The organism is Nostoc sp. UHCC 0252, assembly GCF_034931145.1.
Taxonomy (GTDB): domain Bacteria; phylum Cyanobacteriota; class Cyanobacteriia; order Cyanobacteriales; family Nostocaceae; genus Nostoc.
Genome location: NZ_JAYGHE010000018.1, coordinates 1 through 57,671, shown reverse-complemented (window position 1 = coordinate 57,671; position 57,671 = coordinate 1). Strand labels below are relative to the sequence as shown.

The window sequence follows — 57,671 nt, the reverse complement described above, 5'->3', positions numbered from 1 at the left end:
TAGCTGTATTTACAGCTACTTCCCCGTTGAAAGTCCCCTTTAAGTCTGCCAAATCTGGTATTGGAGTAGAATTAAGTCGCTGTTCTTCCTGTTCTTCTACCAAAGTTGCAATTTCAGAAAAACGTTGGATTTGGGTTAATAAGGGTTGATTTGGCACTCCTTGGGGGGTGGTAGTTAAATCCTCTGCTGTACCGTAGATTTCTGCTGAACCGCCTGGCAAATTTTGTAAATCAAATATCTGTGCCACAGTCAGAACATCTTGGATCTCTCCTTGGCTGACGTTCAGTTTACCTTGTAGTTGAGGCCCTTTAGGGCTTTGGGCAAACGTACCGACAAGGGCGTAGCTACTTTTACCTTTGACAAATTCGCTACTGGTGAGTGTGGCTTTACCGTCACCATAGCGGAATTGAGCCGCTAGACGATCGCCTTTAAGTCGGCCAATTTCTGGATCAGCGATCGCTAAATTCCCCGTTGTTGCTAATGTCTGCTGATTAAATAGCAAATCTCCAGTTAATAACCCAGTTATCTTACCAGCACCCAATCGAGTAATTGGTGGCGGAGTCAAATTCAATATTTGTAAGGGGAAATTTGCAACTTTGAGCGCCCAATCATTCCCTTGAACATTACCTGTAGCTGATGCTTGCTGCCATTTGACTAAAAAAGATTTCGGGCGATTATTGGCATCCAAATTAAAGGCCAGGCGATCGCTATTTCCCGCCAAATTTAAACTCAAACCGCGTCCCTGTGCTGAATCGATGTTACCAGTTAACAACGGTTCAAAAGCAATATCTTGAACAACCAAGTCTCGTAAATTAATTTGCCCTACCACATTTGGCAAGGGCAACTTACCAGTGATTTGACCATTAAAATCTACACTTCCCGCCACAGCAACCTGATTAGGAAGATTAATCGGTAACTGTTTTAAGTTGTAATTCTGCGCTTGGACGTTGAGATTTAATGCCGTAATTTCCGGTATACCTGCTTTTTTAGCATTAGCTAATATGTTACCAGTCACACTTAAACCGGGAGCAGTTGCTTGTTCAATGGTAAGCCTTTCACCACTCCAAGCGATCGCAGCCGTCAAGGGTTGCTCAAGACCAGGAAGACCTTGGGATAATTGCACCTGTCCAGCAGCACGCACATCAGCTAATTTGGACGATCCGACAGTGCCAGCTAATTGTAACTGACCGCCAAATTGACCCCGCAATTGCTGATTGAACCGATTTAATTCCACACCAGAAGCATTAACTACAGCTTGATAACGACCGTTAGCCAATTGAATATTAGAAGCTGCGATCGTTCCACCTGCAACATCTAGCCGTCCTTGACCGCTAGCTTGGATAATTTGTGGTTGGATGGATTCAACAGAACCCGCCACATTTGCTTGACCAGTTAACGTCCCTCGCAACTGCGGTGGTACTGCTGCCAACTGCTGCAACGGGACATTATTTGCTTGAACTTGCGCCTGGTATACACCATTAGCCACTTGAATATTAGAGGCTGTAATCGTTCCACCTGCAACATTTACCTGCGCCTGGCCACTGGCTTGGATAGTTTGTGGTTGGAAGGATTCAACAGAACCCGCCACGTTTACTTGACCAGTTAACGTCCCTCGAAACTGCGGTGGTACTGCTGCCAACTGCCGCACAGGAACATTCTTAGCCTGAACTTGCGCCTGATAAACACCATTTGCAAGTTGAATATTAGAGGCTGTAATAGTCCCACCTGCAACATTTATCCGCGCCTGACCACTGGCTTGAATAGTTTCTGGTTTAAAAGAATCAACAGTACCCGCTACGTTTACTTGACCACTCAATGCCCCTCGAAACTGCTTTGGTACTGTTGCCAACTGCTGCACAGGTACATTTTTAGCCTGGACTCGCGCCTGATAAACTCCATTAGCAAGTTGGATATTTTTAGCTGTAACCGTACCACCACCAATAGCAAGGCTACCCTCACCATTTCCACGGAGGGTTTTCAGGCTAAAATTATCTCTGCTACCTGCAATTTGGAACGTACCCGCCAAAGGATTATTTAAAGCTGGGGGAGACTGTTTCAAGATTTGCCCTAACCGCACACCATTCGCTACAAGTTGAGCAGAAAAGCCTTGGTCTTGTAGTTGGATATTAGAAACTGCAACTGTACCGCCACCAATTTGAACTCCTGCCCCATCACTGCGAATCGTGGCAATTTCAAATGGTGCTGTGCTGCCTGAAAGGATGAGACGACCATTAAACTGTGCCCCCGCCAAAGAGACATTTTGCAGTTGACTTTTATCTACAAAGGGTTCTAATTTTACCCTTGAGGCAACGGCTACAGCTTGCCAACGTTGATCGATATAACTTCCACTTGCTCTGACTGTACCACCACTGACATTAAGAGCCACATTACGGAAAGAGACATTGCGATCGCTCCCAATCGCAACTTCACCAGTTCCAGGGTAAGTTCCATTAGGAGCTTGAAATTGTACCAAAGTTTGGACATTGGTAGAAGCGCCGCGTAATTGGGCTGTAGCTGAGACATTACCGATTTGGAACGCAGGTGTTGTTTCATAAACTTTTGCGATCGCATTCCCTGGAACATTCTTGGCAGCGAAATTTAAATCCAGTCGCGGGGTTTTACCAAGTTGAATTGTGCCAGCGCCGGTAATATCACCACCAACTTTGGCTTTACCTTGAATATCTTTTAGGGTAAGTAAAGAGTAACTAGAACTAGTAACAAGCTCAAATTTACTACTGATGCTATTAAAATCAACTTTATCAATCCGGGCAGTTTGAATTGTGCTAACTGAACCTGAGAGAATTGGCTCTTTAGTTGATCCGGTAATTAGCAAATTTGCTTGTACTTGTCCAGCGATCGGTACGGGTAGTTTTACCTTCAGAGTCTCCTGGGCATTAGCCAAACTTACCGCATTTACCCGCCCTGACAACTTAAAGCCTGCTTGAGTGTCAATAATTCCCGTAGCCACTACCGGGATTTTGCCGTAGTTGGTAGTAATGTTGTTTAACTGCAACTCCGTTCCTTGAAAACGGAGATTTCCTTGACTATTACTCAACAGTTGCGGAACTTTGGGTATTTGAAGTGTTACCCCTTGCACAGCAGCGTTGCCATACAATAAAGTCTGCTGTCCTGGTGTCAACCGAACTAATAAGTCGCCATTAGCTCGACCCGCCTGTAAGTTCACTGGTAACTTAATCAACCGAGTAATATCCGCAGCGAACAAATCTTGTGCTTGCAACTGAAAGTTGCCTGCTAGCACCTTGGAACGTGTCTCTCCCTGAATGGAAATATTGCCACCACTGTTTGCTTGCCCTCCCACATCAAACCGAATTAACTGGTTGTTTGCTAAAAGGTGGGCAGATCCATTCAATTGAGAAAATGTTACCGGGGAGGCGGGAGTCGTGGAAGATATTACTTCTCCTGCTCCCCCTGCTCCCCCTGCTTCCCCTGCTTCCTCTGCTTCCTCTGCTTCCTCTACCTCTTCTACTCTCTTCTGCGGCATCAAGGACAGCTTGGCATTGCGAAACCGCAGGTAGTCCAAATCAGTTTTAATTGCACTATCTTTACCTGATGAAGCGATGCTAGTAGAAACCCAGCGCCCTTCCTCATCCTGGTCAATATAAATATCTGGGTTGACTAAGGTAACATCTAGCTTTAGATGGCGGTTAAAGATTAGTTGTAACAGGTCAAAACCCACCTCCACAGATTCGACTACGGCCTGATCTGCATCTGTAGATGTGGCTGGGATAGCTGAAGCCCCAAACTGCACTCCCGTCAAGGAAAATTTTGTGACTTTTCCCAATTTTACCGGACGGTTAAGTGTAGTAGTAAGACTTTCTTGTGCCAACGGGGTTAACTCTGTTTGGACAAAAGTCCACAACCGCCAAACACCGATGATAACTCCTAATAGCAAAAGTCCGCCCAAAGCAATGCTACCCCGCTTCAACACCAGTAACCACAGACGCTTATGGATAGGGCACGGGGAGAAAATATCTTGATTGGGAGATTTAGTCATTTGCTTTCACTGTATTAATTGCCTGATGTTGCTGGCACGCACAAGCATTAACTGACACATTGATTCAGTATGCCCTTTCCAGGATACGCCAACTAAACCCAAGACCCCATTGGTTGAGTTACGGTATTTGGTTGATCCAATACTTATGCTTAATAATATTGGCGTTTTCAGGTAAATCTGATCTCAATAGTGTGAAAATTGTTCCTTTGACTTTTGCACAGGTACAACCTAGAACTTTAATATGAATAGACCTTAAAAAAGACAGATGATTACACCTATGCGTGTCTTTGTGTTGATTTTTAATGCTCGAACGGAAAATGAGGGGATTCACACGATTCGGGAGGGCGATGCCTACGGCGGCAAGCTACGCAATAAAATTCTGATGTTCGAGTCAGAAGACGATGCGACGCGCTTTGCCCTAATGCTAGAAGCTCAGGATTTCCCCGCACCAACACCAGAGCCAATGGATGCTGAAGAAATCAAGGAATTTTGCGAAAGTGCTGGATATGAATGGGAAATTGTCCCAGAAAACAGCAATTTAGTTGTCACTCCCCCAGAGTTGAACGTGGAACAAACGGACTGGCAAGTAGATGCCCAGAAGGAGGATACTATTGAAGACACTTTCCCTCTCAATCAACAGCCACTAGAAGAACCAGAGTTATCTGATTCTGAACTAGAGAAGATGCGTCGCAAATTGGAAGGATTGCTTTAATTAGTCATTAGTCATTAGTCATTGGTCACTGGTCATCAGTCACTAGTCACTAACTGACAAATGACAAATGACAAAGGACAAATGACAAAGGACAAATGACAAATGACAAACTTGCAAGAACGTGGGCATCTTTTAACCGAGCTGGTAAATCCTAACAGTCTGAACTTAGACCAGCTTAGTTCTCTGGAATTGGTAGAACTCTTTAATAGCGAAGACCAAAAAGCAGTTGCGGCGGTTGCGGCGGCGAAGTTTCATTTGGCACAAGCAATTGATATAACCGCAGAGCGTTTGCGCCACGGGGGACGCTTATTTTATATTGGTGCGGGCACAAGTGGTCGCTTAGGGGTATTAGATGCTGCTGAGTGTCCACCTACTTTTTGTACGCCCCCAGAGTTGGTACAGGGGATTATTGCTGGCGGTGCGGGTGCGCTGCTACGCAGTTCGGAGGGTTTAGAAGATAGTGTTGAAGATGGTGAGGCTGCGATCGCTGGGCGACACATTACCCAGCTAGATGTCGTAGTCGGCATTACCGCAGGTGGGACAACGCCTTATGTCCACGGTGCGCTTCATGCTGCTCGTCAACGGGGAGCCAGCACTATTTTTATCGCCTGTGTTCCGGCTGAACAAGTTAGCTTTGATGCCGATATTGACATTCGCCTATTGACAGGGCCAGAAATCATCGCTGGCTCAACTCGCCTGAAAGCTGGTACAGCCACGAAGTTAGCTTTAAATATCCTTTCTACTGGAGTAATGGTTAAACTAGGCAAAGTTTATGGTAATCGCATGGTGGATGTGGCGGTAACAAATCAAAAGCTACGCGATCGCGCTTTACGAATTTTGCAAGACCTCACAGGTTTAAGTCGGGAAGCTGCTGGTTTTTTATTAGAACGCAGTGGCAAATGGGTTAAGCTAGCATTATTAATGCACTGGACTGGTTTAGAAAAAGACGAGGGCGATCGGCTTCTTTCAGAACACCAAAGTAATCTTAGGGCAGCTGTTATCAGCTATCAAAACCACAACCAACCTTAAAACAATTTTCCTAAAGAAATACTCTATAGGTGGCTGCTACTTGTCTGAGTAGGACACCTTTTTTTAAAGATAAAATTCCCTAAAAAGCTCATTACAATTTATTTGTGAAGCTGCGTCAAATCTCCTTTGCGTCCTTCTCTCAAGGGGAGACGCTAACGCGAATGCGGTTCTTTCTTCATCCAGTAGTTTGGCGCACTTTCATACAAAATTACTATTACTACAATTTCCCAAAATAAACAAATGTAAACTTAAATCAATATTTATAACAGTAAGAGCCAATTTCAACAATTAAGGTAAATCTCTCTAGAGACTCTTAATCTTTATTAAAACAAAAAATTCAGAACTTCCACGGATATAATCCCATTAGAAAGTTATTAAAATAATATACAAATACTCAAATGCATCTTAATGATATGGACTATAACAATCTACTCCAGTCCTAAAGTCTGCCGATAATAAACTCTGTGCTAGAGAACTTACGAACTCTCAAAATTTTTGCTATTTTTCTATCACCTTTGATTTTAATAAATTTGCTTTAAATTGCTATATACCAAAATAGATTTAAGCTTTTTGAGGTGTCTGTTGACCACTATATAGCTAGCGTGGGTTTTTAATACCTGGCTTTTTAATATAAGGAACAAAATATGGCCCACTCGGAAATTATTCTTTCAAATAACCTGATAAATGAATTTAAAACTTGTACTCAACTACAATATAATGGCAAATTAAATATTAAAAGTTCAAAAGGCAGCCAATGGACTTTTTACTATCGGCTAGGACGGATAGTTTGGGCAACAGGTGGAACTCATCCCTTCCGCCGATGGCGTAGACAGATGGCTCAAAATTGTCCTCAGATTGATGTTGATAAGTTGCTGTTGCGTTCACAAGATGTATCACTAGATTACTGGGATTACCGTCTTCTAGAAATCTTTCATAAAAAACAGAAAATTCAGAGAGAACAGATTCAGTCTATTGCAGAAAACACCATCGCAGAACTCTTATTTGATCTAGCTCTGCAAGGAAATTTTGCTTCTATAAGTTGCAATCGCAGCCAAGAAGTTATCCTCGAAACACCAATGAGCTTCACCAGTGCAGAAATGTCTGTAAAGCACATGCAAGACTCGTGGAAAAGTTGGTCAGAAGCTGGTTTAGCAAATTTTTCTCCTGACTTGGCACCAATTTTGCGGCGGCCAGAACAACTCCAACAGATGGTAAGTCCGTCTGTCTACAAAAACTTTGTAAGTTTAATCAATGGCAAATTAACTCTGCGAGATTTAGCCGTGAAAATGAAGCAAAGTGTACTGCCTTTGACCCGTTCATTGCTTCCCTATATTCTTAAAGGAATCATCGAATTGGTGGAAGTCGCTGACACGCCGTTAGTGCCAACTGAAGTAAATAATAAACCTGTCACCGCACAACCAAAGAAACCCATTGCTCCACTAGTAGCCTGCGTAGATGATAGCCCTCAAGTCTGTAAAATGCTAGAGGATATTATCACTGCCAATGGACTAAGGTTTATCAAGATTCAAGATGCTGTACAAGCTCTACCAACTCTTATTCAAAATAAACCAGACCTAATTTTCTTAGATTTGATTATGCCGGTCGCCAGTGGTTACGAAATCTGCACTCAGTTACGGCGAATATCAGCCTTTGCCAATACACCAGTGATTATATTAACAGGTAGTGATGGTCTTTTAGATAGAGTTCGTGCTAAGGTAGTCGGTTCTACAGATTTTATTACTAAACCCGTAGTGGCTGACAAGGTAATGAGTATACTACGTAAGTATTTACCTGCATCAAGTGTCCCCATTGAAAAGAGTAAAGCTAACGCCAATATGTTTCAGGAGGTAGGAACTAGAAAGCAGGAGGCAGGAGGAGGCCACGCTTAAAAAAGCAAACTTCTCTTTTAATTAGAGAAAATTAGTAATTTCTCTTCAAATTAATCATTAGCCTATTGCTCACGGAGAGCCATAAAAAAATTTTTACCACCCTAATAAGCATAAATTTAATGGGGTGCTAAATAAAAAGTTAAAAGTCAGAATTTACAAAAAAATTAGGTAGGTTTTAAACCGCTACCTAATTTTTTTGTAATTATCAAAATTAGTAGAAATTTAAAAACAAAAATATATATATAAGCTCTGTTCATTACGTACTTCTTCTGAGGTTAATACATAAAGATTGAATCAAAATTAGACAAATACAATTTTTGTGTTTGTAGCAGTTCTATTTGAGTTGTGAAATATTAATTATGACAAGAGAGTTAGTGGGTAGCTTCTTCCATATCTTTGTTCATAAATCATTTAGGATTTGTATGTCTAATTTTTTTAAGAATGTAAAAAATTTAAAGGATAATTACCATGAATACTGTTTTAGTTGTTGAAGATGGCTTAACAGATATGGAAATAATCAGCCGTTACTTGCAACAGGCTGGTTATTCTGTGATTAGCGCTACAAGTAGTGAAGAAGCTCAAGACAAAATAGATAAAAATAAGCCAGACCTAATATTTCTTGACGTAATTCTACCAGGAAAAAGCGGCTTTGAAATTTGCCGAGAATTGAAAAATAACCCTATCACTAGCAAAATACCTGTAGTTTTCTGTTCTACAAAAAATAGCGATGTAGATAAAATTTGGGGTAATATGCTCGGCGCTGAGGGTTATCTATCAAAACCAATTGACCGAGAGGAATTAGTGGTAATTGTGAAGCAATTAATTAATAAATATTAATTTAGTAGCTTAACACTCAAAAAAAATTACTACTCTTCATTTCTAACCAATGCAAAATTAAATCATAACGGCGACAGTTCCAAGACATCGCAACTCACATGCGTCAAGCGCCAGACCTTGATAAACTACTCAAAATTACTGTAGCGCAAATTAGAGAAAAAGTTGGCTGCGATCGCGCCTTAATTTATCAGTTTACTTCTCTTGATTCAGGTAATGTTTTAGCAGAATCTAGAACACTCGGTTGGACACCGACTTTAGGCGAAAATATTCCTGGGATTATTTTTGGTTTATATACCAATCAAGACTATCTAGAACCTGTAGTTATTGACGATATCAGTCAGATTCAACTTACCCCTTATCAAAAGCAACTGCTAGATAAATTTCAAATCAAAGCTAGTTTGAGTTTACCGATTGTAGTAGAAGGTAAAGTCTGGGGGCTACTAGCAGTAAATAATTGCTATTCAACGAGGCAGTGGCAAGAAGTAGAAATTAGCCTTTTATCTCAAATTACAACAGAACTGACTTACAGGTTACAAAGTTTTGAATTCAAAAGAGAAGAACAACAGCGAATACTAGCAAAAAAATCGGTAGCTAAAGTTATCGATAAAATTTTGCGGGCATCAAGTGTTGATAAGATTTTTCAAACAACCACTCAAGAAGTACGTCAATTACTAAAATGCGATCGCGTCGGTGTCTATCGTTTCAACTCTGACTGGAGTGGCGAGTTTGTCGCTGAGTCAGTAGGTAGTGGCTGGATAAAAATGGTCAGCCCTGATTTTTATATGGTGTGGGAAGATACCCACTTACAAGACACCCAAGGAGGACGTTATGCCAAGGGTGAAAGCTATGTGGCCAAAGACATCTATAAAATGGGTCATGCTCAATGCCACATTGATATTTTAGAGCAGTATGAAATGAAGGCTTACATCATTGCGCCCATCTTCTCTGGAGAGAAACTATGGGGTTTGCTGGGAGCTTATCAAAATTCTGGGCCTCGTGATTGGCAACCTTGGGAAGAAAGCTTTGTAACTCAAATTGGGCTGCAATTTGGCGTGGCTATCTCACAAGGTGAATACCTGGAAGAAATGCATAAGAAATCTGAACAACTAGCTCAAATAGTTGAACAAGAAAAAGCTTTTACTAAGATAGTAGGCCGCATCCGGCAATCTTTAGATGTAGATAGCATCTTCAAAACAACCACTCAAGAAGTGCGTCAATCACTACGATGCGATCGCGTCGCAGTCTATCGCTTTAACCCTGACTGGGGTGGCGAATTTGTGGCTGAATCTGTGGGTACTGGTTGGACAAAGCTGGTAGGGCCTGATATTAAGACCGTTTTGGACGATACCTACTTGCAAGAAACTAAGGGAGGTAGGTATGTTAAAGGCGAAAACTTTATCGTTAATGATATCTATGAAGTAGGGCTTGCTCCCTGCCATATTGAGATTTTAGAGCAGTTTGAAGCCAAAGCTTACATAATTGTTCCGATATTCTTTGGGGATAAATTGTGGGGTTTGCTGGCAGCTTATCAAAATTCTCGCCCCCGTGAGTGGGAAACCTGGGAAGTGAACTTTTTGATTCAGACTAGCTTGCAATTTAGCCTAGCTAAATCACAGATAGATTATTTGGAATTAGTTCGGTTGAAATCTGAAAAACTAGCTCAAATAGCAGAACAAGAGAAAGCTGTCACCAAGATCAGTAACCGCATCCGGCAATCTTCAGATGTAGAAGAAATCTTCAAAACAACCACTCAAGAAGTAAGGCAATTACTGCGATGCGATCGCGTCGGTGTCTATCGCTTCAACCCTAATTGGACTGGTGAATTTGTAGCAGAATCAGTAGCTCATACTTGGGTGAAACTTGTAGGCCCCGATATCAAGACTGTCTGGGAAGATACCCACTTACAAGAAACTCAAGGAGGTCGATATGCCCAAGGGGAAAACTTTGTTGTAAATGACATCTATCAAATAGGTCATTCTCCTTGCCACATTGAAATTTTAGAGCAATTTGAAGTCAAAGCTTATGTAATCGTTCCTGTATTTGCTGGCGAGCAACTGTGGGGATTGTTGGCAGCTTATCAAAATTCTGGAACTCGTGATTGGGAAGAATCGGAAGTCACCTTGTTAGCACGTATTGGCAACCAGTTAGGGCTGGCATTACAACATACGGAATATTTGCAACAAGTACAAGCACAGTCAGCAAAATTAGCAGAAGCCGCAGCACGAGAAAAGGCAGCCAAGGAGTTACTACAACAACGATCTATTCAACTCCTAACAGCCCTTAGACCTGCCCTGAATGGTGACTTAACAGTACGCGCACCCATTACAGAAGACGAGCTAGGCACGATCGCTGATGCTTACAATAATACTCTGCAAGCACTCCGCCAAATAGTTCTTCAGGTACAGGGGGCTGCTCAACAAGTTGCCCAAACTTCTAGCAATAGTGAAGCTTCACTAGCGGGACTGACTAATTTAGCACAACAACAATCTGAGGAAATTACCGCAGCATTAGGCGAAATTCAACAGATGGTGGACTCTACTCAAGCTGTGGTGACGAATGCCCAGTTAGTGCAAGTAGCGGTGCAACAAGCCAATGAAACTGTTGAGTCTGGCGATACTGCGATGAACTTAACTGTAAAAGCAATCCAAGGAATTCGTGAAACCGTTGCTCAAACCAGCAAGAAGATTAAACGCCTCAGTGAATCTTCGCAAAAAATCTCCAAAGTGGTGAATTTGATTGGTAATTTCGCTACACAGACAAACGTACTGGCTCTGAATGCAGCTATTGAAGCCACCCGTGCTGGTGAATATGGTAAAGGCTTTGCAGTTGTAGCCGATGAAGTTCGTTCTTTATCTCGCCAGTCAGCAGCAGCAACCATCGAAATAGAAAAATTAGTTCAGGAAATTCAAGCAGAAACTGGAGAGGTTGCAGTAGCAATGGAAACTGGTATTCAACAGGTAGTAGAAGGCACAAATCTAGTCAGTGATACTCGCCAAAACTTGAATGCGATCGTTTCTGCAACTGCCGAAATTAGTCAGCTAATCGAGCGAATTACCGCAGCAACTCAAAAACAAATGACGCAATCTGTAACAGTCACAAAATCAATGCAAGATGTAGCAACAATTGCTAATAAGACTTTTGCTGAGTCTCAAGAAATTGCAACTGTGTTTCAAGATTTATCAGGGATGGCACAAGATTTGCTAACAACTTCTAGTAAGTTTAAAGTCAAATAAATTTTAGATTTTGATTATGAATGAGGACGATTATAAGCGGAGAATAAAGCAGTAGTATTGCAATTAATCCGCTTAGAAAAAGACCTTCTACACAGCTGAACGGTAGATGTCATTGGCAAGCAGCTAATCCGTTCAGCAACATCTGTGAGAGTTAAACATCGATCAGCTTGTTGTGGTAAATCAATCCCTTCCCTGCGGGATGCTATGCGAACGGGGAATTAAAAATGAAAAATTAGAAATTAAGAGTTAAAGATTGCACACTGAAATTCTGGCAATGATAGTTGCATCAATCAAAACTTTACACAACAAATCCAAAATTTAAAATCTAATCTAAATATATGATTACTGATGCTGCAATTCGTGAACAAGGATATATCTACTTTCTGGCTGAAGCCCCAGAATTAATACAAATTATTGAACAAGAACTATTTAGCTTATCAGAAGGTTATAGTACCGCTAAAGTTCATAATTTAATGCGTGCTACTCATACACTGAAAGGTGGCGCTGCTAATGTTGGGCTAGAAGTAATTAAAATGATAGCCCATTTCTTAGAAGATGTATTTAAGGCTTTATATAATCCTAAAGTAAAAGTCGATGCTGAATTACAAACACTTTTACTACAAGCTTACGAGTGCCTGAGTATAGCATTAAATACTGAGTTAATAGGCAGCACTGTGAATGATGAAGAACTACTCCATCGAGCTACTTCAGTGTTTGCACAATTACAAGAAAAGCTGGGTGACGCATTTGGCGATGAGGCTCATATTCCCACTTCTGAGGAATTGGGGTTTGATATTGTTCAGTCGGTTTTTGAAGTGGGAGTAGAGCAACGTCTAAACAGTATTGCTGAAGCTGTCAACAAGCCACCAAGTAGTGAAGAGTTTATTGATTTTTTACACTCTCAAGCTGAAGTTTTTCTCGGTTTAGCAGAATCTCTAAATTTACCTGGATTGGGAGAAATTTCCCAAACAATTCTGTCAGCACTCCAAGCAAATCCCGCCCAGGTGCAGCAAATCGCAGAAATTGCCCTTGCAGATTTACAACAAGCACAAAAGTTGGTATTAGAAGGCGATCGCACATCTGGCGGAGAAACTTCTCCAGCTTTGCGAAAACTCACGATAGTGGCGAATAATGAATTATCTAGGGAATGGCAAAATAACTCATATTTTGGTAAATTCGACGAAGAAAAATTTTACCAGTTTCTGACTACATCTGATAATAAAAACGAATCTGTAAAGCCAATAACTGCTAAGTTTTATTTAAAAGTAATTCGCTATATTTTTGGCTGGTTTAATCACGAGGTAGAAATACCAGAGACAGAGCTTAATCTGAATTTATTGCTTCCCAACTTAGAAAGAAAAAATCTACTTTATTACATCGAAAGTTGGCTGAAAAATTTTCTTGATTTCATCCAAGACGAGGAAGATAGCAAAAGTCTTTCTATTTATCGGAATGGGATTATTTTAATCGTTTTATTTGCAGTAACAAAGTTTCAGTATTCTGTTATTAAAACTGACAGTTATCTGTCGATAATCAAAATATTGCAAAACCGAATTCATGCATTAGCAGAAGAGTATAAAAACTATCCTCCTGTTACTAGCAAAGAGATAAATTGGCTTGATAGTCCCAAGTTACAATCACTGTTAGTTATTAGAGAAATACCCCAATCTGTATCTTCTCCAATTACCGATCACCTACTAGAGACAATATGGGGAGAAGAAACTAGCCAAAACTTTCTAGAACAAGTGGTGACTACCACGGTTGATGATTATTCAGAAAAGGTCGATTCATTAATTGTTAATGAGCAAATAACTATAGATGTTCCTGAAACAGCTATTGAGACCATGCCTGATTTAGCTACACAAATCAACAAAGAAATAGAAGATAAATCACAGTATATTCAAACTAAAAACTTTCGCCAACCTTCATTTATTCGAGTAGATACAGAAAGGCTACAACACCTCAATTATCTAGCTGGAGAGTTGCTGATTTACCAAAAACGGCGTAGTTTGCAAGATGAACAAGTCCAAGAAATAATTGAGCAATTAATCCGGCAAATTACTAGACATCAAACAACTTTAAATGAATTACGTGATCTACCATTACAAATACCAAATATTGCTTCACAACAAACGCAAAATTTTGCAGTGAAGTTTGACTCTTTAGAAATGGATGTATATACAGAATTTCACATGACATTGCATGAAGCAATAGAAGAGACACTGCAACTACAAGAAACCACAGAATCTCTTGAGTTGCTTGTGACGCAAGCTGCTCAAATTAGTGACAAACAAGAGAATTTAACTCTTAATATTATAGAAAGTTTAGTAGAAGCACGAATGTTGCCTTTGGGTAATATCCTAAATCGTTTCCCTCACATGGTAAATAAGTTTGGGAATATTTATGCCAAACTTGTAGAATTAAAGCTAACTGGTACTGAAGTACTAGTAGATAAAGCGATCGCAGAAAAACTCTACGATCCCCTGTTACATTTAGTCCGTAACGCTTTTGACCACGGTATTGAAACTCCGCAACTTCGCCGTGAACTTGGTAAACCAGAACAAGGGTTAATAGAAATCCGCGCCTATCATCAGGGTAGTCAAACTGTCATTGAAGTTCGGGATGATGGTCAGGGATTGAATTTAGACAGAATTCGCAATAAAGCTGCTGAATTCTATCCCATACAAAATGAAGACAAAATTAAAAGTTATGCTTCTAATCTGGCTGAACCTGAACTTTTAGACATAATATTTTCACCTGGGTTTTCTACTGCTAATAAAGTAACTGAAATCTCCGGGCGCGGTATGGGGTTGGATATTGTGCGGACTCAGATGAATGCACTTAACGGCTCAATTTCAGTACAATCTTTACCCAACCAAGGAACAATATTCATACTCAAAATTCCTTTTTCTATGACTACTGAAAAACTAATGTTGGTTCAAGCCAAAGGTGTTGTTTATGCCCTTCTTTTGGACAGCATCGAAAAAATACTGATTCCCTCTGAACAGCAGATCAAAGAAATTGAAGGTCAAAAAGTCTTGCATTGGAACACAGACAATGATGAGACTATGGTTAGCCTCCGCCAACTTTCAAAGTTGATTGATTATAATGATTCATTCTTGAATACTGGCACTAAATACAATACATCCAACACTGCTGACTCTAACATAGCGATAAATCCGGTGCTTTTGCTAAAACGAAATCAGGGAATGTTTGCTTTAGAAGTTGACCAAATAATTGGTGAACAAGAACTAGTAATCAGACCTTTAGGAAATGCGATCGCACAGCCAAAATATATTTATGGTTGTAGTAGTTTAGCTAATGGTAATCTTATCTTAGTGATCGATGCTTCCGTACTGGTAGAGTCTAATAGCCTCCAGCTAACAACACTTGATATCATGGCGTTACCAATAGCTTCTTCCTCAAATAAAAAAGCCTTGGCGATATCGGGAGACACTTTTGTATCTACACCATTACTTCCTGCATCTACTTCTACCAAAACTATAGAAAACCAACCAAGTGATTTTCAAGAGTCAGATAATAAATCACCAAAAGTTGTTTTAGTAGTAGATGATGCAATTAGCCTGCGCCAAACTATCTCTCTAACTTTGCAAAAAGCTGGCTATCAAGTAATACAAGCTCAAAATGGTATAGAAGCTCTAGAAAAGTTGCAGTTACATCCAGAAATTCAAGTCGTCGTTTCCGATTTAGAAATGCCGCGAATGAATGGTTTTGAGTTGTTGGGTAATTTTCGGCAATACCCCAATTTAGCAAAAATACCTGTAGTTATTCTCACCTCTCGCAGCGCTGAAAAACATCGCCAGCTTGCTCAAGAGTTGGGTGCAAAGGCTTACTTGACCAAGCCTTATTTAGAGCATGAGTTTCTTTCTACAATTAAGGGTTTAATTCACAGTAGTAATACAGATAATTTTAACCATTTACTTATGGTGGCACATCATTAAAATTAATCTTGTTTTAATTGGGTGCTATCAAGCAATACGCTTGGGTTAAACATTTTTTCTTTTCTCTCTGTTTTCTCTGCGCCTCTGCGGTTCGTTAAAAATTTAACCTTGATAAAGAGTTGCAGCCTTAACTGAACCGTATTGCAATATAACCTTGCAAGAATTGGAGAGCTACCATAATAAAGTTGCCCACCAGAGAAACCGAGAAAATCAAGCTAACGTTAACCCGGTCGCTCAAAGGATAAGACACTTAGGATTTGAAGCAACAGCTAATCCTAATTTTCCTTTTATTTACGCTAATTTACCTCAAAGAGTTATTAAGCAATTAGAATCCTGGGAGGAAGTCATTAAAATATCTTTGGATGAAGTTAATAAGGCTCAATAAGAGATAGCTCCGTTAACCATAGGCTTGAATATTGTCTATAATCGGCACATTTTAATGAGTAGCAATTTGGGTTAATTAGGCATTGAGCCGAAATGCATGGACTGAAAGTTTTACTGGACGAGATCGCCTTAACTACTAGGTAGATTATTTGGATCTACACCTAGAGAACGTAAATACTGCGCTAATTGTTCAGCCCTTTGTTGTTCTTGTTCAGCCCGCGATCGCTCTTGTTGCGCTTGTTCTCCATCTGTCAAATAGCGATTTCCTTGCTCATCATACCAACATAAAAATTCCTGTTGTATGCCGGCAATTACACCTTGATGTCGCCCAATACCTAACCCCACCTCTGGCATCAAATAAGGTTCACCTATTTGTAGTTGGTAATTTCCATCTATCAACTTATACGCTTCAAAGGGTTGATGTTGATCGCGTCGCCAAAATTCGGGGTTATAAATTACGTAGTACAATACACCGAGTTTTCTGTATATATCTAACTTCTCGTCATATTCACCTCCTGGGGTGTGGGATACCATTTCTAATGTAAATATTGGAACTATGCCATTTTCTTCCCAAACCGCGTAACTTTTGCGTGATTTACCTCCCTTTTTCCGTTCTACTCCCACACTTAAAAAAGCATCTGGTACTACAGGTACTCTGGGATTTATGCCTGTGGTGTGATACACTCCCATATCTACTCCAAAGTACCAATCTAGGCGGTTTGCCCAAATGGAGTTAAGTAAGAAGAGTAAAATGTTGGGCAAAAAGTTTTGATCTTCGTTATCCACTGGCGTATCGTCTGAACAGGGAAGTTCATCAGTAGTTGGTAACGCATTTTTGAGATCAGGTGAGAGCATAACCGTTGTCTCGCTGGCGTTTGATGCCCTTATTATAAATGAGTGACGGAAAGTTAGCGTTTGGGTGCAGGTTCGCCGAACTTAATTAAAAGTGCGATCGCAATACTAACAAGCAAAATTAACGTCATACTTAAAGCTGAACCAAATCCCCAATTTTGGGTTGCTCCCAAAAACTGGTTATAAACTAACCGCGCTGCCGTCATACTAGAAGCACCGCCAAGTAATTCTGGATCGACAAAATCCCCCAAGCCTGTGATGAATACAAGCATAGAAGCAGCCGTAATTCCAGGCAAAATTTGTGGTACGGTTACTTGGAAAAAAGTTTCCACAGGATTCGCACCTAAATCAGCCGCCGCTTCTAGCAACCGCTTGTCTAGCTTTTCGAGAGAAGCATATAAAATCAAAACCATATAGGGTAACAAGCTGTAACTCATGCCAATAAATACAGCTTGACTCTGATTAAGTAATTGCAAAGTAGGCAAGCCGAGAATGCTGAGTAAACTGTTCAATAAACCAGTAGGGCGAAGAATTGTAATCCAAGCATAAGAACGAAGTAGCGAGGAAGTCCACAAAGGTAAAACAAAGGCTAATAGCAGCAAATTCCGCCAACGTTGCGGTGCTATCTGAGCAATCCAATAGGCGACGGGGAAGCCCAAAATTAAACAAATTATTGTAGTACCAAATGCAAAAAATAGCGATCGCACAATTACTTGCACATAAAGCGGATCGAATATTCGGATGTAGTTTTGAAATCCGTTAGGATTAACTAAATCTCCCGGTCGGATGTCTGCAACTAAACTTAACTCGAAAATTATCAAAGTTGGCAGCACCAATAAAAGTAATAACCAAATCCCCGATGGTGCAAGTAATACCAAAGGTTGCAGCCAATTTCCTGGTAGGCGATTCAATTCTTCTATTTTGGAAATCTCATTTTTTTCAATATTCATAACTTATAATTTCTAACTCCTAAATTTTGTACAGACGCGATTAGTCGCGTCTCTTTTAACTCTTAATTTCCACTATCTTAACTGCTAGTTAATTGAGTCCAATAGCGATCGTAAACCTCTTCAAAGTCTCCTACAGGAGTAACACGTTCACAATTGGTTAAAAGCGACTCTGAAGGAAATAAATTAGTATTGTTTTGAATTGCTGTTGGTAATTGCTCAAATCCAGCCCTATTAGGTGTAGAAATACTCAGACGCTGACTAAGTTTTGCTGCTAACTCTGGTTGCAGAATCATGTTGATCCAAGCATAAGCTCCAGCTAAGTTAGGGGCTGTTTTAGGAATTACAATAGTATCTGTCCATAACGAAGAACCACTGCGAGGAATTACATATTTGAGTTTAGGGTTTTCTTGAGATATTCTCACCGCATCTGCTGAATAGCACATTGCTAATAGCAAATCTCCTGCCAGAATTTGATTTTGCCAGGCATCGGTATCAAAACGTGCGATCGCAGGTTTTAGCTCTTTCAACTTTTCATAAGCTTGTTTGATTTCTTGTTCGTTTTTCGAGTTGTAAGAATAACCTAGCATCCGTAATGTCGCACCCATGACTTCTCGAACATCATTAAGCAAGGTCATTCGTTGATTTAGTTGTTTTTGGTTCTGCCAAAGGTAATCCCAGTCTTGTGGCGCATCTTTGATTTTTTCGGAATTATAAAGTAAACCTGTTGTTCCCCAATTAAAAGGGATGCTATATCGGTTATTGAGGTCATAACCAGGATTCTGAAACCGGGGGAATAAATTCTCTAAACCAATTAAGCGATCGTGATTTATTTCTGTTAACAAACCTTTGTCTACCATCTTTTGCACCATGTAATCAGATGGATAGATGATGCTGTACGTGCCACCGCCTCCAGCTTGCAACTTAGCCAGCATGACATCATTGGAATCATACACATCTGCTAGCACTTTCATCCCAGTTTGAGTACTAAAAGTTCTCAGTAATTCTTGATCGGTATATTGTGTCCAGGTAAAGATATAAAGTTGGTCACGCTGACTAGAAGTATTAGAATTAGCACGGACTTCAGCCAACCTCCAGCCACAACCTGCTAAAGATAAGCTAGAAAGTGCTGCCACCCCTTTAAAAAATTGCCGTCTGTTAGTCATTAAGTTAGAAGTTATTCATCGACAACTTCTAGATTACGGTATACTTCGTAGTCCCTGATGTGATTTCCTGGGGTAAATGTATCATTCTTAACACTTACCAAACGTATCCTTTTATTTTCAGGCGATCGCCCGCTACGCGAATATAACGCTCCGCAAACGTTGAGATGTAGGGCTTTCGTCAGAGTTAGCTAAAGACTTTATTTTACTTTCAGACTTAGTTAATCTATGATAGTTATCCTCCCTCAAGAAGATCCTTGAATGAAAGGAGTTTTTCACCATACGGGTATCAGTAGGATAAGAAATCAAAAGTTTTTGCAGATGGAATTATGTAGACTTTGAGTATATGGCTTACACTAGTAGGTTTATCATCATACTTTTTTCTTATAGCTTCAATCAATCGGCTGTTATGCTCTTATCAAGAAAGCCAAACAAGTTTGTAGAGAATTGCGGCACAAAGTATTTAAATATGTTGTTAAACATTTGTAAACTGTTAGCAGCCGAGTAGCCGCGTGTCACATCTTGTTAAGGAATTATCATGAGACAACTTGTTATCGCTGAACGCGTATGCCTGATTGGTCATATCGTGTCGAAAGCCTTTGGACTGGTAGGGATGCTACTAGTCGTACCTAATGCTGAAATAATTTTCAACTTATCGCAGGTTGGAGAAACTGCCGTACAGTTAAGTATGGCTGGCGGCGGTGTAGTTGATATCATTTTGGGGACAATAGCTGTCTCTATTTATGCCTACCGGACGCTGGGATTGGGAACTTGGCTAGCATTTATGCTGCCGGCTATGTTTATCTCTTTGGGAAGTGAACTACTGGGAACCAGTACAGGTTTTCCATTTGGTGATTATAGCTACTTGAGTGGTTTGGGTTATAAGATTGCGGGGCTAGTTCCTTTCACAATTCCTTTATCTTGGTTCTATGTTGGGCTGTCGTCTTATTTAATTGCAAGAACTGGTTTGAAAGTGGCTCAAAAACCCAGTTGGGGTCGCCATATTGCGGCTATAGCCGTTGGTGCTTTACTCTTCACTTGTTGGGATTTTGCCCTTGAGCCAGCTATGAGTCAAACTTCTCTGCCTTTCTGGTATTGGGAACAACCAGGAGCTTTCTTTGGGACACCTTACCAGAATTATGCAGGTTGGTTTGGTACTAGCGCCTTGTTTATGAGTGTGGCAGGCTTGTTGTGGAGAAATACATCGATTAAATTAGAGCGATCGCAACTCAATCTACCCTTAGTCGTTTATTTAACTAACTTTGCCTTCGCCGCCGGACTAAGTTTAGCTGCTGGCTTCTCCATTCCTGTATTGCTCGGCTTATTCCTTGGTGTGGTTCCCGCCGTGGCACTGTGGTTAAGGAGTTCAACCACAGCTACTCAAGTTGCTATTGAACCAGTAAGCCAAGAAGTATCAGTAGCAAAGGTTGAAGTTGCCTTGAAATAGCCTAGAAATTGCGGAGTGGGAAATGGAGAATGGGAAATAGAGTAACAGGGATTAGCAATTCCCAATTCCCAATTCCCAATTCCCAATTCCCAATGCCCAATTCCCAATGCCCAATGCCCATTTATTTTGTATAGTCGCAATTTTAATTGATAAGTATTTTGACAACAGTAGACAACGCTTTAATATTAGAAAGTGCCATATCCCTTTTATTCCTACTTATCCAAGTACCAGCAACGGCAATTTTGTTTTCGCGTTTGCTAAAGGGGCCAAGAAGGCTACCACCAATAAAACCGCAGCAGCCAACGCCAGAGCTTTTAGGTAAGGTTAGTGTCGTAGTTCCCACACTGAACGAAGCGCTTCGTATTAGCCCTCTGTTAGCTGGTTTAAGTCAGCAAAGCTACGAAGTAAGGGAAATTATTGTCGTGGACAGCAACTCCAGTGATGGTACACCAGACTTAGTAAAAGCGAAACAGCAAAAAGATCCGCGTTTTCGCGTGATGACAGATGATCCTTTACCCTCTGGTTGGGTGGGGCGGCCTTGGGCGTTGCATAACGGTTTTTTATATAGTTCTGAGGGTAGTCAGTGGTTTCTAGGGCTAGATGCTGATATTCAACCACATCCTGGCTTGGTTGCCAGTTTGGTAAAAACGGCCGAAGCACAAGGCTATGACTTGGTTTCACTTTCACCTCAGTTTATCCTCAAATATCCAGGCGAGTGCTGGCTACAACCAGCTTTGTTGATGACTCTGCTTTACCGATTTGATCCTGCTGGAATCAATGCAGAGCAGCCTGAACGGGTGATGGCAAATGGGCAGTGTTTTTTGTGTCGTCGCTCAGTTTTAGCTGCTGTGGGTGGTTACAGCAGTGCAAGTAGTTCTTTTTGTGATGATGTCACCTTGGCACGAAATATTGCTGCTCAAGGGTATAAAGTGGGCTTTTTAGATGGCGCAAAGGTGCTGAAAGTCAGGATGTATGAAGGGGCGATGGAGACGTGGAAGGAATGGGGGCGGAGTCTCGACCTTAAAGATGCAACTTCTCGTTCTCAGTTATGGGGAGATTTATGGCTACTCACATCTGTTCAAGGTTTACCCCTTTTAATTGTCCTCGCTTTTTTATTGATTTCTTCCCCATTCTCGTACTCGCTACAGACGCGATTAATTGCGTCTCTACCCACTCCCTCACTTCTTCTGCTGGGACTGAATTTATTCTTGGTAGTGATTCGCTTTGCGATGCTAATTGCGATCGCACCTTCTTATGATCGCAAAAGTGCAAAAGGCGGGTGGTTATTCTGGCTTTCCCCTTTAGCTGATCCTTTAGCTGTGCTGCGAATCTTCTTGTCTGCGTTCCACAAGCCACGCGAGTGGCGGGGACGCAAGTATATATAGTTGGGAATGGGGAATGGGGAATTGGGAATTGGGAATTGGGAATTGGGGAGAATAACATTACCTCTTTCCCCCTGCCCCCTGCTCCCTGCCCCCTGCCCTCCGCCAATTCCCTACTCCTCTTCGCTTCCCACTTGATCCCCGCGTTCTAGTTCCCAGAGAATTTGGTTTCCTTCACGGCGTACCCGTGAAACTATCCAATTTCGCCAGCGCCATTGATCTCCCCGACTGGTAACAGCACTGGCGTGGACATCCATCAAGTCTGCTAACTCAGAACTGGTGATTAAGTAGCCTTTTTCGGAAATTTCGTCAGCGATACGCAGAGTTTCGACCAAGCTACGGAGTTGCGAAACCCTCATTTCTGGCGGTTTTTCATCGGTAGTGGCCGAATTTGGCCCAGTTGATGGTTCCATAACGGTTATTTCTAGTGCAGAAGTACTGATTTCTTGCGGACTTTGGTTAATTATTCGAGAGTTTTTTTCATAATCAGCTACTTTTGCTACATTTAGGTCATTTTTGCAAGGTAAAGATTTATAAAAATTTGTGGGAGTTAATTGTTGTAGCGGAGGGATTTGGCCAGTAGCATAGCTGCGAGCGATCGCATCACAACGTTCGTTACCTATGTTACCAGAATGTCCCCTGACGTGTTGCCATTTTACCTGTTGCGTATTGAGTTCATCAAGAGTTTCCAAAAGCTCTTGGTTTTGGACGGGTTTACCATCTGACTTTTTCCAGCCTTTCTTTTTCCAGCCTTTTACCCATTTGGTAACACAGTTAATTAAGTATTCACTATCGGTATGAAGGGTTATTGGTTCAGCTTGTTGAGATGTTTGTAGGAATTGGAGGGCTGCGATCGCAGCTTGCATTTCCATTTTATTATTAGTGGTATGAGGCGATGCATCACCCATTTCGTGGATTGAGCCGTCACTGAAGTAGACGACAACTCCCCAACCGCCAGGGCCAGGGTTCCCGGTGCAAGCACCATCGGTATATATGCTTTGGATTGTAGGTTGAGTAGACATGATTTAGGATATCGAACCGCAAAGGACGCAAAGCTAAGAGTGATTAGCGGCGAATTTTTTAAAGAATATCCAGGCTATTATACTGGTTAGCACTCCAGCAACAACGCTCCACAAAAAAGCTGTTGTAAATAAAAATGGTGTTTTGCTATTTAAGCAACCAACGCTGAAGATGCAATTTGGCTGCTTATTAACCCCATATCTGCGTTATCGATGAAGTTTTCTAAGTTGCGATCGCTTTTTGCTTATTAATTGTCAACAGTATCTTGAATACTACTAACTTAAATTTTGCAGCAGGGTCAATTATGGGTTGAAGTTGATGTAATCTGTTGATATTTGCGGCAGATATTTATCACCGATGAATTGCTTCATAATTTTTTGCATTCACCTTATGCTCCAGCCTTAAAACCATATTTTATTCATACTTTCATAAAAACTTTATGCAGCTAATTAAAAAAATATTCGTGCCACCAAAAATTATTTTCTTATTCATAATTATTGTTTTCATCACTTTTTTATTTAAAAGCTTGCCGTCAAATGGTGTTGAAATCAGTAGCATAGAGTTTATCGGAGAAGCCACTTTACCAAAAGGTTTAATCTTTAAAAAAACTGAAATTGGAGGCTTGTCTGGAATTACATATAATGTAAAAGATAACGTTTATTATGCTGTTTCTGATGACCGTGGACAAAAAGCTAATGCCCGTTTCTATACCCTGAAAATAGACTTAGCCAAGGGTTATTTACAAAAGGGTGGAGTGATTCCTATAAGTGTAACCACATTATTAAATCAAAATGGTCAAGCATTTCGCTCTAGTGAAACTGATACAGAAGGTATTGCATTAACCAATAAGGCAACTGTATTTATTTCTTCTGAAGGCGATGCTGCAAAATTAATTAATCCTTTTATTAAAGAGTTTTCAATATCTTCTGGTAAAGAAATTACAACACTTCCTATTCCAAACAAATTTTTGCCAGATAAAAGTGGTCAACAAGGTATCCGTAACAATTTGGCTTTTGAAAGCCTCACCATTACACCAGATAACAAGCATCTATTTACAGCCACCGAAAATGCTCTAATTCAAGATGGTGTAGCAGCTAAACCTAACATCGGTACTTCTTGCCGCATTTTGCAATACAACTTGCTCAACAACCAGCCAGAAAAGGAATTTCTTTACAAAACTGAACCAGTTTCACCCTTTTTGAATTTGACTGGCAAATTCGCTAGTGGATTACCTGATTTACTTGCTCTCGATAATCAAGGACACTTCCTAACTTTAGAACGGTCTTTTACTGGTTTAGGATTTGCTATTTCTCTGTTTCAAATTTCTTTAGAAGGATCTGATGATATTCACAAGATTGATCGCCTTTTAGCAGTTGACTCCACAAATATCAAACCAGTTCAGAAAAAACTGCTCTTAGATTTGAGAACCCTAGATGTACTGCTAGACAACATCGAAGGCTTAACTCTTGGCCCCAAACTACCCGATGGTCAACAATCATTAATTCTCATCAGTGATAACAATTTTAACTCGCTGCAACGTACCCAGATACTAGCTTTTAAAATGAAAATTGAAACACCACTGATCAGATTATTACGCCGCTTACTGCCGAATCTCAACCGTTAACTGTACATAGGTTTCACGCCTTTACTGCTCTTTACTTATTCCTGTGTATTCACTGAATCTACTAGGCAAATTTATCTAGCCTATTTGTAGTTTCCGTGTAATTTCTCAACCGTATTCCTTAATAAATATGTTACACAATATGTAGGAAATTTTGCAGACAGATTAATCATGATGGCAGTACATGATTAATTACCTACAAATTCTGATATTTTTAGATTTAATTTTAGGAATTAGCTAGACCTATTAAAGTAATTTGCCAACAATATTTTTCATAAATGATTTTTATGCCACAAAAAGAAATTGAGAATATGGTAGGGCAAAAACCAGAATTAGACGATTATATTGGACAATTTTTAAATAATCGCTATTTAATTAGAGATTTGATTGGCAAAGGGGGGATGGGTAGAGTTTATTTAGCAGAAGATACCGCTAAAGGTGGTATGCCGATTGCAATCAAAATTTTATCACTCAGTTTAGCAAATCAGCAAATGTCACAACGCTTTGCGAGAGAGATTTTTATTGGCGCTCAATTGGGGCGTAAAAGTAAACATATTGTTCGCATCTTAAGTTATGGCGTTACTGAGGATAAAACACCCTTTTATGTAATGGAATATCTCCAAGGAAAAAATCTCAAACAAATTCTCAAAATTCAGCCCTTAACAATACCGAAGTTTTTGAAGATTTGTAATCAAATTTGTTTAGGCTTACAATGCGCCCACCAAGGTATCAGCCTCAAAGGAGAGATTTATCCCATTGTTCACAGAGATATCAAGCCTGAAAATATATTTCTTTGTGAAGATAGTAAACAAGGAGAAATTGTTAAAATACTTGATTTTGGCATTGCCAAATTTTTAACAGAGCGAAGTGGAATGACTTTGACGGATTCTTTTATTGGCAGTTTACCTTACTGTTCTCCAGAACACATGGAAGGGCGCAAACTCCTAGATGTGCGCTCTGATATTTACAGTTTAGGAGTACTAATGTTTGAGATGCTAACAGGAAAACATCCATTTCAAACAAAAAGTAACTCCTTTGGTACTTGGTATCAAGCGCATCGTTTTCAAATGCCGCCTACAGTTGAAGAAGTGAATCCGCAAGTCAAAATACCGCAAATATTAGAAAAATTATTGATGAGTTGTTTAGCAAAAGAAGTAAGCGATCGCCCACAAGATATAAACCAAATATTAGAAGATTTAAAAAAGGTTAAAATTCAGTTTAATGATTCTATCCCTAGTAATAGCGATGAGCTTATTAAACTATCAGTGCCGGTTCAACTAGTACCTGCCACTTTATTGTCAGAAAAAGAGTGTTTGCAGAAAAATTGGCCTAAAAATAAACCAGTTGGCGCAATTGGTTTTCCCCATTTATTACAAACTATTCAAAGACCTATACCAACTTTTTGGGCAATGTTACCCAAACAAGATATTACAAAGTTTTTGGATAAAATACACGGCACTGAATTCATTAGTCAAATTAATATATATCCGATGCTTTTATGGGTAACAGTGCTATACGATGACCAGCCTTCTATGACTAAGTGGCTACCTTATTTCCTAGATTTGAAAGATACTAAAGGTCAGAATATAGCACGTAGTTTAGCGGAGGTAGGCTACTATCATCTACTATTTTTTCCCCTAGAAGATCCAAATCGTTGCTCTCATGTAACAACCTTAAGCCTAACGGCTAATCAGCGCCAGCAAATTGTAGATTGGTTAGATATGAGTCAACGCTCAAATGAACTAATTTTACCTAATCAAGCTAAAAGTCTTCTAAGAACAGAGTACGAAAAGCTAAAAGTAGATATTTTGCAAAAATTAGCCGCAGATCAAAAAGCTGAAAAAGAAGGTTTAAAAAATTGGATGGATAAATTATTTGAAATTTTTTTTAAACTTTTATCGCGTTCTTGAAATAATTTCATAAAAGCGCTTGTTAAATTTACCTAACTATATCCTTATGTATGTACTGCTAACTTTCAACAAACTCAGTAGCGGAGGTAAAAGAAGTGAATCAAAGCCAATTTATATCTCCAAATAGTACGGGATTACTTGCTAATCGTTATCAATTAAAACAATTAATTGGTAGCGGTGGTATGGGTGAAGTTTTTTTAGCAAATGATATTTTGTTAGGAGGAATACCAGTTGCTATCAAGTTTTTGACTCAGACTGTTGTCAATACCAAGATGCAACAAGACTTTGCTCGTGAAGCTTTAATGAGTGCAGCTTTGAGTCAAAAAAGCTTACATATAGTGCGGGCGTATGATTATGGTGTCAATGAGAAAGGAAAACCATACTACGTTATGGAATATTTATGCGGTAAGAGTTTGAAGGATTTAATTCCGCTATCATTGTCGATGTTTTTGACTCTCTCTCGCCAAATTTGTTTGGGCTTACAGTGCGCCCATCAAGGCATTAATATCGATGGCAAAATTTGTCCGTTGGTTCATAGAGATATTAAACCTGCCAATATATTAGTTATTCCCGATCCGATATTGGGTCAGTTAGTTAAAATTCTCGATTTTGGGATTGCTAGATTTCTAAATTATGCATCAACAGCTAGTACAAATAGGGGATTTAATGGCACTTTGCCTTATTGTTCTCCAGAACAGCTAGATGGAGAAAAGTTGGATAGTCGTTCTGATATTTATAGCCTGGGTGTGATGATGTTTGAAATGCTCACAGGCAAAAAACCTTGGGAACCAGAAACTGATTATTTTGGTGCTTGGTATAAAGCACATCATTTTGAACAGCCGAAGGCGATCGCAGATGTTAAACCTACTCTGAAAATCCCTCAGAAGCTAAATAATTTAATCATGTCTTGTCTGGCCAAAAAAGCAAGCGATCGCCCCCAAAATATTGCTCAAATATTACAAGTATTAAATAGCTTAGAACAATCAAATTGCGCCAGTAGTTCACCTACAAATTTAACCTCTAATTCCACCCTGAACCGTCCCTTAGATTCTGGATTATCAATCACAGTAGAACAAAGCTGTCGGAAACTTTTGTGGCCTCAAAATAAACCAACCCAAGAAATTGTTTTTCCCCAGCTTATAGATACTGCACAAGGATCTATAACAGCACTATGGCTGATGTTGCCTAAACAAGAAATCAAAAACTATGCTCTTTCCACCCGTTACAGCCAGTTTATCTTCATGACATCGCCGCACCCAATGCTGTTGTGGGTAACAGTACTCTACAATCGGCAATTGGCTCCTAAATGGCTACCGTGTTACTTAGATATGCAAAATCCCCAAAATTTAAGGCTGGTAAGTTTACTGGCTGAAAATGAACACTATCCTTTGATTTTCTTTACTCTGGAAGCACCACATTCCTGCGCCAACGTCCTCAGCAGTCGCATTGAGCCAACTCAGCGACAAATGTTGAAAACCTGGGTACAACAAACTCATAGCTTACCATCAACTTCTCAACCCCAAGTCAGCAAACAGCTATTAAAACAGCAGTATAAACAAATGCAATCCCGGATATTGCAGCATCTGGAATCTAAGCCCCAAGCTGTATTATCAAAGTCTATTTAACGGTAAATTCCCACCTTGGAGAGATGGGGCAAAAATAATTTCTGATTTTTCACTCCAAAATGCTTGACAAGCAGAAAAAAAATAGTGATAATAGCAAAGTTGACCAAACAAGGGACTGTAGTTCAATTGGTTAGAGCACCGCCCTGTCACGGCGGAAGTTGCGGGTTCGAGCCCCGTCAGTCCCGTTCTAAATTTATTAAGTAGTGAATCACCGAACTAAACTTTGGTGATTTTTGATTTTGAATTCCCCAAAAGGATTGACCCAGAACAGGGGGTTTGAATATAAGCTACATTTATCATGCTTTGCGAAAGAGAGAATTAACTGTGACTGTCAGAGTCCGTATTGCGCCGAGTCCAACCGGAAATTTACATATTGGTACAGCAAGAACGGCTGTATTTAACTGGTTATTTGCCCGTCACCACGGCGGGAAATTTATATTACGAATAGAAGACACAGATTTAGAGCGATCGCGTCCCGAATACACCGACAATATTCTTGAAGGACTGCGCTGGCTAGGTCTTAACTGGGATGAAGGGCCATTTTTCCAATCTCAGCGCCTGGATCTTTACAAAGAAGCAGTACAAAAACTGTTAGATCAAGGGTTAGCCTATCGCTGCTACACCACCAGCGAAGAACTAGAAGCGCTCAGAGAAGCTCAGAAAGCGAGAGGTGAAGCTCCCCGCTATGACAACCGTCACCGCAACCTCACACCAGAACAACGTGCTGCTTTTGAAGCAGAAGGTCGTTCTTTTGTGATTCGCTTCAAAATTGAAGATGGGCGGGAAATTGTCTGGAATGACCTAGTAAGGGGAAAAATGTCTTGGCGGGGTAGCGATTTAGGTGGTGATATGGTCATCGCCCGCGCCTCAGAAGAGGGTAGCGGTCAACCACTGTATAACTTTGTCGTCGTAGTGGATGACATCGATATGCAAATCACCCATGTCATTCGCGGAGAAGACCACATTGCCAACACCGCCAAGCAAATTCTGTTGTATGAAGCTTTGGGTGCAGAAATTCCAGAGTTTTCCCACACACCGCTAATTTTGAACATGGAAGGACGCAAGCTTTCTAAGCGGGATGGAGTTACTTCCATTTCTGACTTTCAGAAAATGGGCTTTGTTGCTGAAGGCTTGGTGAATTACATGACATTGCTGGGTTGGTCGCCACCAGACTCGACACAAGAAATATTTACCTTAGAAACAGCAGCTAAAGAGTTTGGTTTTGAGCGTGTAAATAAAGCAGGTGCAAAGTTTGACTGGGACAAACTGGATTGGTTAAACAGTCAGTATATCCACAAAACGCCAGTAGATAAACTCACAGATTTACTCATACCTTTTTGGGAAGCGGCTGGGTATAAATTTGACGGTGGACGCGTAGACGCGGAGCGGCTTCTCGTCAGAGATCGCGCCTGGTTAGAGCAGCTTGTAACTTTAATAAGCCAGAGTTTGACTCGTTTGGTAGATGCAGTACCTCAAGGCCAACTGTTTTTTAACGATACAGTTGAATTTAGCGAAGAAGGTAGTACACAACTTAAGCAAGAAGGTTCTACTGCTGTGCTTGAGGCGATTGTCACAGCTTTAGAAAATCAGCCACAACTGTCAGAAGCCGCCGCCCAGGATATTATCAAACAAGTGGTGAAAGAGCAAAAAGTCAAAAAAGGCTTGGTAATGCGATCGCTGCGAGCAGCCTTAACTGGAGATGTTCATGGCCCCGATCTCATCCAATCTTGGTTACTACTAAATCAGATTGGTTTAGACAAATCGCGCTTGAGTCGGGCAATAGCAGAAGCTAATTAGCAATTCCTTCCAGATTTTAGAAATATTTTAGATTATAGGGGCGCACAAAGGTGTGCCCCTATCCATAAGGTAAAGCAACAATAAGAACAAGAAACCATTGACTAATTACTAATGAATTATCCCCAATTTAAAATCTAAAATAGGTAGTCAATTCTCCCCATATTGGGAACTTGGTGTGTAAAATTAATGTCTTCAAAAACACTTAGAAGCAAACGTAATTACAATGCCGACAAAAGCGCTCAATAGAGGGATGAGATTATCGTTGATGATAGTTACACTCTTCATCACATCGACAGTTAACGCTGTTACTGATGCTCAGGAAGCACCAACGATATTTGGCGATGTCACCATTGGCCCTCAGTTTTCACCAGACCCTTTGACAGTTCGCGGGATGAGTGGTGGTTCAATATCTGGGAGTAAAGTAGGTGGGAGAAGCGAAACAGCCACTGGCCCTTGTACTGGATTTGTTGATGAAACACCAGACCACACATTAGCGCTAACAAGTAAATTTGACTACCTGAAGCTGCAAGTGCAAAGTCCTGAAGACACCACCATAATTATCAAGGGGCCAGGTGGTACTTGGTGCAATGACGATTTTGATGGCAAAAATGCCGGTATTAGTGGTGAATGGCTGGCTGGAAGTTACCAAATTTGGGTTGGTTCCTACGAAAAAGGGAAGTATCTACCTTACACTCTAAAAATTACAGAAGTTAAGTAGGTAAAGAGGTAAGGGAGGGCAAGGATAGACGAAACCCTCTCCTCTTATAGCGTATATTTACTTCTAATAAGCGCTAGGTCTTTTTTTGTGCCTTAAAGAAAGATTGCAAATTCAGTTATTCATTAGCTATTCCGTGGCTATCCAGCGCACGTAAGGACGGAAACCTCCTAGTCCTTGATATGTAATTGTGGTATTTAGTGTTGCTTGGTTCAAATCCAGACGGAAAGAAACTTTTCCATTCCGAAACTGGAAATTGTATACGGGAGGTCTTTCTGACTTAGCACTACCAATACAAGATGCATAAGATTGCCGCAATGGTGCTTCGTATTCTAAAAATTTCTTACCAGAGGCTACCAACTTAGCATTCCTAATGTCAGCAACAGCAGTATGTTCAGCACCACCTTCAAAGGGGAGCATAAAAGTCCAAATACCAACTGTTTGAGGACATGCCCCTGCCTCACGTTTTACATTAAGTATCAGATTGGGACGCTCAGGCGGTGCAATAAAGGTTTCTATTTGGGCTTGAGTAAGAGTTGTTCCAGTTTCACTATTAGCTTGAACACAGGCAGTTAATATCCCTAAACTTATAACAGGGAGAGCTAAAGCAAAAATCAAGTGTTTGAGATTTTTGGAAGTCATTTTTGTAGTTCCATTGATTAATTTTCTTTTTACTAGCAACGATGTCGTGTTTTACCCCTACACGCCAAGCAGCAGCCTAAATAGCCAGATTCTCTCTCATGGCTCCCTACAAATTCTCTGCTGGTTAATCCAAGGTGTATTAAAATTAAGTTAACTTTGATTAAGATTCTTGTTGGCATTGCCATAGTGCGCCAATGGCTCTATGGCAGTGTATATAAGAGATCAAAATAAACAAAATGGATTTATAGACATCCGTTTAACAGCTTAAAGTGACAGAGTGATTAACATTCGGTTGCTGGGGCTGATGAGTTGTATAGGCATCTAAAGGCAAATTAAGATGAAATTCTCTTGGAAAGTCGTAGTACTCTGGACATTGCCGGCTTTGGTAATTGGCTTTTTCTTTTGGCAAGGGGCCTTTGCAGGCGCTCCTACTGACATGAGTAAGAATGCAGCCAATACCCGTATGACCTATGGTCGCTTTCTAGAATATTTAGATGGCGATCGCGTCAGCAGTGTCGATCTGTACGAAGGCGGCAGAACGGCTATTATCGAAGCCCGCGATCCAGACATCGAAAATCGTGTCCAAAGGTGGCGGGTAGATTTGCCTATTAACGCTCCTGAGTTAATTAGCAAGCTTAAAGAAAAATCAATTAGTTTTGATGCTCACCCCATGCGGAATGATGGCGCAATTTGGGGATTATTGGGCAATCTTATATTTCCAGTTTTATTGATTACTGGGCTGTTCTTTTTGTTCCGCCGTTCTAGCAACCTCCCCGGCGGGCCAGGTCAAGCAATGAACTTCGGCAAATCCAAGGCGCGTTTCCAAATGGAGGCGAAAACCGGGGTCAAATTTGATGATGTAGCCGGGATTGAAGAAGCTAAAGAAGAATTGCAAGAAGTTGTCACCTTCCTCAAACAGCCAGAAAGATTTACCGCAGTAGGCGCACGGATTCCCAAGGGAGTGCTGTTAGTTGGGCCTCCTGGAACTGGTAAAACTTTACTAGCAAAAGCGATCGCTGGCGAAGCAGGCGTACCTTTCTTCAGCATTTCTGGTTCGGAATTCGTGGAAATGTTCGTTGGTGTAGGTGCATCCCGCGTCCGCGATTTGTTCAAGAAAGCCAAAGATAATGCTCCCTGCATCATCTTCATCGATGAAATCGACGCTGTGGGCAGACAACGGGGCGCTGGTATCGGTGGCGGTAACGACGAGAGAGAGCAAACCCTTAACCAGTTGCTCACCGAAATGGACGGGTTTGAAGGTAATACAGGCATCATTATTATTGCTGCTACCAACCGTCCCGATGTACTAGATTCAGCCTTGTTACGTCCCGGTCGTTTTGATCGACAAGTAACAGTCGATGCACCCGATATCAAAGGGCGTTTGGAAATCTTGGAAGTCCATGCACGCAACAAGAAACTAGACACTAGCGTATCTTTAGATGCGATCGCTCGTCGCACTCCTGGATTTACTGGTGCTGACTTAGCTAACTTGCTCAACGAAGCGGCAATTCTGACCGCCAGAAGACGCAAAGAAGCGATCACCCTCCGCGAAATTGATGATGCGGTGGATCGGGTAGTCGCTGGGATGGAAGGCACTCCTTTGGTGGATAGCAAGAGCAAGCGCTTAATTGCATACCACGAAATCGGACACGCTTTGGTTGGTACTTTGTTAAAAGACCATGACCCAGTGCAGAAAGTTACCTTAATCCCACGGGGACAAGCGCAAGGTTTAACTTGGTTTACTCCCAACGAAGAACAAGGATTAATTTCTCGTTCTCAATTGAAAGCCCGGATTACTGGTGCTTTAGGCGGTCGCGCTGCTGAAGAGGTGATTTTTGGGGCTGCCGAAGTTACCACTGGTGCTGGTGGAGACTTGCAACAGTTATCAGGAATGGCGCGGCAGATGGTGACTCGGTTCGGGATGTCTGACTTAGGGCCACTTTCGTTGGAAAGCCAGCAGGGTGAAGTATTCTTGGGTCGTGACTGGACAACCCGATCTGAGTATTCCGAATCCATCGCTTCCCGCATTGATGGACAAGTGCGAGCGATCGTGGAAGAATGCTACGACAACGCCAAGAAGATTGTCCGTGACCATCGCACTGTCACAGATCGCTTAGTCGATCTACTCATCGAAAAAGAAACCATTGACGGCGAAGAATTCCGCCAGATTGTGGCTGAGTACGCTGAAGTTCCTGATAAACAGCAGTACGTACCGCAACTGTAGGTAACTGGCCTATTTTCAGCCTTTTGCCTGGGAATGAGAAAAGAAGTAAAAAATTAAATGAGGATGGTATGTATCATCCTCATTTCTTATGTGAAATTTTTTAGTTTATAGGTAAGAATATTTAGATAAGTTCAATCGTAATATTAATTTGTTGGCTTGATTGAAGTAATAGACAAAATTATACCAGTCAACATCTTAAAAATCCGAAATTGATAACATAGGTATTGTATATAAATATCTCTCTTTTTTATTTGCAGCAAATGAATAGCAAAGCTAAATTATTGAGTCTCGGTATTGTAACGCTTTTTCTTTCTTCTCTGAGTGTTGGAATAGTCACAGCACAGACAAGACTGACAAACCAATCAAAATTGTTTATTAATGGAATCGGTGCAGTACAAGTTGGGATGACTGTTTCTCAAGCGGCAAAAGCTGCTGGTACTAAGCTAGCGGGAGATCCACCCAATAATAATTGCTACTACGTTAAGCCACAAAACCAACCCAAAAATCTTTCGTTCATGGTTACAAAAGGTCGCATTTCTAGAGTAGATGTGCGGCAGAATACCCAAATTACTACCCTTAAAGGTGGAAAAATTGGCGACACCGAAGCGCAAATCAAGTCTCTCTACCCAGAACAAATTCAAGTTACACCTCATAAATACGTCCAAGGCGGACACTATTTGACATTTATCCCCAAAGACCGTGCTGACCAGAACTATCGTGTGGTATTCGAGACTGATGGTAAGCGTGTCACTCAGTTTCGCTCAGGTAAACTACCGGAAGTTGAATTTGTTGAAGGCTGTTCTTGATCTGAGATATCATCAAAATAAAATAATACTATGCAGTTAAGCGTTATTGAGGGTTGATACAGTGCCGTATAGCGCCCTTAACCTTAGCAAAGTAAAAACAGACTTTAAATTAATCTTTGTTGAAAATCAAGATTTCTTTACAGCAAGGACTCTGATGGCTTGTCTGCAATTTTAGTTTAGGGATGGTACAACACCATCCCATTTTTTTATCGTTCCACTTCATCCACTTCCTTGGGAACTCCCGCAGTTAACACTTCATGTCCACCAGGTGTAACTAACACATCATCCTCAATGCGAATACCAATACCAACCCATCGAGGATCAGTCTCTGGCTGGTCTTCTGCTAGTTTGGTATCAGGCACAATATATAGTCCCGGTTCCACTGTCAAAATTTGGCCTGGTTGTAAAATCTGCGGTTTGTCTTCACCGTGCTGGTAAACTCCCACATCATGAACATCCAAACCTAACCAATGGCTAGTGCGATGCATATAATATGGCTTATATTTCTCTTCTTCAATTAACTTATCAATTTCACCTTTGAGAATGCCAAGTTCAACTAAACCTTCAGTGATAACGCGCACTGCTGTATCGTGAACTAATTTGAAGGGATTACCGGGTTTCACTTGAGCGATCGCTTGTTTTTGCGCTTCTAGTACAATCTCATACAGCGTCTTTTGTTCTGGCGTAAATTTACCCCCAACAGGGAATGTCCGCGTAATATCTGAGTTGTAATAGCCGTAAGCACAACCAGCATCAATTAGCAGTAATTCGCCATCCTGCATTTGACGATTATTTTCAATGTAGTGCAGTACGCAAGCATTCACACCGGAAGCCACAATCGAAGGATAAGCTGGCCCCATTCCACCCCGCACTCGAAAGATGCGTTCCATCTCCGCTTGAATTTCGTACTCATAACGTCCGGGTGCGGCGATTTCTTGGGCGTAATTGTGCGCTTCAGTGGCGATCGCAACTGCTTGACGCATCAACCCCAACTCAGCTTCACTTTTGATTAGTCTCATGCTATTGAGGACAGGGCCAGTATCTTCAATGGCGATCGGCCCAGTACCGCGCTTAGGGTAAGTCCGCAGTAAACTTTGGTAATGTTTCAATATTTGGTCATTAAAGGTGCGATCGCGTCCTAAGTGATAGTAAATGCGGCTGGCTTTTTCTAAATACTGCGGCAACTTTTCATTTAACTCGCTAATGGGGTACGCTTCATCAGCACCATAAATTTCCTTGGCTGCATCTACCCCAGAAAGATAACCAGTCCATACTTCCTTTTCGCGATCCTTTGGTTGGACAAACAGCACAAACCGATGTTCTGAATGATGTGGCGCTAACACTGCTACTGCCTGTGGTTCATTAAAACCAGTCAAGTAAAAAAAATCACTATCTTGACGATAAACATACTCGACATCGTTGTGCATTACTGCCATTGGCGCACTGCGAAAAATGGCTGTACCATCACCAATTTTTGCCATTAACTGCTTGCGACGCTGCCGATATTCTGCTTGCATAGTTGATGTACTTTAAAAGTATTGTATTATTTGACACTATTAGCAACTAGCAGATCACAGAATCATGCCTCTTAATAGCTGCTAATCTAAGTTATTCTAACCAATATTTGTTTCCACCCAAGTTATAAATCATTGGAGAAGAATCAATTATTTCGAAAAACTTAGATTTTCTATTTTTTAAACACACCATCTACTTGGCGGCATTGGGAAATACATCCAAGTACCAGCAAAAACCCTATAGCCTTTGATTTTTATTGGGTTAAATTGGATAGCTCAAATTTAGGACTAGCTGGTGGTCAAGGTTATTTTCTATCTAAGCTTGTTCACAAAATAAAAAATAGTGGATCTTCAGCCAATACTTAAAAATGTGCCAAAAAACAAAGGTAATACTAAGACAAATTCATTAGGACTAATGTAGCGATCGCTTCTATCTTCAGTAAGCCAGTACAATTAAATATAAAATTAAATTTTAGTTCTTAGTTAGAGGTTCATCACTCAAAACAAGGATTATCAGGACAAAACTATTTACTACAAACTTTAATTTATTTACACCAGCTACTTAGCATATTTCTAAGCTTACAAAAAATATATCGCTAGTGTGGATATCTTTGTCTGGCTGATTAACAGCTAAAGATACAAGTAGATTTTTGCTAAAAACCTTAAATGTCAAAATAAATAGATAGAATAATCAAATTTTATCTATAAAACATTATATTTTAAATACAAACAAGCATTTTTGTAATTGCTTATATAGAACTTGAGAATTTTATAGAAATAGTTTAAAAAAATAGGTACTTATCTTCAAAGACTGACATTAAGAAAGAAAAAATAGTTATAAAGAAATGTTGAAAACCAGGTAAATGTTATTTCGTTACAGAAAGAGATTGCCAAAAAAAGTTAAAAAAATATGACAGCCAATAATAAAAATTCACCATGCCTGAAAATACAAATTCCTCACCCTTAGCTTTGAATACATCTCGATTAGCATCAGAGTCTTTTGCAAAATCAGAAATATTGACAACTTCTCTTAAGAGTTTAAATTATGATTTGGGGTTTGGAAATAAGAGTTCTTCACTAGCACTAGAAAGTCAACCTGTGACTGCGCCTGTTAAAACATCAGCAAATCCTAATCCTAATCCTTACTTAACTAGCGCGGCGATTACTCCTGACTTCAACGGTGATGGCAAAACAGATAAGGTTTGGGTTGATTCTACAACCGGTGAGATTATTGTTCGGTTGATGGATGGCACAACAGTTGTTGAACAGGGTTCTCTGGGTAATTTCGACCTATCCGCCTATGATTACAAAATTGCGGATTTCAATGCTGATGGTAAAACCGACTTCTTATTACGCAATAAGACAACCGGTGAGAACAGCATTGTGCTGATGGATGGAACTAGAGTTGGTTCTGCGGCTTCTCTAACTAGCGTTGATGCAGCTTGGAGTCCTCAGATTGGGGATTTCAATGGCGATCGCAAAACCGATATCTTCTGGCACAATAGTACAACCGGTGAGAACGCCATTTGGGAAATGGATGGCACTACAGTTGTGAATGCAACTGTTCTAGACACTACAGACACAGCACTAACTGCTACCGTTGTTGATTTCGACGGCAATGGCAAGAGTGATATCTTCTGGCGCAATACCACAACTGGCGATAACACCGCTTGGTTTATGGATGGTACGCAAAAGACTGAATTTGCGCTGCAATCCCAAGACGCAGCCTGGACTGCTAACCTTGGTGATTTCAACGGCGACTATAAGACCGATATTCTCTGGAGAAACGCTGAAACCGGCGAGAATAAGGTTTGGACAATGAATGGTATCTTAGTCACAGAAGGCGCTTTAGCAACACTTGACTCATCCTGGACTTCCGAAATTGGTGATTTCAACGGCGATGGTAAGACCGATATCTTCTGGCGCAATACCACAACTGGCGAGAACACCGCTTGGTTGATGGATGGTACAAGAGTATCTACTGAAGCTTTCTTACCAAGTAATAACGCGGCCTTAACACCATCACTTGGCGATTATAACGGCGACGGTAAGACCGATATCTACTGGCGCGATCAGACAGCAGGTTCAGACAGCATTTGGACTATAGATGGAACAACAGCCGTTGAAAATCCAATCAGCGATGCAGATAAGCTTGGTGCAGGCTGGTATACGTTCTAAAAGTCAGGAGGTAGGAGACGCGATTAATCGCGTCTGTTTTTCCTCATTTTCTCCTGTTCCTTCATCTCTGGCTCATTAAAATTTGTAAGTCAAAACCTGAATTTCCCCATTTTCTGGCAAATTTTTCGGATTAATGGAAATACTATCTCCATTGCTACGCCGCACTGCTGTACCTTGCATTAAGGCCAAAAAATCATCAAGTGGTGCAATATCGCACGTAGCAGCGTCAGCCGCCTGTGTCCGGTAATGGGTTGGAATGATCAGTTTGGGGTTTAAGACTTGAATAGCCTGCTTTGCTTCTTGAGCATTGTAGGCTTTTGCACTGCCTCCCACTGGAATGAATACTACATCGGGTCGTCCCATCAAGATTTTTTGCTCAATAGAAATAGGTGCAGCAGCCCCGCCTAAGTGTAGGATATTAATTCCACCTTGGTTCCAACTCCAAGCAGTATTTGAGCCAAACTGCTTACCACCTTTGCGATCGTGGTCTATGGCAATTCCTTGGAACTTAATACCTTTAAACTCGTAAACTCCTGGTTCGTAGATGAGTTTTGCATTTCCCGGTAGTACGTCCACAGCACCTTCATCTAGCAGTTGACTGCTAATAAGTACTAAATCTGCTGCAACTTTTGGTGGACGATACTTAGCAGTACAGCCGACCGACCGAAATGGATTGACGAGAATTTTTGCACCACCGCCAGTAAAAAGAAAGCAAGTATGACCTAACCACTGAACTGATAAACCGCTAGATTGTGCGTCAGCTTGAGATTCAGAACTTAAGGTAGTAAGCAAAGCTGTTACCAACCCCGCCCCAGCATAGCCCATCAACTGTCGTCGTTTCATTAATTATGCTCTCGACTGTAACTGTTCCAGAAAATTTCGCAATAACTGTTTTCCTGAAGATGTCAGGACACTCTCTGGGTGAAACTGGACTCCCTGAATGTGAGGATAGTTCCGGTGTCGCACTCCCATAATGGTGTTATCTTCAACCCAAGCGGTGATTTCTAACACATCTGGGCAAGTCTCACGTTCGATGACCAAACTATGATACCTGGTGGCGGTTAGAGGATTTTCTAATCCCCGGAAAACCCCCACTCCAGTATGAGAAACCTGAGAGGTTTTGCCATGCATCAACTCTGGAGCAGGAATTATTTTACCACCGAATACTTGACCAATGCTTTGATGTCCCAAACAGACACCCAAAATAGGCAATTCTTGACCTAGTTGTTTAATCAACTCTAAGGATATACCTGCATCTTCCGGGCGGCCAGGCCCAGGAGAAATAACTACGGCTTCCGGCTTTAATGCCCGAATCTCATCTATAGATATTTTGTCGTTACGAAAAACTTTAATATCATCTGCCACTGGGAAGTCTGCTGCCAATTCTCCCAGATACTGCACTAAGTTATATGTAAAACTGTCATAATTGTCGATAACTATAATCAAAGCTGATCACTCCTGGTTTTTCGCTCTCATTAATTTACTCCTACTATTTTTTCGCTAGATTTGACACTCCCCGCACTAAAGTGACGGGGATTCTACATTCACAGACTCGCCGTTAGACAGCAGGCTTGCACCAACTGCCCAAGAGGGCAAATCTCCTGTAGCGTAGCTTCCGGTGTGCCCCACCGTAGTTAATCCTAACTTTAGGATGTTAATAGCTGCGTTGATATCTCTATCTCCTACATATCCGCAATGAGGGCAAATATGAGTCCTGGTAGACAGAGATTTTTTGACTTTTTCGCCACAGTTAGAGCAATTTTGGCTTGTGTTATGGGGCGGAACTGCAACAGTTACCGAACCATATTTGTGACCAAAATATTCTAGCCAACTGCGGAAAGTGTACCAACCAGCATCAGAAATAGATTTAGCTAGATGTCGATTACGAACCAGCCCTTTCACGTTTAAATCTTCGTAGGCTACCAAATCATTAGATTGGATGACGGAGTACGCTAATTTCTTGCAATACTCTTTTCGCTGCCTACTTACCCTTAAATGCTTACGGGCATATCTATTTCTAGCTTTGTGGTAATTGTTTGATTGCCGAAGCTTTGCTTTTTTCTTGGCTGCACTAAACTTCTTAGATTTCTGGCGATTGGCACGGTTTAACTGTTTTTCCGACTTGCGGTAGAACTGGGGTGAAGGTTCAACCGAACCTTTGTTATCAGCAATGAAGTATTTCAATCCCAAATCAATGCCAACTACTTGATTTGTAGGTTGTTTTTCCACTCTCAAATCAACATCAACCGCAAATTGAGCGTAATACCCATCAGCACGACGTACTAAACGCACACGTTTAATTTGCTTGATGTCGTAGTAATTCAAGTCGTAGGTTCCTTTTAATTTCAAAGTTCCGATACCTTTCTTGTCCGAGAAAGTTATGGCTTTGCGGGTATCAGAAAGCTTCCATCCAGTTGATTTGTATTCAACTGAACGACAATTTTTCTTAAACTTCGGGAAACCCTTTTTACCCTTAACCTTTTTCTTGCAGTTATCGTAAAACCGAGCGATCGCACTCCAAGAACGTTCAGCAGCAGATTGTCTAGCCATTGAGTTGAGTTCATCAGCAAAAGGGAATTCCGCAGCCAATACCGCACAATACTTATTGAGGTCGTATCTTCCTACTTTTTCGTTATCCATCCAGTATCGTAAGCACTTATTTTGGATGAATTGCGATGTGCGGATAGCTTCATCTATGGCTTGATATTGCAAGTCTATCCCTTTAACTTTGAACTCGTAAACAATCATGGCATCGACCAATTAACCACGTACTTATGTTAACTTATTTGACATAAGACGGACAAATAAATTTATCCTATTCGCTTATATCCCCCATATAAATGACGAGGGTTTTACGCATCACGCCTCATAAGTATAGTAAGAGGTTAAAAAAGTACTGGAAATAAAGAGTACTACTTTTGCCGCTAAGATAGGAGTTTTCGCCAGATATTCATACCACGGGTGCTAAAAATTAGCTGCACGACTCCGTGAACCAAGAATTAAAATAATTCGTCATTACGCTCGCGGATTTGCTACCGCTACGCTAGCATAGTTAAGTTCTGTAACGAAAATATAGCGTTCCGACTAAACGCTATATAGTGGGGGTTTTGCAAGAGAGACCACATAATAAGGTTTACCGCTTGTTAGTTGCTCTTGACTTAAACGCTCAAAATTGGTTAAAAAACTTTCCGGCAATACAATTAGTAATTTGTATAACAGAATTAAACGTAACTCTGGAGAGTGGGCAATATGAGCGCCCAGCTTATGCAGTTTAAATTAGGAACAGCTTAGATAGTTTTTTCCTGACTACTTGGCAAATATTCACTATATGTATGCCATAATGTCACGAGTCAACAGTCTATACCTAATTTTATGGCCCCAATACTAGGGCGCTTGATGTATTTTATGTTTACTGTTAGGCGATAAATGGTGTGGTGTAAGTACAAGTATAAAGTTGTACTGCCTACCGAATAAGGAGAACAAACTCCTGGAATGTCTCAAAACAGCCTAGTTTAGTCTAAACCGAAGGCGCAAAGAATTTATTCTATTGCAATTACATAAGAGGTTTTAATGAATTTGTTGGATATACAAAATCGTAAAGTTCAATTACCGTCTAATACCGATAATCAAAGGGTTTTTAGCTTCCCAGAAGCTGGGTATCCACGTCCACAGTTACAGCGATCGCACTGGCTAAATTTAAACGGTCTGTGGAAGTTTGCATTTGACGATGAAGGGCGATGCACTCAACCAGGCGATATTAGAGATTGGACACATGATATATTAGTTCCCTTCGCTCCCGAATCTACCAAAAGTGGTATTGGTGATACAGGTTTTCATCCAAACTGCTGGTATGAGCGAGAATTTGAAACGCCTGAAGGTGAGGGCAGATTAGTACTGCACTTTGGGGCAGTAGACTATCATGCCCGTGTATGGGTCAATGACCAATACATGGCAGAGCATGAAGGTGGACATACTTCTTTCTCACTAGATATTACCACAGCTTTAAATGACAGTGGGATAACGAAAGTAACAGTGTGGGCCCAAGACGATCCTTGTGACCTCGCCAAGCCTAGAGGAAAGCAAGATTGGCAGTTGGAACCCCACAGTATTTGGTATCCTCGCACCAGTGGGATTTGGCAAACAGTCTGGATTGAGCGCGTAGGTAGAACTTACATCGAAAGTATTCGCTGGAGTCCCGATTTCGAGCGCTGGGAAGTTGGTTGTTATGCTGCGATCGCAGGTGATGCCCCTGCTGGTATCCAAATCAAGGTAAAACTGAGCATTGGCAATAACGTGCTGGCTAACGATACCTACGAAGTGTTTAACGGAGAGATTGGCCGCCGCATCTCCCTTTCCGACCCAGGTATCGATGACTACCGCAATGAATTGCTGTGGAGTCCAGAAAAGCCCACTTTAATGGATGCCCATATTGAATTGTGGTATAAAAATGAACTTTTGGATGAAGCAAAATCCTATACAGCAATGCGGACTGTGGGGATACAGCGCGATCGCTTTATGCTCAATGGTCGTCCTTATTATTTGCGCTTAGTTTTGGATCAAGGCTACTGGCCCGATTCCTTAATGACAGCACCGGACGATGGCGCATTGCGCCGCGATGTGGAACTCGCCAAAGCAATGGGTTTTAACGGAGTCCGTAAGCACCAGAAAATTGAAGATCCGCGATTTTTATATTGGGCGGATGTGCTGGGGTTGTTAGTATGGGAAGAGATGCCTAGTGCATATCGTTTCACACCTAAAGCGGTGGAACGCACAACACGAGAGTGGACTGAGGTCATTAAGCGGGATATTAGTCACCCCTGTATCGTAGCTTGGGTAACATTTAATGAATCCTGGGGAGTTCCGAATCTAGTTGAGAGTGCGGCACACCGTAACTACGTCTTAGCAATGTTTCACTTAACTAAAACTCTCGATCCAAGCCGCCCAGTGATTGGCAACGATGGCTGGGAAAGTACGGATACAGATATTCTGGCTATTCATGACTACGATACTCAACCACAACGGTTAGCTCATCGCTATGGGCCGGAAGTCAAGCTATCAGATTTGTTCGACCGGAAGCGTCCTGGAGGGCGCATTCTGACACTGGATAACTTTCCGCATCAGGGACAGCCAGTGATGCTAACTGAATTTGGTGGCATTGCTTATGCCCCTGTTGGTGCCCCCGATGAAGATAAAGCTTGGGGATATGAGCGTTGCTCCAATATTTCCGAGCTAGAAATGAAATACGCCGATCTGCTCAAAACGATTAATGATGTCGAGTTGTTTAGCGGATTTTGCTACACCCAATTTACAGATACTTTCCAAGAAGCTAACGGTTTACTATACGCCGATCGCACGCCGAAATTCCCCATTGAGGCGATTCGCGCTGCAACCCTTTCAGGACAAGGATTATGTACTCCCACAAGCTGTTAAAGCCCGATGGTCGCCCACTGACCTTATACAGTCGATATCCGATCGCCGAAAATATCATCGCCACTAGCCCTAGTAATGAACCAGTGCAGGCAAATCCCCACCTGCGCTGGCATCCTTTACGCGGCGAATGGGTTGCTTATGCTTCTCACCGTCAAGGGCGGACTTTCATGCCACCCGCAGAATATAATCCCCTCGCACCTACTACTAAACCGGAGTTTCCTACAGAACTTCCCCAAGGTAAATATGATGTGGTGGTCTTCGATAATCGCTTTCCTTCGATGGCTGAAGCGGCACACGACCCGCCACAGTGTATTGTGGAAACATTGCCTGCGAATGGGGCGTGTGAAGTGGTTGTTTTTACTCAAAATGCCCAAGCTTCCCTTAGTTCTCTGGAACTGGAACACCTTGATTTACTCTTGTCAGTGTGGGGCGATCGCACCCGCGTATTGGGAGCAAATCCCAAAATTCAATATGTACTGCCTTTTGAAAACAAGGGTGTGGAAGTAGGTGTAACTTTGCATCATCCTCATGGGCAAATTTACGCCTATCCTTTCGTCCCACCCGTACCAGCGCGGATGCTGGCAATGCAGCAGCAGTATTATCAAGAACATCAACGGGGTTTACTGCAAGATTTGATTCAGAAGGAGATTGCAGACAATCAACGGATTATCTATCAAGATGAGGATGCGATCGCGTTTGTCCCAGTCTGCGCCCGTTATCCCTATGAAGTTTGGATTGCCCCAATTCAGCCAGTTAGCAGTTTTACAGAACTTACCCCAAAACAACGCTTAGGACTTGCTAAAGCATTAAAAACCGTCACCCTCAAGTATGACGGCTTGTGGAATCGCCCATTTCCTTACTTAATGGCTTGGTTCCAAGCACCAACTGACGGTTTAGACCATCCAGAAGCGCATTTACACGCCGAGTTTTTTCCACCATACCGAACAAGCGAAAGGCTAAAGTATCTGGCGGGAACTGAACTTGCAGCAGGGATGTTTGCTAATGATGCTTTGCCAGAAGAGAAAGCGAAAGAACTACAAGCCGTAGTAGTAAATATCGAAGAACCAATTTCGGTGTGATAATAAATTCTTCTTTAAGCTCTTTACTCTGTGTTCTCTGCGCGGCAGTCGCTCATGGGGGAAACCCCCAAGACCGCGCTGCCTTGCCTCTGTGGTTCAATAAATTATTTTTAAACCACAGAGGCACAGAGAGCGCTGAGAAAAAATAAAATATCCTTTTATAATTACGAATTACTATAACTGATCGATACTGAGCCAATATATACAACATTCATATTACCTATTTTGGCTAACATTCTTATAACTTCAGACTGGATTCTAATAGTTTTGCTATAAGCCTTCTGGTAGTGTATTTATCCAAACTCAAGAGTTTAGGCTAGAAGTGTTTAGTTATAAAAATGAGAGGTCATAGTTATGCCCGGTGGACATGCTAGCCATAAAAGCACTTCCAATAAACCTAATATTAATGCCAATGGAGTAATTGATGATGCTGGTGATGAATCATTAAATCCTGATGATCTCCTATCTGAGGAGCAAACTAACACAGAAGTCCATAGAGCCGAAGAAAGTGTTAAGTATCCTCCTGCTACTGAACGCCCAGATGAAAAATCAAACACTCAAACTTGAAGTAAGTAGATTGAGGTAAATAAATATAATATCTTCCGTCATTACGAATGCAAGTGCATCTCGTAGAAAGGAGCGAAGCAATCTCAAAGACTGAGATTGCTTCGTTCTTTGTAATGACATCTTATATATAGGATTCCTATTTGATTTTTGAACAGATACTTAGACACGTAGGGTGTGTTAGCGCGACAGCGTAACGCACCAAACCCTTAAGAATGGTGCGTTACGGACTTCATCCTAACGCACCCTACAATACCTAATTGCTTTCATAAATCAAACCGGATTCCTATATATCATCTCCGGTTAAACACTTACAATATCTGTAGGTTGGGTTGAGGAACGAAACCCAACATTTGCTCTATGTTCATGTTGGGTTTCACTGTGGTTCAACCCAACCTACATAGATAGATTTTATTATGAGTAATTACCCAAACTTGATATGATATATCATTGCGAATGTAACGAAGTGGAATGTTCGCAATGACCATTATTTAACCGGATACGATATTATCTTATATTTAATTATCCCTACCTACTTATTGATATATAAAGCACAGTCAGCAACTATGAGACTATCAACTTCTATTTGTTTTTGGTAATATACATTCTATTTTTCATATACGCACATTGATAATAAATCGAAATGTGATGACAACACAGATATTCTAAATTACTTGCTACATTTACTACCACTTACTTCATCGGCTTTTATTGATATGTGACAGTTTAAAGTGCGGAATGTAGGATAGTCAGCAACATCTATATTAAAATATAGATGCGTTGCAGCAAGCCTAGAATGCTAATATCAATTTTCTTTGGGGTTTTAATTCTCTAATGTAACTCTCTTAAACTTTAATTCCCCATTTGTCCTTGTGTGTAAGAAGCTTTTTAAGCACATGAATAAACTTCCGTGTTCCTTTCTCTACATCACTGCTTTCAATTAGATAATATTAGGGCTAACTTTGGAGAAGATGCTATTTTCCCCTCATTATGCAAATTTGCCAAAATCCCAATTGCTCAAATCCATTCAACTCTGATAGCAATAGATTTTGTGTAAGTTGCGGACAAAGCAACTTTGGCAAACTTCTAAGAAACCGTTATCGTGTATTAAGACTCTTAGGTGAAGGTGGATTTAGTAGAACTTATGCTACAGAAGATGTAGACAGACTAAACGCGCCTTGCGTCATCAAACAATTCTTCCCGCAGTTTCAGGGAACCGGACAACGCACCAAAGCAGCAGAATTTTTTAAAGAAGAGGCTTTTCGGTTGTATGAACTCGGAGAAAATCATACTCAAATTCCGAGATTATTAGCTTATTTTGAACAAGGTACTAGTTTGTATCTTGTTCAAGAATTTATTCAAGGAAAAACTCTCTTACAAGAAGTTCAGCAGCAAGTTTATGGTGAAAAACAGATTTGGGAACTTTTAGCTGATTTATTACCAGTTCTGGAATTCATTCATGCCCATAACGTCATTCATCGAGATATTAAACCAGAAAATATTATCCGCCGTGCAAGCGATCAAAAACCCGTATTAATTGACTTTGGCGGTGCTAAACAGGTAACACAAACCAGTTTAGGAAGACAAGCTACAGTAATTTATACCCTTGGTTATGCCCCGACTGAACAAATGGCTGGATTTGCTTGTCACGGCAGCGATTTGTATGCTTTGGGTGTAACTTGCGTGCGTCTTTTAACTAGATGTTTACCTTTACAGGATGCTTCTGGACAGGTTAATGACCCTATTTATGATGCCATGAATGCTAAATGGATGTGGCGCGAACGATTGCAAGAAAAAAGTATTACTATCAGTGATGAATTAGGGGAAATTTTAGATAAACTACTAAAACATTTACCGAGCGAGAGGTATCAAACAGCAGTAGAAGTTATCAACGATTTAAAGTTTACAACATCGGACATTGAACCTGTTGCCCTGAAAATTGCTTCGATGTCTCAACCCATATTACCGCCGCTACCACAAAAAGTAATAGTACCATTACCTCCCTTAGAAACCTTTAAATTTGACGTAGTGACAGTAGATACAAGTGGTAGAGAAGTAAATCGCATGAGTTGTAATGCAAATTTCTTTGCCGAAGAATTGGGTAAATCTGTCACATTAGACATGGTATCGATTCCTGGCGGTACTTACATGATGGGTTCACCAGAGTTTGAAGGAGATGCAGACGAACGTCCTCGACATAAAGTTACTGTTGAACCATTTTTTATGGGGAAATTTCCTGTAACTCAAGCACAGTGGAGAGTAGTAGCAGCTTTACCCAAAGTCAAACAAGCTTTAAATCCCAATCCATCAAAATTCAAAGGTCTAGATAGACCAGTGGAAAATGTATCCTGGTATGAGGCTGTAGAATTCTGTCTCAGGCTATCAGAAAAAACTGGACGCGAATATCGTTTACCGAGTGAGGCTGAATGGGAATACGCTTGTCGGGCTGGAACTACAACATCCTTCCACTTTGGCGAAACCATTACCTCTGAGTTAGTTAGTTGCACTATCGAACCAAAAAACAAATTCCGTAAAGAAACAACAAACGTCGGTAGTTTTGAAGTCGCCAACGCCTTTGGATTGTACGATATGCACGGGCTAGTTTGGGAATGGTGCGCTGATTCGTGGCACAACAATTACAGCGATGCACCTTCAGATGGAACAGCTTGGGAAGTTGGCGGTGACATTAATCGCCGGGTGCTACGCGGTGGTTCTTGGAGTTTCAACGCCGAACTGTGTCGCAGCGCCAGCCGTAGCTGGAATGAGTCAGACGGTGGACTGAGGGTTTGTGGCTTTAGAGTAGTATTTTCTGTAGAGGAGATTATTTAGCAATTTAATTGAGAGGCTGTAAAAATTGTGAAAGCAAGAATTGAGAAAGGTGACATAGTACTTGTTAATAAAATTGGAAAATATCATAATCAAGTGGGTGAAGTTAGTGCGGTTGATTACAATATTTTCTTCGTCAAAATTGTAATGGTAAAGTTAGGCAATCAAGAAGAAGCCTTTGAAGAAAAAGATTTAAAATTACAAATTAAAAAACCGAGTATTAAAGAAGTAATTGCATCAATAGATAAAATTCTAGAACAAGTTGAACATATTGGTTTGCCAACCAAAGAGCAAGTAGAGTTACCCAACCGTTTGAAATATTTTAAATTAGATATTACTAAATTAGACAAACAGTTGATTCAAAAAAACTTTGATAGTATAGATAAAATATTTGCAGTAGCAAGAGAAGCAGACTCATCAGCAAAATTTTGGCAGGAAATAGACTCTAATTTAGAGAAAATAAGCTGGTGGCTTCGAGCAAGTCTGTGAACGAAAAGTAAGCCGATGAGAGTAAATTCAACTATGTGTTTTGCAATAACCAATGTGTTAATTGCTTTCAAATCAATGTGAAAACCTTAAGACAGATGGTGCTTTGCTTCTTAACCTAATCTTATCGAAAATTATAGAGAAAATTTATATTTAACCACATCATCTTGCTAGTTTTAAGGCTAAACAATCAGGATTGGGCATAATTAAACGTAACTATATTTTTATAAATTTTTATCCATAATGCCTTATTAGTCATGTCTTGTACTTCATTTTGAGCAGTGCAATTTATTTGTGCCCACCTATTTACTTTGTACTCATAACTGTATGACTTAAATTTTGCTATTAACTTGACATTTTCCTCATAAAAATTTTAAACAAGTATTCTTTTATCTCTTCAGAGCAGTTTTTTAGGGGCAATGCATAAGTTTGTAGATTAATAAAGAAGATTTTATTAGATAAAATAAGTTACAAATATCATCAGGGATATATATGCGTTTTTCTCAGTTTGCAGGGATTCTTAGTTGCACTGCCGCAGCATTTATATCAATTACACCCATAGAGGTAGAAGCTGCAACTTTTAAAGTGATATCAGGAGTTACCAGCATCGATCGCGATCACGAAAATATTCTTCAAAGTATCGGGCTAACCTTGACAGATAAGAATAATACAGTTGCCCCAATTCCTAGCAATTATTTAGTTGGCTTCAACATCGATTCAGCTACTAACTTCATTTTTAGCGACGAGGGCGGTTTTACTCCGCTCTCAGGGACAATCGAACATGCTGGTACTGTTACCTTTAATAATCAAATTACTGTTGGTGAGTTTTCAATTGGTTTTGCTTCGGGACGTACTACCAAAGATGCTAGCGGATTTGTTCTAAGAGACACCTTTTCTTTAGATACAATTTTGTTTGATTTGAGTCTTCCTGAACCTGTGGAATTTGATGGCCAAAATTTAACCATCCCTGATGTTAAATTGCTAGTTTCTCCAGAGTTTGCAAAGATATTAAAGAATCCTGAATTGACAGGTTTATTTGCTGGAACTGCACGAATTGATGCTCAAGTTGCTGCCGTACCCGAATCTGATAGTGTACTAGCAGTTTTGGCAGTGGGTGCGGCTCTCTTGGCAACTAGATTTTATACTCGAAAAATTAAATACACTTGATATCTTGAAGCATGGCTAAATGCTTATTAACTGGTGCAAGGGTATTGGCAGCAATCAACCCACTGGCGGCGACTGCGGGTAAACCAATGCCGGGAAATGTTGAGTCGCCACAGCACATCAATCCTGGTAGGGGTGTGCTGGGGCCAGGAAACATACCATTTCCAGCCTGAATTGCTGGGCCGTAGGAACCTTGATGACGGCGGAGATAACGCTCGTGAGTTAGAGGTGTACCAACAAGTGTGACTTCGCAACGAGAGCGAATATCTGGAATAACCCGTTCTAAAGCTTGCCACATTACTTCTGCACGCGATCGCTTTTTTTCAGCATATTCTTGGTTTCTTCTATCCATTCCCTGCCAGATAGAGTATGGTTCATTACCAGGTGTATAAACATGAATTACGTGTTTACCTGCTGGCGCTAAGGATGGATCGAGAACTGAAGGGATTGATATCACTACAACATTCTGAGGTGCTGTTATGCCCAATTCCCAGTTATTGACTACGATGTAATGACACCGCAAATTTGATTGTAATCCTTGAGCATCAATGCCTAAATGCAGGTGCATAAAGCTATCACACTCAGGTGTAGCTTGTCGTTTAGCGCGGTAGTTTTTGGGTACTGCCTTTTCTGGTAAGAGCTTCAGCGTGTCCCAAACCGAGGCATTAGAAATCACTGCCCGTTTTGCGCGAATTTCGGAGCGATCGCGCAGACGCACACCCACGGCACGATTACCTTCTACAAGCACTTCTTCCACATGAGCACCCAGCATCAGCTTCCCACCGTGACGCTGCAATCCTTGTACAAGGGTGTCAACTAAAGCACCACTACCACCAATGGGATATTCCAGGATTGCATCTGGGCGATACCAGTCCGCAAACATAAATCCTACCTCTGCGGCACTAGTGCCATCTGCCGGTAATCCAGAAAGTAGGAAACACAGCAAATTCAGCCAGTTTCGGGTAAAAGGATCTTTAACAACACCATCCATAATCCGGCTGAAGGGGCCCGTCAGCTTAATTATATTCGCCAGATTTTTTGTCAGAGATGGGATAAATGGGCCCACAGTTCTAGCTGCACCAAAATCAAAGCGTAAGGCGGCTGGTGGTATGGAAGTTGCTGCACTAGCGAATGGTTCCATAACGCGCTGGAGTTCTTGCCATTCAGCTACAGCATCATGTCCCCGAAATTTCATCAGCACTTCACAAAATTGCTCCGCGCCAACCGACGTATCAAAATCACCTTCTGGTACACAACAACCCCAAGTATCGTAGGTTATGCATGGTAATTCAGAACCAATTGCATCTAACACTTGTCGCAGAGGGTTGGCAGAGGGGCTGTAAGACAGTCCAGAGTAGAGAGACGGGCCTGAGTCAAATTTGAACCCATTGCGCTCAAAACCATGAGCAGCGCCTCCAGCAATGGAGTGGCTTTCGCAAACTATCACATTAAAGCCATACCGTGCCAAAACAGCAGCACAACTCAAACCGCCAATACCGCTACCAATGACGACTACATCTGTGTTTTGCATATCTCTGATGTTTGCAAGAATAAATTAAAACAGTCGGGGAAACTTGGATGATATCATTCGCTTTCCCGTCCATAAACCGCCCTAATTGGTTAATATCATCACTAAGCATGGACATAAAACCGCCAGTACTGCGTTATTGAAATTAAAGGGTTGATTCACACAGACTAATGAGAAGCTTAAACTAGTAACTGAGTTTAGCCAAGCTAAAGTAAAGCTTCTGACTTAGCACTAGGGATTGGGGATTGGGGACACAACGACTTGCTCAGTGCATCGCTGGGGACTAGAAAAAGAAGACAAGGAGAAAAATAATAACTCTTCATGACTAATGACAAATGACTAATGACCAATGACTAATTCATATTGGAGAAAGGAATTTGAAAAATCAGCAATTTGGAAATTGGCAAAGCACAGTTTTAGGAATTGTGTTAGCAACACTAGTGGTTCTGGGACTAAATTCCTTTATCATTATTAACCCAGGACAAGCAGGAGTGATCAGCATTTTGGGTAAAGCGAGAGATGGGGCATTATTGGAAGGGATTCATGCAAAACCGCCTTTTATCTCAGTGATAGATGTGTATGATTTGACTGTGCAGAAATTTGAAGTGCCAGCAGAGAGTTCCACTAAAGATTTGCAAAATTTATCTGCGAGATTTGCGATTAACTTTCGCCTCGATCCCATCAAGGTAGTTGAAGTTAGAAGGAAACAAGGAACCTTAGCAAATATTGTATCGAAAATCATTGCACCACAGACACAAGAAGCCTTTAAAATTGCAGCAGCTAGAAGAACAGTAGAAGAAGCAATTACCAAAAGAAGTGAGTTGAAAGAAGACTTTGATGAAGCACTAGGCGATCGCTTAGACAAATATGGGATAATTGTGTTAGATACTAGCGTAGTTGATTTAGCATTCTCGCCAGAATTTGCCAGAGCTGTGGAAGAAAAACAAATTGCTGAACAACGAGCGCAAAGAGCCGTTTATGTAGCACGGGAAGCAGAACAAGAAGCACAAGCAGATGTGAATCGCGCCAAAGGTAGGGCAGAAGCTCAAAGGCTCTTAGCAGAGACGCTCAAAGCCCAAGGAGGGCAGTTAGTTCTGCAAAAAGAAGCAATTGAAGCTTGGAGAAGTGGCGGCGCTCAGATGCCCAAAGTCCTCGTTATGGGTGGTGACTCAAAAGGCGGTGTCCCCTTCATATTTAACCTTGGAAATGTCCAAAATCAACCGTAAAAAGAGTAGGCATTAGATAATAAAGTCCAAAATTATGGAATTTGCTCTGACCTCATACAAATTCCATAACATTTGGACGATTTACAATCCAAAATCGTTCGACTGAGCGTAGCCGAAGTCTAAAATCCAAAATAGTATAAGTTGGGCTAGTACCAACTCCAACACAATCGAAAAACCAACAAGTCAATAATCGAAGTTTATGTCAACCCCCAATCCTCAAAATCTCACCGCCGAAGAAGCGAAAAAACTACTGAATAAATTCAACTGCCTAGACATTGCGCCCATCCTCAAACCCTCAGAAAAAGTAGTAATTCGTGATGCCCTAATTTTGATCACCAAGCTTGCTGATTACCAAATTTTAGGAATTTGTGCCGATACAGCAGAAGAAGGAATATTGGCAATGAAGACCTATTCTCTGGCTTTGGGTTATGAACCACCAGACAATTTGCTAACACCTGAAGGGCCAGTTTATATCAAATTAAATGGAAAAAATGGCTTGTGTTATCTCGATTCATACTCTGGACATCATCGTGGCGTATTAGTGTCTTGTCAGTCTTACCACGAAGACGGAATCAACGAAATGTATGGACATCTCCCCTTGGATTTATTTGTATAGAATTCGGCAAATGTAGGTAAGGTATGTACTTTACCTACTAACTAACGGTCAATGAAAAATTACTAGATTTTATGAGTATTATTACACTACAGTCGGTTAAAAAAGATTTTGGTATCAAAGAAGTTTTAAAAGATGCCAGCTTTAGCCTCGATGCTACCGATAAAGTTGGTTTAATTGGTACTAATGGTTCTGGCAAATCAACCCTATTAAAAATGATCGCTGGGTTAGAATCCATTGATAGTGGTCAAATTATAATCAACTCTGGTTCTAAAATTATCTATTTACCCCAGCAGCCAGATTTAGATGAAAATCACACAGTTTTAGAGCAAGTTTTTGCTGATAGTGGCGAACATACGGCTTTGGTGCGTGAGTATGAAGAACTCTCAGATAAATTAGCTCATTATCCAGATGATAGTCAACTGATGTCTCGCCTTTCTGTGGTGATGCAAAAGATGGATACAAATGGTGCTTGGGAATTAGAAACCAACGCTAAAATCATTCTCACAAAATTAGGAATTTCTGACTTTGATGCCAAGATAGGCACTTTATCTGGAGGCTATCGCAAGCGTATTGCTTTAGCATCAGCATTGTTAGCAGAACCCGATGCTTTGCTCATGGATGAGCCGACAAACCATCTGGATGCTCTTTCTGTGGAATGGTTACAAAGTTATTTAAATCGCTATCGTGGCGCACTTTTTCTCATTACTCACGATCGCTACTTTCTAGATCGTGTCACCAATCGGATCGTTGAAATCGACCGAGGCGACATTTACACCTATTCAGGTAACTATTCATATTACCTCGAAAAGAAAGCTTTAGCTGAAGAATCTGCCGTAAGTAGTCAACGGAAACATCAAGGCTTATTGCGGCGCGAGTTAGAATGGCTCAAAAAAGGGCCAAAAGCCAGAAGTACCAAGCAGAAAGCGAGAATTGACCGCGCTCATGCTCTGCGGGATACTGAATTTAAACAAGTTCAGGGTAAAGTTGATATTTCTACAGTTGGTCGTCGCATTGGCAAAAAGGTTATTGAATTAAATAACATTTCTAAGGCATACAATGGACGTACTCTGATTAATAACTTCACCTACGAATTTAGCTCAGAAGACCGCATCGGTATTATTGGCGCTAATGGTGCTGGTAAATCCACTTTAATGGATATTATTACTGGTCAGATTAAGCCAGATTCAGGTATTGCAGAAATTGGGACTACAATTCACATCGGTTATTTTGACCAGCATTCTGAAGAATTGCTCACAGCTTTAAACGAAAATCAGCGCGTGATTGACTACATCAAAGAAGAAGGAGAGTTTATCAAAATTACCGATGGAACTCAAATTACTGCTTCGCAAATGTTAGAGCGTTTTTTGTTTCCTGGTAATCAACAGTATGCCCCAATTAATAAACTTTCGGGTGGGGAAAAACGCCGTTTATTTCTGTTGCGGGTTTTGATGAGTGCGCCCAATGTCTTGATTTTAGATGAACCGACAAACGATTTAGATGTTCAGACATTGGCAGTATTAGAGGATTATTTAGAGGATTTTGTCGGTTGTGTAATTGTAGTTTCTCACGATCGCTACTTTCTTGATCGCACCATCGACACAGTATTTTCCTTTGAGGAAGGCGGTAATCTCCGGCAATACCCAGGTAATTACTCAATTTATCTGGACTATAAGAAGGCTGAAGAGGCACAGCAACAAGCTGCGAACGCTAAGGAGAAGCCTAAAAATGTCGAAGTCCAAAATAATGGTGTGGTTTCACCCAAGGATGGAGAGAATACCAAGCGGCGGAGATTATCTAATTGGGAAAAGAAGGAATTTGACCAGTTGGAAGGGAAAATTGCCGAGTTAGAGGCTGAGAAAGCGGAAACGGAGAAAACACTAGCGAATGTTGCGCCGGGGAATTATAGCCAAGTGCAGAAATTGTACGATCATGTGGAAAAGCTCAAGCACGCGATCGATGTGGCTACTGAACGCTGGTTAGAATTGGCAGAGATGGAGTCTTGATGATTTACAAATATCTGGCGATTAGAAATCGCGGCTACACAAACATAGACGCTTTGCGGCTTCCCGCAGGGTAGTCCGCCTCCGCGGACTAAGGAAAAATTGAAGGTTTGAAACCCACGTTCGCCCTTGGCGTTCCGCAGGAGAGGTGGGTTGTTTGTCTATGTAGCCGCGAATTCCATTCGCCCGGTGCTTCCATTCGCTCAGTGTAAGATGTGAAATTTAATTGATCAATATACCAACTAAAATGTGAAATTAATATCATTCAAGTCGAGAATTTAACCATGCCCAATGTCTTTATCAGTCATCGTAAAAGTGATGCTCAACAAGCTGAACAGCTGGCTAATGAATTAGGTGATGCTGGGCATGAAGTATGGTTTGATGAATGGAAGATAGACGTAGGAGATTCGATTGTTGAGCGTGTTGACCAAGGGCTAGAAGGATCTAAGTATTTAGTTCTGTGTTACTCCTCGTCTGGTATGTCGCCTTGGGTAAACCGTGAGTGGATGTCAGTGTTAGATCGACAATTGTCAGGACACCAAGTAAAGGTATTGCCAATTTTGCTCACAGGTGGGGAACTGCCTACTATTCTAGCTGATATTAAATATGCAGATTTAGTTAATGACTGGTCAAAAGGCGTATCTCAATTGCTGCGGGCAATTAAATGAGTGAGAGAAACTGGCAGGTTTACATTGCCCATCATCCTAAAGAAGAAGATTTAGCAGAAGAATTGGCAAAACCCATCCGCGAGGCTGGCTATGAGGTAGTACATCGCGGAACTGTCATGGTGGGGGAGTCATTCACCGAGGAAGTCTCAAAAGTTCTGAGTACTGGCGGGGCAGTGGTATTTTGTGGAACTAGTAGAGCATTGGGAACCCGTTGGGCATCGCGGATTGTTAACGCAGCCAGAGAGCAGACTTCTGGTAGACAAACGCGAGTTTTTTGTATCCAAATAGAACAGGATGCTGATGTAGAGAGATTGAGCTTTGATGAATGTATTGCTCTTTATTGGCAAAACCCTGCAAAAGCACTTGAGGATTTGATTGCTGCACTCAAAAAGCACTATCCCCTTAATACTAATATTGCTCATTCTGTTTACCGTCCCCTGCAAGCGCCACCCTTACCCACACACTTTGTAGAACGCCCAGAGTACAGCAATGATTTAAAAACGCGTCTCCTCACAGAGTCATCATCAGATAATCGTGCTTTGGTAATTACTGCAATTCACGGTTTGGGTTCTGTGGGTAAATCGACCTTAGCCGCAGCTTTAGCCCATGATGCAGAAATACAAACTTGCTTTTGTGACGGTATTCTGTGGGCAACATTAGGCCAGCAACCTGATGTGCTTTCTTTACTTAGTGGCTGGGTGCAGGCATTAGGAGACTATAGCTTTAAACCTACCAGTGCAGAAGCTGCTTCTACCCATTTGCGGACTCTGCTTTATGACAAAGCTGTGCTGCTAGTGGTGGACGATGCTTGGAATACCAAAGATGCACAAGCGTTTAATGTTGGCGGGGCGCGGTGTCAAGTTTTAGTAACTACTCGTGAAGGGGCAATTGCTGACGCATTAAAAGCCAGCACCTACAGTCTAGATATAATGACAGCAACCCAAGCGATGGAATTGCTGACGAAGAATTTAGGACGGGAGATTTCAGGTAAAGAACGTCAATCAGCAGAAAAGTTAGCTGAAGGCGTTGGTTATCTCCCTCTGGCGTTAGAACTAGCAGCTGCCCAAGTTACTAGTGGTACAACTTGGACAGACTTGTTACGAGATATTAAACAAGAAATTGCTCGGTTAAAAACATTGAATAGACCAGGGGCAAAAGATATTACTGATGAAGCAAGTTTAAAACGCCTCAGCTTAACTGCATCTTTGAATTTGAGCATAAAGCGATTGTCACCAGAGGATAAAGAATACTTTACTTGGTTGGGGGTGTTACCTGAAGATGTAAGTATTACTCCCAAAATGACAGCAACACTTTGGAATATTGCAGATGAGCGCGATGCCTCTGATTCATTAAAAGATTTACAAAGTAAAGCCCTATTATTAATTGGTGTTCCTCTTGCTGATGGTACGCTTACCTATCGCCTACATGACTTATTCCACGACTTAGCACGGAACTTGTTAACTGCTCCCCCACAACCGCGTCGAGGTGATTTACCAGGACTAGGGATTTCCCTTGCCAAGGCTCACGTCGCTTTGTTAGAGAAGTATCGGCAGAAAACTGAAAATAATTTATGGCATAGCTTGCCCGATGATGGTTATATTCATCAGCATTTAGTTTGGCATTTAGATAAAGCTGGACAGGTTGAAAAGATTCACCAGTTATTGCGGGAAGAGTTGGTAACTGGCAACAATGGTTGGTATGAAACGCGAGAAAAATTAGGACAAACTGCGGGTTACATCACAGATATTTCTCGTGCTTGGGAATTAGCACAAACGAATTGCAATGAATCAACTCAGCCGCAAGTTGTGGGTTGGCAGTGTCGCTATGCTTTGATTACTGCATCCGTGAACAGTTTGGCAGCTAACATACCAGGTAAATTGCTGGTAGCATTGGTCAAAAAACATCTGTGGACTCCTGAACAAGGACTAGCTTACGCTCTGCAAAAACCAGAGCCAAACGAAAAAGTAGAAGCCCTAGCAGAGCTAGTCAACTATTTACCGCCAAATTTAAAAAAACTAGCACTATCAGAAGCACTCGCCACCGCCACGGCGATTCAGTCTGAGGAGTATCGCGCCGAAGCCCTGAGAGCATTAGCCGACAAACTGCCCGCCGAGTTTTTGCCACAAGCCCTAGAGGCGGCGCTTGCGATTCAGTCTGAGTGGTCTCGCGCCCAAGCCCTG

At 41.2% G+C, this 57,671-nt stretch carries 39 protein-coding genes and 1 tRNA gene (1 of these 40 running past the window's edge); 29 read left to right on the top strand and 11 right to left on the bottom strand.

The window, feature by feature from the left end; genetic code table 11:
- Positions 1-4,015, bottom strand: partial view of a translocation/assembly module TamB domain-containing protein gene (locus tag VB732_RS13440; protein ID WP_323231342.1) — the 5' portion only. It extends 1,940 nt beyond the left edge of the window; only the first 4,015 of its 5,955 coding nucleotides appear in the window; it begins with the start codon at positions 4,013-4,015; its stop codon lies off the left edge, out of view.
- 265 nt (positions 4,016-4,280) lie between these two features.
- Here VB732_RS13440 and VB732_RS13435 point away from each other — a divergent pair, with 265 nt between their 5' ends.
- The 7 genes from VB732_RS13435 to VB732_RS13405 all read left to right on the top strand — a co-directional run bounded on the left by VB732_RS13435 (position 4,281) and on the right by VB732_RS13405 (position 16,062).
- Complete coding sequence (locus VB732_RS13435; protein ID WP_323231341.1) at positions 4,281-4,727, top strand: DUF3110 domain-containing protein; 447 nt, start codon at positions 4,281-4,283, stop codon at positions 4,725-4,727.
- A 102-nt stretch (positions 4,728-4,829) separates the two neighbouring features.
- Positions 4,830-5,756, top strand: coding sequence for an N-acetylmuramic acid 6-phosphate etherase (murQ, locus tag VB732_RS13430; protein ID WP_323231340.1), 927 nt, complete (start codon positions 4,830-4,832; stop codon positions 5,754-5,756).
- 644 nt (positions 5,757-6,400) lie between these two features.
- A complete protein-coding gene (locus VB732_RS13425) occupies positions 6,401-7,645 on the top strand; it encodes a response regulator (protein ID WP_323231339.1) in 1,245 nt (414 codons plus the stop codon).
- A 468-nt stretch (positions 7,646-8,113) separates the two neighbouring features.
- A complete protein-coding gene (locus tag VB732_RS13420) occupies positions 8,114-8,482 on the top strand; it encodes a response regulator transcription factor (RefSeq protein ID WP_323231338.1) in 369 nt (122 codons plus the stop codon).
- 98 nt (positions 8,483-8,580) lie between these two features.
- Positions 8,581-11,715, top strand: a complete 3,135-nt coding sequence (locus VB732_RS13415) for a GAF domain-containing protein (RefSeq protein ID WP_416235747.1) — start codon at positions 8,581-8,583, stop codon at positions 11,713-11,715.
- A 338-nt stretch (positions 11,716-12,053) separates the two neighbouring features.
- Positions 12,054-15,677, top strand: coding sequence for a hybrid sensor histidine kinase/response regulator (locus VB732_RS13410; RefSeq protein WP_323231337.1), 3,624 nt, complete (start codon positions 12,054-12,056; stop codon positions 15,675-15,677).
- 154 nt (positions 15,678-15,831) lie between these two features.
- On the top strand, positions 15,832-16,062 hold the full coding sequence (locus tag VB732_RS13405; RefSeq protein WP_323231336.1) for a hypothetical protein: 231 nt from the start codon (positions 15,832-15,834) through the stop codon (positions 16,060-16,062).
- A 128-nt stretch (positions 16,063-16,190) separates the two neighbouring features.
- Here VB732_RS13405 and VB732_RS13400 read toward each other — a convergent pair whose 3' ends face one another.
- From VB732_RS13400 to VB732_RS13390, 3 genes are all read right to left on the bottom strand, one after another.
- Positions 16,191-16,916, bottom strand: coding sequence for a Uma2 family endonuclease (locus VB732_RS13400; protein WP_323231335.1), 726 nt, complete (start codon positions 16,914-16,916; stop codon positions 16,191-16,193).
- Positions 16,917-16,969: 53 nt separating this feature from the next.
- Complete coding sequence (locus VB732_RS13395) at positions 16,970-17,863, bottom strand: ABC transporter permease (RefSeq protein ID WP_323231334.1); 894 nt, start codon at positions 17,861-17,863, stop codon at positions 16,970-16,972.
- A gap of 77 nt (positions 17,864-17,940) precedes the next feature.
- On the bottom strand, positions 17,941-19,026 hold the full coding sequence (locus VB732_RS13390; protein WP_323231333.1) for a spermidine/putrescine ABC transporter substrate-binding protein: 1,086 nt from the start codon (positions 19,024-19,026) through the stop codon (positions 17,941-17,943).
- A 535-nt stretch (positions 19,027-19,561) separates the two neighbouring features.
- Between VB732_RS13390 and cruF the strand changes: the two genes are divergently transcribed.
- Together cruF and cruG are read left to right on the top strand one after the other, a co-directional pair.
- Entirely contained in the window at positions 19,562-20,470 is a 909-nt protein-coding gene (cruF, locus tag VB732_RS13385) for a gamma-carotene 1'-hydroxylase CruF (RefSeq protein ID WP_323231332.1), read from the top strand.
- 158 nt (positions 20,471-20,628) lie between these two features.
- Complete coding sequence (gene cruG / locus VB732_RS13380) at positions 20,629-21,855, top strand: 2'-O-glycosyltransferase CruG (RefSeq protein WP_416235746.1); 1,227 nt, start codon at positions 20,629-20,631, stop codon at positions 21,853-21,855.
- 110 nt (positions 21,856-21,965) lie between these two features.
- Here cruG and rnhA read toward each other — a convergent pair whose 3' ends face one another.
- Complete coding sequence (gene rnhA / locus VB732_RS13375) at positions 21,966-22,874, bottom strand: ribonuclease HI (protein ID WP_323231331.1); 909 nt, start codon at positions 22,872-22,874, stop codon at positions 21,966-21,968.
- Between the two features lie 437 nt (positions 22,875-23,311).
- Between rnhA and VB732_RS13370 the strand changes: the two genes are divergently transcribed.
- The 6 genes from VB732_RS13370 to VB732_RS13345 all read left to right on the top strand — a co-directional run bounded on the left by VB732_RS13370 (position 23,312) and on the right by VB732_RS13345 (position 30,543).
- Positions 23,312-24,496 carry an esterase-like activity of phytase family protein gene (locus VB732_RS13370; protein ID WP_323231330.1) on the top strand — a complete coding sequence of 395 codons (1,185 nt, stop codon included), beginning with the start codon at positions 23,312-23,314 and terminating at the stop codon, positions 24,494-24,496.
- A gap of 284 nt (positions 24,497-24,780) precedes the next feature.
- Positions 24,781-26,403 (top strand): serine/threonine-protein kinase, encoded by a 1,623-nt coding sequence (locus tag VB732_RS13365; RefSeq protein ID WP_323231329.1) that lies wholly within the window; start codon positions 24,781-24,783, stop codon positions 26,401-26,403.
- A 95-nt stretch (positions 26,404-26,498) separates the two neighbouring features.
- Positions 26,499-28,028 carry a serine/threonine-protein kinase gene (locus VB732_RS13360; protein ID WP_323231328.1) on the top strand — a complete coding sequence of 510 codons (1,530 nt, stop codon included), beginning with the start codon at positions 26,499-26,501 and terminating at the stop codon, positions 28,026-28,028.
- A gap of 111 nt (positions 28,029-28,139) precedes the next feature.
- Positions 28,140-28,213: transfer RNA gene (locus VB732_RS13355), tRNA-Asp, on the top strand.
- Positions 28,214-28,352: 139 nt separating this feature from the next.
- Positions 28,353-29,825 (top strand): glutamate--tRNA ligase, encoded by a 1,473-nt coding sequence (gltX, locus tag VB732_RS13350; protein ID WP_323231327.1) that lies wholly within the window; start codon positions 28,353-28,355, stop codon positions 29,823-29,825.
- Positions 29,826-30,048: 223 nt separating this feature from the next.
- The gene (locus tag VB732_RS13345; RefSeq protein ID WP_323231325.1) at positions 30,049-30,543 is read left to right on the top strand and encodes a hypothetical protein; all 495 of its coding nucleotides are present in this window, start codon (positions 30,049-30,051) and stop codon (positions 30,541-30,543) included.
- A gap of 126 nt (positions 30,544-30,669) precedes the next feature.
- On the opposite strand, the gene VB732_RS13340 is transcribed toward VB732_RS13345, so the two are convergent.
- Entirely contained in the window at positions 30,670-31,182 is a 513-nt protein-coding gene (locus VB732_RS13340) for a hypothetical protein (protein ID WP_323231324.1), read from the bottom strand.
- A 337-nt stretch (positions 31,183-31,519) separates the two neighbouring features.
- Here VB732_RS13340 and ftsH2 point away from each other — a divergent pair, with 337 nt between their 5' ends.
- Together ftsH2 and VB732_RS13330 are read left to right on the top strand one after the other, a co-directional pair.
- Entirely contained in the window at positions 31,520-33,406 is a 1,887-nt protein-coding gene (gene ftsH2, locus VB732_RS13335; protein WP_323231323.1) for an ATP-dependent zinc metalloprotease FtsH2, read from the top strand.
- A gap of 260 nt (positions 33,407-33,666) precedes the next feature.
- Positions 33,667-34,212 carry a hypothetical protein gene (locus VB732_RS13330; RefSeq protein WP_323231322.1) on the top strand — a complete coding sequence of 182 codons (546 nt, stop codon included), beginning with the start codon at positions 33,667-33,669 and terminating at the stop codon, positions 34,210-34,212.
- 206 nt (positions 34,213-34,418) lie between these two features.
- Here the strand turns inward: VB732_RS13330 and VB732_RS13325 are convergent, their stop codons facing one another.
- Positions 34,419-35,729: an aminopeptidase P N-terminal domain-containing protein gene (locus tag VB732_RS13325; protein ID WP_323231321.1), complete on the bottom strand. Its 1,311-nt coding sequence runs from the start codon at positions 35,727-35,729 to the stop codon at positions 34,419-34,421.
- 933 nt (positions 35,730-36,662) lie between these two features.
- Between VB732_RS13325 and VB732_RS13320 the strand changes: the two genes are divergently transcribed.
- Complete coding sequence (locus VB732_RS13320) at positions 36,663-37,904, top strand: VCBS repeat-containing protein (protein WP_323231319.1); 1,242 nt, start codon at positions 36,663-36,665, stop codon at positions 37,902-37,904.
- Positions 37,905-37,979: 75 nt separating this feature from the next.
- Here VB732_RS13320 and VB732_RS13315 read toward each other — a convergent pair whose 3' ends face one another.
- The 3 genes from VB732_RS13315 to VB732_RS13305 form a co-directional block, all read right to left on the bottom strand.
- Positions 37,980-38,747: an MBL fold metallo-hydrolase gene (locus VB732_RS13315; protein WP_323231318.1), complete on the bottom strand. Its 768-nt coding sequence runs from the start codon at positions 38,745-38,747 to the stop codon at positions 37,980-37,982.
- Between the two features lie 3 nt (positions 38,748-38,750).
- Entirely contained in the window at positions 38,751-39,350 is a 600-nt protein-coding gene (locus VB732_RS13310) for an aminodeoxychorismate/anthranilate synthase component II (RefSeq protein WP_323231317.1), read from the bottom strand.
- Between the two features lie 75 nt (positions 39,351-39,425).
- Entirely contained in the window at positions 39,426-40,652 is a 1,227-nt protein-coding gene (locus VB732_RS13305; RefSeq protein ID WP_323231316.1) for a transposase, read from the bottom strand.
- 822 nt (positions 40,653-41,474) lie between these two features.
- Here VB732_RS13305 and VB732_RS13300 point away from each other — a divergent pair.
- The 6 genes from VB732_RS13300 to VB732_RS13275 all read left to right on the top strand — a co-directional run bounded on the left by VB732_RS13300 (position 41,475) and on the right by VB732_RS13275 (position 49,456).
- The gene (locus tag VB732_RS13300; RefSeq protein ID WP_323231315.1) at positions 41,475-43,334 is read left to right on the top strand and encodes a glycoside hydrolase family 2 protein; all 1,860 of its coding nucleotides are present in this window, start codon (positions 41,475-41,477) and stop codon (positions 43,332-43,334) included.
- The gene (galT, locus tag VB732_RS13295; protein ID WP_323231314.1) at positions 43,313-44,413 is read left to right on the top strand and encodes a galactose-1-phosphate uridylyltransferase; all 1,101 of its coding nucleotides are present in this window, start codon (positions 43,313-43,315) and stop codon (positions 44,411-44,413) included. Before VB732_RS13300 ends, galT begins: the two co-directional genes overlap by 22 nt.
- Before the next feature lie 354 nt (positions 44,414-44,767).
- The gene (locus VB732_RS13290; RefSeq protein ID WP_323231313.1) at positions 44,768-44,980 is read left to right on the top strand and encodes a hypothetical protein; all 213 of its coding nucleotides are present in this window, start codon (positions 44,768-44,770) and stop codon (positions 44,978-44,980) included.
- Positions 44,981-45,967: 987 nt separating this feature from the next.
- Positions 45,968-47,806 carry a bifunctional serine/threonine-protein kinase/formylglycine-generating enzyme family protein gene (locus tag VB732_RS13285; protein WP_323231312.1) on the top strand — a complete coding sequence of 613 codons (1,839 nt, stop codon included), beginning with the start codon at positions 45,968-45,970 and terminating at the stop codon, positions 47,804-47,806.
- Between the two features lie 27 nt (positions 47,807-47,833).
- Positions 47,834-48,292, top strand: coding sequence for a hypothetical protein (locus VB732_RS13280; protein WP_323231311.1), 459 nt, complete (start codon positions 47,834-47,836; stop codon positions 48,290-48,292).
- Positions 48,293-48,781: 489 nt separating this feature from the next.
- Entirely contained in the window at positions 48,782-49,456 is a 675-nt protein-coding gene (locus VB732_RS13275; RefSeq protein ID WP_323231310.1) for a hypothetical protein, read from the top strand.
- Here the strand turns inward: VB732_RS13275 and VB732_RS13270 are convergent.
- Positions 49,443-50,984 (bottom strand): NAD(P)/FAD-dependent oxidoreductase, encoded by a 1,542-nt coding sequence (locus VB732_RS13270; RefSeq protein WP_323231309.1) that lies wholly within the window; start codon positions 50,982-50,984, stop codon positions 49,443-49,445. The genes VB732_RS13275 and VB732_RS13270 overlap by 14 nt on opposite strands.
- A 374-nt stretch (positions 50,985-51,358) precedes the next feature.
- Here VB732_RS13270 and VB732_RS13265 point away from each other — a divergent pair, with 374 nt between their 5' ends.
- The 5 genes from VB732_RS13265 to VB732_RS13245 all read left to right on the top strand — a co-directional run.
- The gene (locus VB732_RS13265) at positions 51,359-52,207 is read left to right on the top strand and encodes a prohibitin family protein (protein WP_323231307.1); all 849 of its coding nucleotides are present in this window, start codon (positions 51,359-51,361) and stop codon (positions 52,205-52,207) included.
- Positions 52,208-52,406: 199 nt separating this feature from the next.
- Complete coding sequence (locus VB732_RS13260; RefSeq protein WP_323231306.1) at positions 52,407-52,823, top strand: DUF1824 family protein; 417 nt, start codon at positions 52,407-52,409, stop codon at positions 52,821-52,823.
- 71 nt (positions 52,824-52,894) lie between these two features.
- Positions 52,895-54,826 (top strand): ABC-F family ATP-binding cassette domain-containing protein, encoded by a 1,932-nt coding sequence (locus VB732_RS13255; protein WP_323231305.1) that lies wholly within the window; start codon positions 52,895-52,897, stop codon positions 54,824-54,826.
- Positions 54,827-55,107: 281 nt separating this feature from the next.
- Entirely contained in the window at positions 55,108-55,491 is a 384-nt protein-coding gene (locus tag VB732_RS13250; protein ID WP_323231304.1) for a toll/interleukin-1 receptor domain-containing protein, read from the top strand.
- On the top strand, positions 55,488-57,671 hold a 2,184-nt coding region (locus tag VB732_RS13245; RefSeq protein ID WP_323231303.1), incomplete at its 3' end, for an NB-ARC domain-containing protein. The genes VB732_RS13250 and VB732_RS13245, both read left to right, overlap by 4 nt.

Bases quoted from the DNA above. Each gene is read 5' to 3' on its own strand.
- VB732_RS13345 (WP_323231325.1), top strand. From the start codon at position 30,049: ATGCCGACAAAAGCGCTCAATAGAGGGATGAGATTATCGTTGATGATA.
- VB732_RS13340 (WP_323231324.1), bottom strand. From the start codon at position 31,182: ATGACTTCCAAAAATCTCAAACACTTGATTTTTGCTTTAGCTCTCCCT.
- VB732_RS13435 (WP_323231341.1), top strand. From the start codon at position 4,281: ATGATTACACCTATGCGTGTCTTTGTGTTGATTTTTAATGCTCGAACG.
- galT (WP_323231314.1), top strand. From the start codon at position 43,313: ATGTACTCCCACAAGCTGTTAAAGCCCGATGGTCGCCCACTGACCTTA.
- VB732_RS13285 (WP_323231312.1), top strand. From the start codon at position 45,968: ATGCAAATTTGCCAAAATCCCAATTGCTCAAATCCATTCAACTCTGAT.
- VB732_RS13420 (WP_323231338.1), top strand. From the start codon at position 8,114: ATGAATACTGTTTTAGTTGTTGAAGATGGCTTAACAGATATGGAAATA.
- cruF (WP_323231332.1), top strand. From the start codon at position 19,562: ATGAGACAACTTGTTATCGCTGAACGCGTATGCCTGATTGGTCATATC.
- ftsH2 (WP_323231323.1), top strand. From the start codon at position 31,520: ATGAAATTCTCTTGGAAAGTCGTAGTACTCTGGACATTGCCGGCTTTG.
- VB732_RS13290 (WP_323231313.1), top strand. From the start codon at position 44,768: ATGCCCGGTGGACATGCTAGCCATAAAAGCACTTCCAATAAACCTAAT.
- VB732_RS13300 (WP_323231315.1), top strand. From the start codon at position 41,475: ATGAATTTGTTGGATATACAAAATCGTAAAGTTCAATTACCGTCTAAT.
- rnhA (WP_323231331.1), bottom strand. From the start codon at position 22,874: ATGTCTACTCAACCTACAATCCAAAGCATATATACCGATGGTGCTTGC.
- VB732_RS13390 (WP_323231333.1), bottom strand. From the start codon at position 19,026: ATGACTAACAGACGGCAATTTTTTAAAGGGGTGGCAGCACTTTCTAGC.
- VB732_RS13365 (WP_323231329.1), top strand. From the start codon at position 24,781: ATGCCACAAAAAGAAATTGAGAATATGGTAGGGCAAAAACCAGAATTA.
- VB732_RS13370 (WP_323231330.1), top strand. From the start codon at position 23,312: ATGCAGCTAATTAAAAAAATATTCGTGCCACCAAAAATTATTTTCTTA.
- VB732_RS13330 (WP_323231322.1), top strand. From the start codon at position 33,667: ATGAATAGCAAAGCTAAATTATTGAGTCTCGGTATTGTAACGCTTTTT.
- VB732_RS13410 (WP_323231337.1), top strand. From the start codon at position 12,054: ATGATTACTGATGCTGCAATTCGTGAACAAGGATATATCTACTTTCTG.
- VB732_RS13395 (WP_323231334.1), bottom strand. From the start codon at position 17,863: ATGAATATTGAAAAAAATGAGATTTCCAAAATAGAAGAATTGAATCGC.
- VB732_RS13270 (WP_323231309.1), bottom strand. From the start codon at position 50,984: ATGCAAAACACAGATGTAGTCGTCATTGGTAGCGGTATTGGCGGTTTG.
- VB732_RS13400 (WP_323231335.1), bottom strand. From the start codon at position 16,916: ATGCTCTCACCTGATCTCAAAAATGCGTTACCAACTACTGATGAACTT.
- VB732_RS13320 (WP_323231319.1), top strand. From the start codon at position 36,663: ATGCCTGAAAATACAAATTCCTCACCCTTAGCTTTGAATACATCTCGA.
- VB732_RS13275 (WP_323231310.1), top strand. From the start codon at position 48,782: ATGCGTTTTTCTCAGTTTGCAGGGATTCTTAGTTGCACTGCCGCAGCA.
- VB732_RS13325 (WP_323231321.1), bottom strand. From the start codon at position 35,729: ATGCAAGCAGAATATCGGCAGCGTCGCAAGCAGTTAATGGCAAAAATT.
- VB732_RS13315 (WP_323231318.1), bottom strand. From the start codon at position 38,747: ATGAAACGACGACAGTTGATGGGCTATGCTGGGGCGGGGTTGGTAACA.
- VB732_RS13260 (WP_323231306.1), top strand. From the start codon at position 52,407: ATGTCAACCCCCAATCCTCAAAATCTCACCGCCGAAGAAGCGAAAAAA.
- VB732_RS13305 (WP_323231316.1), bottom strand. From the start codon at position 40,652: ATGATTGTTTACGAGTTCAAAGTTAAAGGGATAGACTTGCAATATCAA.
- VB732_RS13250 (WP_323231304.1), top strand. From the start codon at position 55,108: ATGCCCAATGTCTTTATCAGTCATCGTAAAAGTGATGCTCAACAAGCT.
- VB732_RS13415 (WP_416235747.1), top strand. From the start codon at position 8,581: ATGCGTCAAGCGCCAGACCTTGATAAACTACTCAAAATTACTGTAGCG.
- murQ (WP_323231340.1), top strand. From the start codon at position 4,830: ATGACAAACTTGCAAGAACGTGGGCATCTTTTAACCGAGCTGGTAAAT.
- VB732_RS13255 (WP_323231305.1), top strand. From the start codon at position 52,895: ATGAGTATTATTACACTACAGTCGGTTAAAAAAGATTTTGGTATCAAA.
- VB732_RS13425 (WP_323231339.1), top strand. From the start codon at position 6,401: ATGGCCCACTCGGAAATTATTCTTTCAAATAACCTGATAAATGAATTT.